51 protein-coding genes (1 of these 51 only partly in view) are annotated in these 57,243 nt (G+C 64.2%); 34 read left to right on the top strand and 17 right to left on the bottom strand.

The window, feature by feature from the left end; all coding sequences use genetic code 11:
* Both IVA91_RS05885 and IVA91_RS05880 read right to left on the bottom strand, forming a co-directional pair.
* On the bottom strand, positions 1–129 hold the start of the coding sequence (locus tag IVA91_RS05885; protein WP_247278684.1) for a universal stress protein. It extends 297 nt beyond the left edge of the window; only the first 129 of its 426 coding nucleotides appear in the window; it begins with the start codon at positions 127–129; its stop codon lies beyond the left edge, outside the window.
* A gap of 49 nt (positions 130–178) precedes the next feature.
* Entirely contained in the window at positions 179–715 is a 537-nt protein-coding gene (locus IVA91_RS05880; protein WP_247458427.1) for a histidine phosphatase family protein, read from the bottom strand.
* A 92-nt stretch (positions 716–807) separates the two neighbouring features.
* Between IVA91_RS05880 and IVA91_RS05875 the strand changes: the two genes are divergently transcribed.
* The 8 genes from IVA91_RS05875 to IVA91_RS05840 all read left to right on the top strand — a co-directional run bounded on the left by IVA91_RS05875 (position 808) and on the right by IVA91_RS05840 (position 12,715).
* A complete protein-coding gene (locus IVA91_RS05875) occupies positions 808–2,265 on the top strand; it encodes an FAD-binding oxidoreductase (RefSeq protein ID WP_247421893.1) in 1,458 nt (485 codons plus the stop codon).
* Positions 2,266–2,352: 87 nt separating this feature from the next.
* Positions 2,353–2,865 (top strand): peptide-methionine (R)-S-oxide reductase MsrB, encoded by a 513-nt coding sequence (gene msrB / locus IVA91_RS05870; RefSeq protein ID WP_247421890.1) that lies wholly within the window; start codon positions 2,353–2,355, stop codon positions 2,863–2,865.
* Between the two features lie 178 nt (positions 2,866–3,043).
* Entirely contained in the window at positions 3,044–5,305 is a 2,262-nt protein-coding gene (locus IVA91_RS05865) for a flagellar hook-basal body complex protein (protein ID WP_247278680.1), read from the top strand.
* A 34-nt stretch (positions 5,306–5,339) separates the two neighbouring features.
* Complete coding sequence (gene flgK, locus IVA91_RS05860; RefSeq protein WP_247458426.1) at positions 5,340–7,223, top strand: flagellar hook-associated protein FlgK; 1,884 nt, start codon at positions 5,340–5,342, stop codon at positions 7,221–7,223.
* Between the two features lie 21 nt (positions 7,224–7,244).
* Positions 7,245–9,128, top strand: a complete 1,884-nt coding sequence (locus IVA91_RS05855; RefSeq protein WP_247421884.1) for a flagellar protein — start codon at positions 7,245–7,247, stop codon at positions 9,126–9,128.
* A 71-nt stretch (positions 9,129–9,199) separates the two neighbouring features.
* Entirely contained in the window at positions 9,200–9,985 is a 786-nt protein-coding gene (locus IVA91_RS05850; protein ID WP_247421882.1) for a hypothetical protein, read from the top strand.
* Between the two features lie 10 nt (positions 9,986–9,995).
* On the top strand, positions 9,996–11,219 hold the full coding sequence (locus tag IVA91_RS05845) for a hypothetical protein (protein ID WP_247421879.1): 1,224 nt from the start codon (positions 9,996–9,998) through the stop codon (positions 11,217–11,219).
* Positions 11,216–12,715, top strand: coding sequence for an aspartate aminotransferase family protein (locus tag IVA91_RS05840; protein WP_247458425.1), 1,500 nt, complete (start codon positions 11,216–11,218; stop codon positions 12,713–12,715). The genes IVA91_RS05845 and IVA91_RS05840 overlap by 4 nt, the downstream gene beginning before the upstream one ends.
* Before the next feature lie 104 nt (positions 12,716–12,819).
* Here the strand turns inward: IVA91_RS05840 and flbT are convergent, their stop codons facing one another.
* The gene (gene flbT / locus IVA91_RS05835) at positions 12,820–13,260 is read right to left on the bottom strand and encodes a flagellar biosynthesis repressor FlbT (protein WP_247421873.1); all 441 of its coding nucleotides are present in this window, start codon (positions 13,258–13,260) and stop codon (positions 12,820–12,822) included.
* 321 nt (positions 13,261–13,581) lie between these two features.
* On the opposite strand from flbT, the gene IVA91_RS05830 reads away from it, so the two are divergent.
* The 3 genes from IVA91_RS05830 to flaF all read left to right on the top strand — a co-directional run bounded on the left by IVA91_RS05830 (position 13,582) and on the right by flaF (position 18,944).
* Complete coding sequence (locus IVA91_RS05830) at positions 13,582–15,828, top strand: DUF1522 domain-containing protein (RefSeq protein ID WP_247458424.1); 2,247 nt, start codon at positions 13,582–13,584, stop codon at positions 15,826–15,828.
* Positions 15,829–16,046: 218 nt separating this feature from the next.
* Positions 16,047–18,287: a DUF1522 domain-containing protein gene (locus IVA91_RS05825; RefSeq protein ID WP_247449110.1), complete on the top strand. Its 2,241-nt coding sequence runs from the start codon at positions 16,047–16,049 to the stop codon at positions 18,285–18,287.
* A 288-nt stretch (positions 18,288–18,575) separates the two neighbouring features.
* Entirely contained in the window at positions 18,576–18,944 is a 369-nt protein-coding gene (gene flaF / locus IVA91_RS05820) for a flagellar biosynthesis regulator FlaF (protein WP_008554779.1), read from the top strand.
* A 119-nt stretch (positions 18,945–19,063) separates the two neighbouring features.
* Here flaF and IVA91_RS05815 read toward each other — a convergent pair whose 3' ends face one another.
* From IVA91_RS05815 to IVA91_RS05800, 4 genes are all read right to left on the bottom strand, one after another.
* Complete coding sequence (locus tag IVA91_RS05815; RefSeq protein WP_247334423.1) at positions 19,064–19,423, bottom strand: hypothetical protein; 360 nt, start codon at positions 19,421–19,423, stop codon at positions 19,064–19,066.
* Between the two features lie 161 nt (positions 19,424–19,584).
* Complete coding sequence (locus tag IVA91_RS05810) at positions 19,585–20,082, bottom strand: hypothetical protein (RefSeq protein ID WP_247300105.1); 498 nt, start codon at positions 20,080–20,082, stop codon at positions 19,585–19,587.
* Positions 20,083–20,093: 11 nt separating this feature from the next.
* Entirely contained in the window at positions 20,094–20,462 is a 369-nt protein-coding gene (gene flgJ, locus IVA91_RS05805; RefSeq protein WP_247421864.1) for a flagellar assembly peptidoglycan hydrolase FlgJ, read from the bottom strand.
* On the bottom strand, positions 20,462–21,586 hold the full coding sequence (locus IVA91_RS05800) for a flagellar basal body P-ring protein FlgI (protein WP_247278668.1): 1,125 nt from the start codon (positions 21,584–21,586) through the stop codon (positions 20,462–20,464). The genes flgJ and IVA91_RS05800 overlap by 1 nt, the downstream gene beginning before the upstream one ends.
* 286 nt (positions 21,587–21,872) lie before the next feature.
* Here IVA91_RS05800 and IVA91_RS05795 point away from each other — a divergent pair, with 286 nt between their 5' ends.
* Positions 21,873–22,286, top strand: a complete 414-nt coding sequence (locus IVA91_RS05795; RefSeq protein ID WP_247421860.1) for a flagellar assembly protein FliX — start codon at positions 21,873–21,875, stop codon at positions 22,284–22,286.
* A 221-nt stretch (positions 22,287–22,507) separates the two neighbouring features.
* Here the strand turns inward: IVA91_RS05795 and IVA91_RS05790 are convergent, their stop codons facing one another.
* Entirely contained in the window at positions 22,508–22,879 is a 372-nt protein-coding gene (locus IVA91_RS05790) for a helix-turn-helix domain-containing protein (protein ID WP_247421857.1), read from the bottom strand.
* Between the two features lie 151 nt (positions 22,880–23,030).
* On the opposite strand from IVA91_RS05790, the gene IVA91_RS05785 reads away from it, so the two are divergent.
* The 4 genes from IVA91_RS05785 (at position 23,031) to IVA91_RS05770 (ending at position 26,497) form a co-directional block, all read left to right on the top strand.
* Complete coding sequence (locus IVA91_RS05785; RefSeq protein ID WP_247458423.1) at positions 23,031–23,642, top strand: NAD(P)-dependent oxidoreductase; 612 nt, start codon at positions 23,031–23,033, stop codon at positions 23,640–23,642.
* Between the two features lie 216 nt (positions 23,643–23,858).
* Positions 23,859–24,224, top strand: coding sequence for an RNA polymerase-binding protein DksA (gene dksA, locus IVA91_RS05780; protein ID WP_085966600.1), 366 nt, complete (start codon positions 23,859–23,861; stop codon positions 24,222–24,224).
* Between the two features lie 259 nt (positions 24,225–24,483).
* Positions 24,484–25,293 (top strand): phytanoyl-CoA dioxygenase, encoded by an 810-nt coding sequence (locus tag IVA91_RS05775; protein WP_247449109.1) that lies wholly within the window; start codon positions 24,484–24,486, stop codon positions 25,291–25,293.
* A gap of 424 nt (positions 25,294–25,717) precedes the next feature.
* Positions 25,718–26,497, top strand: a complete 780-nt coding sequence (locus tag IVA91_RS05770) for a fumarylacetoacetate hydrolase family protein (protein WP_247421849.1) — start codon at positions 25,718–25,720, stop codon at positions 26,495–26,497.
* Positions 26,498–26,836: 339 nt separating this feature from the next.
* Here the strand turns inward: IVA91_RS05770 and flgH are convergent, their stop codons facing one another.
* Genes flgH through flgF form a run of 4 tightly spaced genes read right to left on the bottom strand, consistent with a single transcriptional unit; the run spans position 26,837 to position 30,313 of the window.
* On the bottom strand, positions 26,837–27,601 hold the full coding sequence (flgH, locus tag IVA91_RS05765; protein ID WP_247300082.1) for a flagellar basal body L-ring protein FlgH: 765 nt from the start codon (positions 27,599–27,601) through the stop codon (positions 26,837–26,839).
* Between the two features lie 4 nt (positions 27,602–27,605).
* Positions 27,606–28,736: a flagellar basal body P-ring formation chaperone FlgA gene (flgA, locus tag IVA91_RS05760; RefSeq protein WP_247421847.1), complete on the bottom strand. Its 1,131-nt coding sequence runs from the start codon at positions 28,734–28,736 to the stop codon at positions 27,606–27,608.
* A 10-nt stretch (positions 28,737–28,746) separates the two neighbouring features.
* Positions 28,747–29,535 (bottom strand): flagellar basal-body rod protein FlgG, encoded by a 789-nt coding sequence (gene flgG, locus IVA91_RS05755; protein ID WP_247278072.1) that lies wholly within the window; start codon positions 29,533–29,535, stop codon positions 28,747–28,749.
* A gap of 16 nt (positions 29,536–29,551) precedes the next feature.
* The gene (gene flgF, locus IVA91_RS05750; protein ID WP_247458422.1) at positions 29,552–30,313 is read right to left on the bottom strand and encodes a flagellar basal-body rod protein FlgF; all 762 of its coding nucleotides are present in this window, start codon (positions 30,311–30,313) and stop codon (positions 29,552–29,554) included.
* Positions 30,314–30,690: 377 nt separating this feature from the next.
* Here flgF and fliL point away from each other — a divergent pair, with 377 nt between their 5' ends.
* The 5 genes from fliL (at position 30,691) to IVA91_RS05725 (ending at position 34,473) form a co-directional block, all read left to right on the top strand.
* Positions 30,691–31,191, top strand: a complete 501-nt coding sequence (gene fliL / locus IVA91_RS05745) for a flagellar basal body-associated protein FliL (protein ID WP_247278070.1) — start codon at positions 30,691–30,693, stop codon at positions 31,189–31,191.
* 18 nt (positions 31,192–31,209) lie between these two features.
* Positions 31,210–32,412, top strand: coding sequence for a flagellar motor switch protein FliM (fliM, locus tag IVA91_RS05740; protein WP_247278069.1), 1,203 nt, complete (start codon positions 31,210–31,212; stop codon positions 32,410–32,412).
* Positions 32,409–32,855, top strand: coding sequence for a DUF6468 domain-containing protein (locus tag IVA91_RS05735; RefSeq protein ID WP_247421842.1), 447 nt, complete (start codon positions 32,409–32,411; stop codon positions 32,853–32,855). Before fliM ends, IVA91_RS05735 begins: the two co-directional genes overlap by 4 nt.
* Positions 32,856–32,865: 10 nt before the next feature.
* On the top strand, positions 32,866–33,627 hold the full coding sequence (locus IVA91_RS05730) for a flagellar protein FlbB (protein WP_247421840.1): 762 nt from the start codon (positions 32,866–32,868) through the stop codon (positions 33,625–33,627).
* Between the two features lie 600 nt (positions 33,628–34,227).
* Positions 34,228–34,473 (top strand): hypothetical protein, encoded by a 246-nt coding sequence (locus IVA91_RS05725; RefSeq protein WP_247421838.1) that lies wholly within the window; start codon positions 34,228–34,230, stop codon positions 34,471–34,473.
* Here IVA91_RS05725 and IVA91_RS05720 read toward each other — a convergent pair.
* Positions 34,440–38,594 carry a VCBS domain-containing protein gene (locus IVA91_RS05720; RefSeq protein ID WP_247458421.1) on the bottom strand — a complete coding sequence of 1,385 codons (4,155 nt, stop codon included), beginning with the start codon at positions 38,592–38,594 and terminating at the stop codon, positions 34,440–34,442. The two genes, IVA91_RS05725 and IVA91_RS05720, sit on opposite strands and share 34 nt — an antisense overlap.
* A gap of 378 nt (positions 38,595–38,972) precedes the next feature.
* Between IVA91_RS05720 and IVA91_RS05715 the strand changes: the two genes are divergently transcribed.
* The 3 genes from IVA91_RS05715 to IVA91_RS05705 all read left to right on the top strand — a co-directional run bounded on the left by IVA91_RS05715 (position 38,973) and on the right by IVA91_RS05705 (position 44,533).
* On the top strand, positions 38,973–39,608 hold the full coding sequence (locus IVA91_RS05715) for a FecR family protein (RefSeq protein ID WP_247278064.1): 636 nt from the start codon (positions 38,973–38,975) through the stop codon (positions 39,606–39,608).
* 126 nt (positions 39,609–39,734) lie between these two features.
* Positions 39,735–40,580 (top strand): tetratricopeptide repeat protein, encoded by an 846-nt coding sequence (locus IVA91_RS05710; RefSeq protein ID WP_346015467.1) that lies wholly within the window; start codon positions 39,735–39,737, stop codon positions 40,578–40,580.
* 224 nt (positions 40,581–40,804) lie between these two features.
* Positions 40,805–44,533, top strand: coding sequence for a tetratricopeptide repeat protein (locus tag IVA91_RS05705; RefSeq protein ID WP_247421832.1), 3,729 nt, complete (start codon positions 40,805–40,807; stop codon positions 44,531–44,533).
* A 230-nt stretch (positions 44,534–44,763) separates the two neighbouring features.
* Here IVA91_RS05705 and fliP read toward each other — a convergent pair whose 3' ends face one another.
* Both fliP and IVA91_RS05695 read right to left on the bottom strand, forming a co-directional pair.
* The gene (fliP, locus tag IVA91_RS05700; protein WP_247278061.1) at positions 44,764–45,522 is read right to left on the bottom strand and encodes a flagellar type III secretion system pore protein FliP; all 759 of its coding nucleotides are present in this window, start codon (positions 45,520–45,522) and stop codon (positions 44,764–44,766) included.
* Positions 45,519–46,478 (bottom strand): flagellar biosynthetic protein FliO, encoded by a 960-nt coding sequence (locus tag IVA91_RS05695; RefSeq protein WP_247421831.1) that lies wholly within the window; start codon positions 46,476–46,478, stop codon positions 45,519–45,521. Before IVA91_RS05695 ends, fliP begins: the two co-directional genes overlap by 4 nt.
* A 352-nt stretch (positions 46,479–46,830) precedes the next feature.
* Between IVA91_RS05695 and flgB the strand changes: the two genes are divergently transcribed.
* The 10 genes from flgB (at position 46,831) to IVA91_RS05645 (ending at position 55,895) form a co-directional block, all read left to right on the top strand.
* Positions 46,831–47,235, top strand: coding sequence for a flagellar basal body rod protein FlgB (flgB, locus tag IVA91_RS05690; RefSeq protein WP_247278059.1), 405 nt, complete (start codon positions 46,831–46,833; stop codon positions 47,233–47,235).
* A gap of 36 nt (positions 47,236–47,271) precedes the next feature.
* The gene (gene flgC / locus IVA91_RS05685) at positions 47,272–47,697 is read left to right on the top strand and encodes a flagellar basal body rod protein FlgC (protein WP_247278058.1); all 426 of its coding nucleotides are present in this window, start codon (positions 47,272–47,274) and stop codon (positions 47,695–47,697) included.
* A 16-nt stretch (positions 47,698–47,713) separates the two neighbouring features.
* On the top strand, positions 47,714–48,022 hold the full coding sequence (fliE, locus tag IVA91_RS05680) for a flagellar hook-basal body complex protein FliE (protein ID WP_247278057.1): 309 nt from the start codon (positions 47,714–47,716) through the stop codon (positions 48,020–48,022).
* A 156-nt stretch (positions 48,023–48,178) separates the two neighbouring features.
* Positions 48,179–48,442: a flagellar biosynthesis protein FliQ gene (gene fliQ, locus IVA91_RS05675; RefSeq protein ID WP_011088555.1), complete on the top strand. Its 264-nt coding sequence runs from the start codon at positions 48,179–48,181 to the stop codon at positions 48,440–48,442.
* 17 nt (positions 48,443–48,459) lie between these two features.
* Positions 48,460–49,230, top strand: coding sequence for a flagellar biosynthetic protein FliR (fliR, locus tag IVA91_RS05670; RefSeq protein ID WP_247278056.1), 771 nt, complete (start codon positions 48,460–48,462; stop codon positions 49,228–49,230).
* A gap of 13 nt (positions 49,231–49,243) precedes the next feature.
* On the top strand, positions 49,244–50,323 hold the full coding sequence (flhB, locus tag IVA91_RS05665) for a flagellar biosynthesis protein FlhB (RefSeq protein ID WP_247421828.1): 1,080 nt from the start codon (positions 49,244–49,246) through the stop codon (positions 50,321–50,323).
* A 154-nt stretch (positions 50,324–50,477) separates the two neighbouring features.
* Positions 50,478–53,060: a PAS domain-containing protein gene (locus IVA91_RS05660; RefSeq protein WP_247449105.1), complete on the top strand. Its 2,583-nt coding sequence runs from the start codon at positions 50,478–50,480 to the stop codon at positions 53,058–53,060.
* 218 nt (positions 53,061–53,278) lie between these two features.
* Positions 53,279–54,268 (top strand): Tim44 domain-containing protein, encoded by a 990-nt coding sequence (locus IVA91_RS05655; RefSeq protein WP_247278053.1) that lies wholly within the window; start codon positions 53,279–53,281, stop codon positions 54,266–54,268.
* Between the two features lie 160 nt (positions 54,269–54,428).
* Positions 54,429–55,109, top strand: coding sequence for a lectin (locus IVA91_RS05650; RefSeq protein ID WP_247421825.1), 681 nt, complete (start codon positions 54,429–54,431; stop codon positions 55,107–55,109).
* A 78-nt stretch (positions 55,110–55,187) separates the two neighbouring features.
* Positions 55,188–55,895, top strand: coding sequence for a glutathione S-transferase (locus IVA91_RS05645; RefSeq protein WP_247278051.1), 708 nt, complete (start codon positions 55,188–55,190; stop codon positions 55,893–55,895).
* 25 nt (positions 55,896–55,920) lie between these two features.
* Here IVA91_RS05645 and IVA91_RS05640 read toward each other — a convergent pair whose 3' ends face one another.
* Positions 55,921–56,595, bottom strand: a complete 675-nt coding sequence (locus IVA91_RS05640) for an isoprenylcysteine carboxylmethyltransferase family protein (RefSeq protein ID WP_247449156.1) — start codon at positions 56,593–56,595, stop codon at positions 55,921–55,923.
* Positions 56,596–56,712: 117 nt separating this feature from the next.
* Positions 56,713–56,886 carry a hypothetical protein gene (locus IVA91_RS05635; RefSeq protein WP_247278050.1) on the bottom strand — a complete coding sequence of 58 codons (174 nt, stop codon included), beginning with the start codon at positions 56,884–56,886 and terminating at the stop codon, positions 56,713–56,715.
* Positions 56,887–57,243: the final 357 nt, after the last annotated feature.

Genomic DNA, 57,243 nt, shown 5'->3' with positions numbered 1-57,243 from the left:
CATCGGCAGCACGTTGAGCAGGCGTACAACGCCGCCCCAGGTTTGCGACAACGTCGCCGCGGTCGCGATCGCCGGCTTGGCAAGATCGGTGTCGGCGAGGTCGATGGGCACGAGGATGGACTTGAACATCTGCGCCTCCAATCTTTCGGTCAGCACGTCTTGGCGGTACGTCGCGCGATCATCCCGATCGAAGCAGCTTGGGGCTGACCAACAGCACCAGTTTGCCGCGGCGGTAGGCCACGTCACCCCAATCCTTGACGTCAAAGTCGAAGATCGCAAGCCCCGCGGTGGGCAGGTTGTCGCCGAGTGCCCTCGCGCCGGCCGGATCGCCGCCGCCCATCAGCATGAGCGCGACCTCGTGCATGCCGGGATTGTGGCCGACCAGCAGCAATTGCTTTGGGTCGGCCGGGGCGGTTGCGGTGCGAATGGCGTCCAGGATCTGCGCTGGATCGGCGGCATAGAGTTCCGGCAGGACCTCGACCTGCGGCGCAGCGACGCGGTCCTTCATTGCCTCCCAGGCGATGTCCCAGGTCTGCCGGGCCCGGACGGCATGCGACACCAGCACGGTCTCGGGGAAGGGCGGATGGGCGGCGATCCAGTCGCCCATCTGCGCAGCATCCTTGTGGCCGCGGTCGTCGAGCCGGCGATCCTGGTCACGGCCGCTCGGCGCGTCGGTCTCGGTCTTGGCGTGACGCAGCAGCATCAAACGGCGCATGGCATTCTCGAATCGTTACGCGTCCAGGATAATCAACAGGAGCGGGTTGAGGACAAGGTGACAAGCGCCCGATCGGTCCGTTAAGAAACGACATGAGCGAGACTTTCACAAGCGTGTCCCAGGAAGAAGCCGGCTTTCGCGAGCGGACGCGGCTGACGTTCGATCTCGATGCCGACATCTGCGTGATCGGGGCGGGGCTTGCCGGCCTCTCCATCGCGCTGGAGGCGGCCCGGCTCGGGGCCAGCGTCGCGGTGCTCGAGGGCCGCCATATCGGCTGGAACGCCTCCGGCAACCAGCTCGGCACCGTGATGCCGGGCTTTGCACTGTCGCTCGCGGATCTGATCGAGCGCGTCGGTCTCGAGGACGCGCGCGAATTGTGGACGCTGTCGAAGCAGGGCGCCGAGTTCGTCCGCGCCAACGCCACCGAAGAGAACATGCCGGGGATCGGCCTCCGCGAGGGCGCGCTGGAAGTGTCCAATGTCGATGACGGCGACCGGCTGATCAGCCGGCTGCAGATGCTGCACGAGGATTTCGACACCGAGGTCGAGGGCTGGCAGGTCGATCGCGTCCGCGCAGCGCTCAAGACCGATCGCTACTTCCACGGCATCCATTATCCCCGCGCGTTCCAGGTCGACGGCCGCGAATATGTGCACGGCCTTGCGGCATTGGCGCGGCGGGCAGGCGCCAGCATCTTCGAGGATACCCCGGTCGTCAGCATCGATCATTCCGGCATCCGCAAGCGCATCGTCACGCCCTCGGCGCGGCTGCGCGCGACTCATATCGTGCTCGCCGGCAACATCCATCTCGGCGCGCCCCTGCGGCGCCTGTCGGAGACGTTGCTTCCGGTCTGGCGCTATGCCGGCATCACCGCGCCGCTTGGCGAGCGCGTGCACGAGATCACCGCCTTCAAAGGATCGGTGATGGATGCTGGCGGCATCGACCATTTCCGTATCGTCGACGGCGACCGGCTGATGTGGGAGAGCCCGGTGACCACCTGGGCGGCGCGTCCGCAGCGTTTCGCCGGCGCGGTCAGGCGGCGGATCCGCACGATTTTTCCCCAGCTCGGCAATGTCGAGATCACCGATATGTTCGGCGGCGCCACCGGCCAGACGGTGCACGGCATGCCGCAGATCGGCCAACTGCGCAAAGGCCTGTGGGTGGCGAGCGGGTTCGGCCGCCAGGGCATGAACACCTCGGCCATGGCCGGACAGTTGATCGCGCGCAGCATCCTGCGGGGTGATGAACGCTGGCGCCTGTTTTCGCCCTTCGAGCTGGTCTGGGCGGGAGGGATGACCGGACGGGTCGCGGGCCAGTTGGTCGGGCTCTGGGGCAGGGCGAGTTCCGCGGCCGCCGGCTCGCTCGCCCGCTACCGCGAGCGGGCGCGGGTCAAGGACGGGAAACGCGAGGCGCGCCTCGCCGAAGCCAACCGGGCGGCTGGCACCGGTCCGCGCCGTCTGCCGCCCGGGGTCCGGCCACGGCCGGCACCGCCGCCACGAGCTGCGGCCCAGGCGTCGGAACCAGCCCCGCAGGAGGACAGCGTCTCGCAATAGACCCGAGAATAATTCTGCCCGGAAGTGTAACGTCGGCCGTCAGAAGCCCGTATCTCAGGGCGTGAACGCTCCCGCACGGAGAATGAGATGTTTGATCGCCGCATCCTGCTATCGACTGCCGCCGGGTTGTTCGGCCTTTCGGCCTTCCGCTGGCTGAGGGCATCGCCGGCCGAGGCTGGCGAGAAGGCCGCGGAAAAGTTCGAGATCGTGAAGACGGAGGCCGAATGGCGTGCCCAGCTCACGCCGCAGCAATATGAGATCCTGCGCAATCACGGCACCGAGCGGCCCGGCTCCAGCCCACTGCTCAAGGAGCATCGCAAGGGCATCTTCGCCTGCGCCGGCTGCGACCTGCCGTTGTTTAGCTCCGACACCAAGTTCGAGAGCGGCACCGGTTGGCCGAGCTTCTACCAGCCGATCGAGGGCAATGTCGGCAAGACCGAGGACCGTGCTTACGGCATGATCCGCACCGAAGTGCATTGCCGGCGCTGCGGCGGCCATCTCGGCCACGTCTTCGACGACGGTCCGAAGCCGACCGGACTGCGCTATTGCATCGATGGTTTCGGGCTGGTCTTCCATCCCGCGGCGGCGTCGGCGACGTGAAGTTTGATCCGGCAATTGTTGCCGGCCCGGCAATTGTGCCCCGGTCGTCCGACCGGGGCATGTTGATTTAAGTCGTTGATTTCCTGAAGATACCCGCATTGGCATAGCCTTTGCGACTGTCTCCTCCGACTGCGGCCAGGCTCGACCGGCCGCCGGGATCGGATTTGGAGACAAAGTTATGGGTATCTTCGATGCAATGAACACCTCGGTGGGTGGCCTGCAGGCGCAGTCGTTCGCGCTTCAGAACATTTCCGGCAACATCGCGAACTCATCGACCACCGGTTACAAGGGCATCGGCACCAGCTTCGTCGATCTCATTCCCGACTCGTCCGTGCCGAGCAAGCAGGTCGCAGGCGGCGTGACGGCCAACGCCAAGGCCACCATCACGACGCAGGGAACGATCTCGTCGTCCACCGTCGCCACCAACATGGCGATCACCGGCGACGGTTTCTTCTCGATCCAGAAGGCGACCGGCGTCGTCGACAACGTACCGGTGTTCAGCGGCGTCACCTACTACACCAGGCGTGGCGACTTCCAGCTCAATGCCAACGGCAATCTGGTCAATGGCGCCGGTTATTACCTGATGGGCGTCACGGTCGACCCGAAGACGGGCAATCCGCAGGGCAACGTGGCGACCGTCCTGCAATTCCAGAACAATTTCATTCCGGCGCAGGCGACCACCTCGATCCAGTACGCCGCGAACCTGCCGACGCAGCCGAACACGGTGGCGAGCACGACGGCGGCGACGGGCACGCTGCTGGCGGCTGGTGGACTGAACCCATCCGACTTCGCCGCCAACCCGTTGCCCGTCGGCACACCGCCGGCACCCTATGCCAACGCAAAAGTTTCCGGCGCGGCGGCGACCGGCAACGTCCGCTCGCCCTACTCGTCGACCACGGGCACGGGCACGGTTGCGCTTCAGAACAATTCGTCCGCCGTGGCTTCGACCACCACCTCCCTCGACAACACGGTAGGTACGCATCTCGCCTCTAGCATTCTCACCGCGCTGAGCGGCCAGACGCTGACCATTAACGGCAACACGGTCACCTTCAACGCCGGCACGACGGTCTCGACGGTCGGCAGCAACACCACGATCGGTCTCGGTGCGGGCACGACGGCTACGGTGGCGGACATCCTGAACGCGATCCAGACCGCCGGCGGCGCCGGTGTCACGGCGTCGCTCTCCGCCAGCGGCAACATCGTGATCTCCAGCGGTACCGGTACCGACGTGGCGGTGGGCAGCGGTACGGCAGCCACCGCGCTCGGCATCAGCAGCGTGACGCGCGGCGGAAACGTGCTGTCCTCGCCCGCGATCTCGGGCTCAACGGTGCTGAGCGGCACGGCGACCGCCGGCGGCGCGCAAGTGCTCTCGTCGGGTTTTTCCGCAGGCCCGCCCGCCGACACGATCACCGTCAACGGTCAGACGCTGACGTTCGTCGCCTCGGGTGCCTCGGGTCCGAACCAGATCAACATCACCGACAACATCACGACCCTGCTCGGCAAGATCGACGCACTCTCCGGCGGGTCGGGGTCGTCGGTGAGCAGCGGTGGCGTGATCACGCTGAATACCGGCACCGTCTCTAATCTCACAGTGTCGAGCTCGAACAGCGCGGCCTTTGCCGCGCTCGGCTTCACCTCGACCATCACCAAGAATCGCGACGGCGGCGGCACCGCCGGCACCGGCGGTGTGATCGGCAACGACATCGCCACCTTCACCAAGGAATCGATCAGCGGCGGTGCCGTGACCGCCTACAACGCCGCCGGCACGCCGGTGAATCTGCAATTGCGCTGGGCCAAGACGGACAGCGCTTCGCTGGGCGCGGGCCATTCCGATACCTGGAACCTGTTCTACCAGACCGACCCGAATGCGACCGGCACGACGGTCGGCTGGGTCAATACCGGCCAGGCCTTCACTTTTGCCTCGGACGGCTCGCTGACCTCGCCGAGCGGCTCGGGCATCACCATCAACAATGTCAGCGTGAGCGGCCAGTCGCTCGGCTCCGTCGCCTTCAACATCTCCTCGGGCGGGCTAACGCAATATGCCAGCACGAGCGGCGCGGTGACCATCAACACCATCACCCAGAACGGCTATTCCGCCGGTCAGCTCCGCTCGGTTGCCGTCAACAACAATGGCATCGTGGTCGGAACCTTCTCGAATGGCCAGAACCTCAACCTCGCTCAGGTCCAGCTGTCGCATTTCAACGGCACAAACTATCTGAAGGCGCTCGACGGCGGCGCTTATGCCGCGACTGAACAGTCGGGAGACGCCATCGATGGCGCTTCGGGCACCATCAGCGGCTCGTCGCTGGAGGGATCCAACACCGACATCGCCGACGAATTCACCAAGCTGATCGTGACCCAGCAGGCCTATTCGGCCAACACCAAGGTGATCACGACCGCGAATTCGATGGTGCAGGACCTCTTGAACGTGTTGCGCTGATCGGCGCGTAACGTAACCAAAGGCGGCTAGTAACATGGGTTTGAGTTCGGCCCTCGCCAGTGCGATGAGCGGTCTGCGTGCCAACCAGGCCGCGCTCTCGATCGTCTCCTCGAACGTCGCAAATTCGCAGACGCCGGGTTACGTCGTCCAGACGCCGAACCAGATCGAGGTAACCACTGGCGACTTCGGCTCGACGGCGATGACCACCGGTGTCAGCCGCGAGCTCGACAGCTACGTGCTGAACCAGCTACGGACCGAGACCGGTGGCAGCGGCTACGCCGACCAGATGGCCAACATCCTGAAGCAGCTTCAGAATGTCTATGGCACGCCCGGCAATTCCGGCACGCTCGAAACTGCGCTGAACAATTTCACCACGGCGCTGCAGGCGCTGTCGACAAGCTCGGGCGCGTCGTCGGCGCAGACCGTGGCCCTCGGCGCGGCCCAGGCGCTGGCACAGCAGCTCAATGTCACGACCAAAGGCATCCAGTCGCTGCGCTCCAACGTCGAGCAGGATCTCGGCACTTCGGCGCAAGCCGCCAACGCGGCAATGCAGCAGATCGCCGAGATCAACACCAGGCTCCAGGGCCTGTCGGCCAACGATCCCTCCGCCGCGACGCTGATGGATCAGCGCGACCAGGCCATCAACACGCTGTCGAAATATGTCGACGTCCGCGTCACGACGGACGGCTCGAACCAGGCCAACATCTACACCACGACCGGGATTCAGCTCGTCGGCGCCGGGCTCGCCTCGGAATTCTCCTTTGCGTCCGCGGGCGCGCTGTCGGCGACCTCGCTCTACAACATCGATCCGGCCAAGTCCGGCGTCGGCGCGTTCAACATCAAGCTGCCGAACGGCTCGCAGGTCGACGTCGTCGCCAACAACGTGGTGTCTTCCGGCCAGATCGCGGCTGACCTGAAGCTGCGCGACCAGACGTTGGTGCAGGCGCAGAACCAGATCGACCAGCTCGCCGCCACGATGTCGAGCGCGCTGTCCGACAAGACCACGGCCGGCAGCACGGTCTCCGGTCCGCCGGCCGGATTCGATCTCGACCTCGCCGGTGCGGCGCCGGGCAACACCGTCAACATCACCTACACGGACACGACCACCAACACGCAGCGCCAGATCACGCTGGTCAACGTGACCGATCCGGCCGCGTTGCCGTTGCAGAACGCGACGAATGCCAACCCGATGCGGATCGGCATCAACTTCGCCGGCGGCATGGGCGCGATCGCCTCTGCGCTCAACACCGCGCTATCAGGCACGCATCTGTCGTTCGCCGCCGCCCCGTCGCCGGCGACGGCCACGACGCTGCGGGTAGCCGACGACAACACCGGCCTTGCCAAGGTCAATTCGGCCTCGACCACCAAGACGATCTCGTCGCTGACCTCGGGCAACCCGCAACTGCCGCTGTTCACCGACGGCGGCCAGGCGCTCTACACCGGCGCGATCACCGCGTCGGGTTCGCAGATGACCGGCCTTGCCGGACGCATCGCCGTGAACACGCAGCTGGTTTCCGATCCGACCCGGCTGTCGGTCTACAACACCTCGCCGGTGACGCCCGCGGGCGACACCACGCGTTCGGACTATCTCTATTCCCAGCTCACCAATGCCGTGTTCTCCTATTCGCCGCAGAGCGGGCTCGGCTCGGCGAGCCAGCCCTTCACCGGCAGCGTTTCGAACTACCTCCAGCAGTTCCTGAGCGTGCAGGCCAATGCCGCGACCCAGGCGACCCAGCTCCAGCAGGGCCAGAGCGTCGTGGTCTCGACGCTCCAGGCCAAGTTCAACTCGACCTCCAGCGTCAACCTGGACTCGGAGATGTCGAACCTGATCCAGCTTCAGAATGCCTATGCCGCCAACGCCCACGTCATGTCGGTGGTGCAGAGCATGATGAACACGTTGCTCCAGGCTCAAGGGTAACAAGTAACAGGGCTCTGAAACATGTCGATCAGCAGCATCAACTACTCGTCGTCGGTTCTGGGCTCGCAGATCCGCAACATCAATCAGCAGCTCACCGATCTGTCGACGCAGCTTTCGACCGGCAAGCTGTCGCAGAACTATTCCGGCATGGGCACCAACGAGGGTTTTGCGATCGCCGGGCGCGCGCAGCTCTCCAACATCGCCGCCTATACCGACACGATCACCAACGTCAATGTCAGCATCAACCTCGCCAATACCGCCCTGCAGTCGCTGACGAAGATCCGCAGCACGGTGCAGACGGGCTCGGCCTCTACCGCGCAGGATCTCAACGTCAACGGCCAGACGGTCGCGCAGAACACCGCGGCCGCCCAGTTCGGCTCGATGGTCGGCGTTCTCAACACGCAGACCGGCAGCCGCTATCTGTTCTCCGGAACGGCCGTCAACACCCAATCGGTCGCCGATGCCGGCGACATCATCAACGGCACCACGACGCAGGCGGGGTTCAAGACCGTCATGGCGGAGCGCCAAGCCGCCGACCTCGGCGCCAACGGCATGGGCCGTCTGGTGCAGACGCAGCCGACGCTGAGCTCGGTGCAAGTCGCGGAAGACGCCGCCGGGTCACCGTTCGGGCTCAAGATCAAGTCGGTCTCCTCGACGTTGACCGGTGCGACCGTCACCGGCCCGAGCGGCTCGCCGGTGTCGTTCTCGGTCGATCTCAACGGCGTCAACCCGAACAACGGCGACAAGCTGAGCGTCCAGTTCACGCTGCCGGACGGCACGATCGAGCAGATCGACCTGACCGCCTCGACGGCGACGCCGACCCCGCTCGGCAGCTTCGCGATCGATGCGAGCGTCCCCGTCAACCCGAACAACACGGCCGCGAACCTCAACACGGCGCTGAACACCGCGATCACCAAGCTCGCCAACACCTCGCTGGTGGCGGCATCCGCGGTCGTCGCCGGCGACAACTTCTTCAACAGCGCGAGCTCTGCAATCGGCGCGCCCGTCAACAACCAGGCGACGCCGCCGGCCCCTGTCTCCGGCGCGACGGCACTGTCCGGCGCGAGCCCCTCGGACTCGATCTCGCCGGGCTTCGTCGCCGGCGACACCATCACCATCAACGGCACCACGCTGACCTTCGTCGCTTCCGGCGCGTCCGGCAACCAGCTCAACGTCACCGATAGCATCCAGACCCTCTTGAGCAGGATTGACCAGATCACGGGGACATCGAAGCCCTCGACCGTCCATGGCGGCTCGATCACGATCAACACGGACGATGCGGCGAGCCTCAGCATCACGAGCTCGAATACGGGCGCGCTGAGTTCGCTCGGTTTCAGTTCGACGCCCGTGACCGCCACGCAACCGCCACTGCGCGTCGGCTCGTCGCCGGCGAGTTCGGCAACCACGCTGGTGAACGGCTCGGCCAATACAGTGAAATGGTACTTGGGCAATGACGGGCCGGGTTCGCCGCGCTCGACCGCGATGGCGCGGGTCGACGATGCCGTGACGGTGCAATATGGCGCCCAGGCGAATGAGGATGCGATCCGCCGGCAATTGCAGGCGATCGCGGTGTTCGGGACCTTCTCGACCTCGCCGACCGGCCAATATTCGGGCGGGCAGGTTTCCGCGCTGAGCCTGCGGGTGACGCAGGCGCTGACCCAGCAGCCCGGGCAGCAGCGCATCGAGGACATCCAGACCGACATCGCGATGGCCCAGAACACGATGAAGGATGCGTCCACGCGCCAGACCCAGGCCAAGGCGCAGCTCCAGACCATCATCGACCAAGCGGAATCGGCCTCGCCGGACCAGGTCGCGAGCGAGATCCTGGCGCTGCAGAATGCGCTCCAGGCGTCCTACCAGGTGACCTCGAGCCTGGCGCAGCTCTCGCTCGTCAAGTTCCTGTAAGGACGCGTTAAGGCGCCGTTAACCATGCCTCTTTACCTCTTGGTGAGGACTGGAGCGGGGCGGAGCTGGGGATGCCGGACAAGATACAACTGGTGGTGGCGACACCATGCTTCGGCGGGCAGGTGTCGAGCATCTATGCGAGCTCGATCTTCGCGCTCCAGCGCGCCGTGCACGGCATGTCCAATCTCGAGCTCAAGGTGCACTTGCGCGACGGCGACGCGCTGATCACGCGCGCGCGGGCCAATCTGGTCGCACTGTTCCTGGACGATCCCAAGGTGACGCATTTCCTGTTCATCGATGCCGACATCGGCTTCAAGCCGGAGCAGGTGTTCCGGCTGATCGAATGCGGCGCCGACGTCGTCGCCGGCTGCTATCCGATCAAGCGGGTCAACTGGGACAAGGCGAAGCGTGCGATTGAGGCCGGCCGCGCTGACGTGCCGGCGGCCGCGCTCGATTACGTGCTGGAGATCGAGGATCCCGAGCGCATCGTGGTCGTCAACGGCTTCACCCGCGTGCGCTATGCCGGCACCGGCTTCCTGATGATCCGGCGCCACGTGCTGGAAGCGATGTGCCGCCACCCCGACTACGCCAACTTGCAATTCTTCCGCGAGCATTCGCAGGATACGCTGGCGGCGAGCCGCAACCGGTTCGCGCTGTTCGAATGCATGATCGATCCAGCGACCGGAACGTATCTTTCCGAGGACTTCGCCTTCTGCAAGCGCTGGACCGACATCGGCGGCGAGATCTGGGCCGACATCCAGAGTTCGCTCGATCACGTCGGACCGTCGGTGTTCCACGGCGATATCGCCTCGCAATTCGCGCCGGCGCCCGCAGCGGCGGCGGCCGATGCGGCGTGAGCCTTTCGGGATGAGCGCCGGCGCGTACGCCGACCGCATCGGCTTTGCGCAGCTGACGCGCCAGGCTTTCGAAGGCGTCGATTTGCAGCCGTTGCGCGACCAGCTCGTGGCCCGGATCAGAGAGGGGACGGCACAGGCGGGCGAAGGCCTGGATCTGTCGCTGATCGTCCAGCTCCTTGGCGACAAGGAGGCGGGGCTTGCGATCCAGTCGGAGGTGCTGACCTTCCATCAGTTATTTCGTACGCCCAGCGCTGCCCCGAAGCCGGGCTTGCGCGTACTCGCGCTTGCAGCCGACATCGACATGGGCGGCAACACGCCGATCGACTTCCTACTCGAAGGGTCCGACATCGAGCTGTTGACCCTCTACGTGGTCAAGGGCGTCGGTCTGCCGGAGAACTTGCCCGAGCACGACGTCTCCATCGTGGTTGCGTCCGACTCCGAGGAATGCCGGGACGCGCTCGCGCTGATCGAGAAGGCCGCGCCACACTGGCCGCGGCCGCTGCTCAATCGCCCCGATCTCATCGGCAACCTCGATCGCGACAAGCTGTACCGGCTGCTGACGGGTGTGCCCGGCCTTGACATTCCGGCGACCGTCCACGCCACGCGCGCGCAATTGTCGGAGCTCGCGCTGGGGCGGATCGCCTGCGATTCCATCGCGGAAGAATTGCACTTTCCGATGATCGCGCGACCGCGCGGCTCGCATGCCGGCGTCGGGCTCGCGAAGGTCGCTGATGCGGCAGCGCTCTCGGCCTATCTTGCCGAACGGAAGGATGAGGACTTCTTCGTCGCACGCTTCGTCGACTATGTCAGTCCCGACGGGCTCTATCGCAAATATCGCCTCGCCATGGTCGACGGCAAGCCTTACGCTTGCCACATGGCGATCGCCGATCGCTGGGACATCTGGTATCTCAACGCCTACATGGCATTCAGCGAGGAGAAGCGGGCCGAGGAGGCCGTCTTCATGCTCGGCTTCGACCACACCTTCGCGGTGCGCCACAGGAGCGCGCTCGAGGAGATGAGCAGACGCGTCGGGCTCGACTATTTCATCGTCGATTGCGCCGAGAACCAGGACCGTGAGCTCCTGGTCTTCGAAGCCGACAACACCGCTGTCGTGCACAACATGGATTCCCCGGTCGTGTTTCCGTACAAGCCGCCGCAGATGCGCAAGATATTTGCGGCGTTCACGGCGATGCTGTCGCGGCATGCGCGCGCGGGCAAGGAGAGCGCAGCATGAATGAGATCATCCGCAACACGCCCGGCTCGGTCACCCACACCTCGCTCGATCCGCAGGACTGGAGCGAGTTTCGCGCGCTGGCCCATCGCATGCTGGACGAGGCGATCGACGGCATCGCCAACATCCGGGCGCGTCCAGTCTGGCAGCCGATCCCCGACGAGGTCCGCGCGGCGTTCAAGGCCGACGTGCCGCGCCAGGCGAGCCGCCTCGCCGATGTCTATCGCGAGTTTGTCGAGCATGTCGAGCCCTATGCGACCGGCAACGTCCATCCGGGCTTCATGGGCTGGGTCCATGGCGGCGGCACAGCGGTCGGCATGCTCGCGGAGATGCTCGCAGCCGGCCTCAATGCCAATCTTGGCGGACGCGACCACATGCCGATCGAGGTCGAGCGCCAGATCATTGCGTGGATGCGCCGCCTGTTCGCGTTTCCGGACGAGGCGAGCGGCATCTTCGTCACGGGCACGTCGATGGCCAATCTGATGGCCGTGCTAGTGGCACGTACGAACGCGCTCGGCGCGCTGGCACGCCAGCACGGTATCGGCAATGATGGCGCGCTGCTCACGGCCTATACGTCGCACGCCGCACATGGCTGCATCTCGCGGGCGATGGATATTGCCGGGCTCGGCACGGACGCGCTACGCAAGATCGGTGTCGATGCCGATCATCGCATCGATGTTGCCGCGCTGCGCGCGCAGATCGCTGTTGATCGCGAGGTGGGATTCAAGCCGTTCCTGGTGGTCGCATCGGCCGGCACGGTCGACGTCGGCGCGATCGACGATCTCAAGGCCGTCGCGGAGCTGTGCCGCGAGGAAGGGATCTGGTTTCACGTCGACGGCGCTTTCGGAGCGCTCGCGATCATGTCGCCCGAGCTCGCACCGCTGCTTGGCGGCATCGAGCTCGCGGATTCCATTGCGCTCGACTTCCACAAATGGGGACAAGTGCCTTATGACGCCGGCTTCCTGCTGGTGCGCGACGGCGAGCAGCATCGGCAGGCGTTTGCGCAGCCCGCGGCCTATCTGCGCCGGGAGGCGAGGGGACTTGCGGCGGGTGCGGTCTGGCCTTGCGATCTCGGACCTGATCTGTCGCGCGGCTTCCGTGCGCTGAAGACCTGGTTCACTCTGAAGACGTTCGGCACCGATCGGCTCGGTGCGGCGATCGCGCGAAGCTGCGCGCTTGCAAAATATCTGGAGGCGCGCATTCTGGCCGAGCCGCGGCTGGAATTGCTGGCGCCGGTCAATCTCAACATCGTCTGCTTCCGCTATCGCGCCGATGATGCGGTCAATCGCGAGATCGTCGCCGACATCCAGGAGTCGGGCGTCGCGGCACCGTCGAGCACCACGCTGGACGGCAGGTTTGCGATCCGTGCCGCGATCGTCAATCACCGCACCGACGAGAGGGACATCGACGCGCTGGTCGCGGCCGTGCTGGAGTTCGGTGGACGCCGGAGCGGCGACGGAGTGGTTGAGGTCGAGGCGCCGCCGCTCGCGGCGCTCTAGCAGCGATGCATGCCTGAGACGACAACGGCCCCGGAGGTGATCCGGGGCCGTTGTCGTTCGCGCGGCTTGATCGTTCGCGCGGCGTGCAGCGCGAACGCGTGTGGTCACGCGGCGGTGCTGACGTTGTCCTTGTCCGCTTCGGCCTTCGGATGCGTGGCTTCGAACTGATCCCGCAGCTTCTCCTCATAAGCGATCAGCTTGCGAGCGTCTTTCAGCGCCCGGTAGAGGTCGCCGTTGAGGATGTTGTTGTTGATGCCTTCGATGATCGGCCAGGCGCTCGGCACCGCGGTGACGATGTCGCGCACCAGATTGAAATAGGTGCCGTGCTGGGTCTGCGGATCCGGCGAGATGTACATGAGCTGGACCGCCAGATAGACCAGCTTGGCGGGCGTGTTTGCCGTCTCCGGCGTGAGGATGTCGCGCTCGCGCAGGATCGGCACGTTGTCGCCGTCGATCAGGAGGCGGGCGCGCTGGTCGGTGTTGGTAATCACGCAGTTACCGACGATGATGCGTTCGTGCGGTCTGAGCTCGACCTTGAGGGCCATGCCTGTTCTCCATCAACGCTTTTGTAACCGAGCGTTCGTTGCGGCTCATCAGGGCGTGATTCTCGCCCGGAATTAGTTAACGAGCTGTAAATCGCCGGCGTATGCGCGGGAAAGTGCAACATTATCAATGTTGTATCTGTTGTGGCGGTGCGGCGATGTGCGCAACTTCCACGCCCGAATCACGCACGGCCCGGCAAAAGCACGGATTTCATTTCATGTTTCGTTAGAGGTCTCGGCGCCACGGTCCGCCGGTCGCTGGGTCGATCTCGATCCAAGCTGACGCGTAACAGTAGCGTCGTTTACCAGAAAGGTAACAGTGTCATGTCCGGTATCGTCCTCTCCGCATCGGTTCGTCAGAACCTGCTCTCTCTCCAGTCCACCGCCGATCTTCTCGCCACCACCCAGAACCGTCTGTCGACCGGCAAGAGCGTCAACTCGGCTCTGGACAATCCCACCAACTTCTTCACGGCACAGTCGCTCGACAACCGCGCCAGCGACATCAACAATCTGCTCGACGGCATCGCCAACGGCGTGCAGGTGCTGCAGGCTGCCAACACCGGCATCACCTCGCTGCAGAAGCTGATCGACAGCGCCAAGTCGATCGCCAACCAGGCGCTTCAGACCACCGTCGGCTATTCCACCAAGTCCAACGTCTCCACCACGATCGCCGGTGCGACAGCTTCGGATCTGCGTGGCACGACCAGCTACACCAGCGCGGATGCGCTGAGCAACGTGCTCTACAGCGGTGCGGCCGGCGGTGTAACCGCTGCTGCGTCCGGTACCAAGCTCGGTGGCGTTCAGGGCACGAATACGGGAACCGTCATCAACGCTGCGACCACTGGTGCGAGCCTGCTGAACGGCACAGCGACCGCTGGCGACGCCAACGCCGGCGTTGCCGCGGGCGACACGTTCACCGTCAACGGCAAGACCATCACCTTTGCCGCCGGCGACGTGCCCACGACCGCCCCGACCGGTCAGACCCGGGTCGCTGCCACCGGTATCACGACCGGTAACGTCTACACGGACAACACCAGCGGTAACGTGACGATCTATCTCGGTTCGGGCACGAAGGCTGCGGTAGGCGACGTCCTGACTGCCATCGACCTCGCCAGCGGGGTGCAGAGCAACGTTGCCGGGACCCTGACGGTCAACAGCGGCCAGACGATCTCGTCCGTCAGCGGCGGCGGTGCGCTCGTCCTGAAGAGCACGATCGGTTCTGACCTCAGCGTAACGGGCAAGGCCGACATCCTCAACAAGCTCGGCCTGACCAGCGCGACCGGCGCCGGCAGCGTCACTGCGACGGCGGCCCGTACCACGAGCTCGGCGACCCTGTCGTCGTTCATCTCGTCGGGTTCGACCCTGAACGTCGATGGCCATGTCATCACCTTCAAGGACGGTCCGACGCCGACGGCGGCTTCGCTGGCCTCCACCCAGGGCGTGTCGGGTAACGTCGTCACCGATGGCAACGGCAACTCGACGGTCTACCTGCAGAGCTCGACGATCGCCGACGTGCTGAAGGCGATCGACTTCGCCACGGGCGTGCAGACCTTCACGCTCAACGGCAGCGGCGGCGGTACGCTTGCGACCGCCTCGGGTCAGACGGCTTCGTCGATCAACGCCTCCGGCCAGCTCAAGCTGTCCACCGGCGTCAATGCCGACCTGTCGATCACCGGCACCGGCAACGCGCTGTCCGCGCTCGGTCTTGCCGGCAACACCGGTACGTCCTCGGCGTTCACCGCGGCCCGCACCTCCGGCACCGGCGGCATCAACGGCAAGACCTTGACCTTCAGCTCCTTCAACGGCGGTACGGCGGTCAACGTCACCTTCGGCGACGGCACCAACGGAACGGTCAAGACCCTCGATCAACTCAACACCGCGCTTCAGGCCAACAACCTGGCCGCGACGATCGATGCCAACGGTCAACTCACTATCACGGCATCCAACGACTACGCGTCGTCGACGATTGGTTCAGCGACGGCTGGCGGCGCGATCGGCGGTACGATCACCGGCACGCTGACGTTCACGACCGCCTCCCCACCGGTCCAGGACGTGGTGGCTCAGTCGGCTCGCGCAAATCTGGTGTCGCAGTACAACAACATCCTGAACCAGATCGACACCACCTCCGTCGACTCCTCTTTCAACGGCGTCAACCTCTTGAATGGCGACCAGCTCAAGCTGGTGTTCGACGAAACCGGCAAGTCGAGCCTGAACATCACCGGCGTGACCTACAACTCGAAGGGTTTGGGTCTCGCCGCGCTGACAGTCGGTGTCGACTTCATCGACAACGCTGCCACCAACCGGGTGCTGACCAATCTGAATGCCGCGTCCAGCACGCTGCGCTCGGAGGCCTCGGCGCTCGGCTCAAACCTGTCGGTGGTGCAGATCCGTCAGGACTTCAACAAGAACCTGATCAACGTGCTGCAGACCGGCTCGTCCAACCTGACGCTGGCCGACACTAACGTCGAGGCAGCGAACAGCCAGGCACTGTCGACCCGGCAGTCGATCGCGGTCTCCGCGCTGTCGCTGGCCAACACCTCGCAGCAGAGCGTGCTCCAGCTGCTCCGCTAATAAGCGACTGAACTAACTGGATAAAATCGAGCGGCGGGGCTATTTTCCCGCCGCTCTTTTTTGCGTCCGGAGGCGGGCAGGGGCGTTCACCCGCTATTAACCCTATCGCTTAAACCGGCGTTAACCATACTTTAAAGGACACCTCCTAAAACTGGACAGAAGCCCGCTTTCGAGACCGCGCGGCCGATTCGTACCCGGTTCAAGAGGAAGACTCGCCAATGTCCAACATCGTTCTCTCGGCGTCAGTTCGCCAGAACCTGTTGTCGCTGCAGTCGACGGCCGACCTGCTGTCCACGACGCAGCAGCGCCTTTCGACCGGGAAAAAGGTCAACACCGCGCTCGACAACCCGACCAACTTCTTCACGGCACAGGGGTTGGACAATAGGGCGAGCGATATCAGCAATCTCCTCGACGGCATCAACAACGGTGTGCAGGTGTTGCAGGCCGCCAACACCGGCATCACCTCGCTGCAGAAGCTGATCGACAGCGCCAAGTCGATCGCCAACCAGGCGCTCCAGACCACGGTCGGCTACTCGACCAAGTCGAACATCTCGACCACGATCCCTGGCGCGACGCCGGCTGATCTGCGCGGCACCACGAGCTATACATACGCAACGGCAACCGGCAATGTGGTCACCAACGGTACCGCTGGCGGTACGACACCGGCGACCACCACGACCACGCTCGGCGGCATCTCGCAGTCGCTGGTCGGCTCGGCTGCTCCTGATGGTGCCGGCACCGCGGCCAGCCTGGCTGCGGGTCTGACGCTGCTCGGCACGCCCAGCGCGAGCACTATCGCGACGAACGGTGCTCCGTCGGATGGTGATGTGCTCGTCGTGGACGGCAAGACCATCACATTCAGGGCCGGCGCTGCGCCCGCGGTGGCCAACGTTCCTGCCGGCTCCGGCAAGAACAACAACGTCGTCACGGACGGCAATGGCAACTCGACTGTCTATCTCGGAACAAACGCCGCTCCGGCCGCAACCGTCCAGGACGTGATGGATGCGATCGACCTTGCAAGTGGCGTGCAAAAGGCTGCCATCACGGGCGGCACCGCGACGCTGTCGAGCTCGTCCGGCGCCAACGCCTCCATCACCTCTGGTGTTCTCACCCTCACCACTGGTACCGGCGCCGACCTCAGCATCACCGGCAAGGCCGACTTCCTCAAGGCGCTCGGTCTGACAACCGCGACCGGGTCCGGCAATGTCAATGTGACCAAGGCGCGCCTGACGACTTCGGCGACGCTCGGCACTCTCGTTCAGGACGGCTCCACGCTCAATGTGGATGGCAAGACGGTCACGTTCAAGAATGCGGCCGCTCCTGCTGCCGCGCCGACAGGCTCCACCAAGATCGGCAACATCGTGACGGACAACAACGGCAACTCCGTCGTGTATCTCCAGGGCGGAAACGTTCAGGATTCGTTGAACGCGATCGATCTGGCTTCGGGGGCCGGCATCGTCAGCAGCGGCGCCGTGGTTGCGGCGAGCGGTTCGTCGCTGTCCTCGGTCGTGAATGGCGCTCTCAAGCTCAGCACCGGCACCACGGCGGATCTGTCGATCACTGGAACCGGCAACGCGCTGTCCTCGTTCGGTCTGACCGGTCCCACCGGCACCGGCACGGCCTTCACCGCGGGACGCGCGCCGGGAGTAGGCAGCATCTCGGGCAAGACCCTGACATTTACCTCCTTCAACGGCGGCACGGCGGTCAACGTCACCTTCGGCGACGGCACCAACGGCACCGTCAAGACACTCGATCAGCTGAACTCGCAGCTTCAGGCGAATCACCTCACGGCGACAATCGACGCCAACGGCGTGCTCACGATCACCACCGTGAACGAATACGCGTCTTCGACGCTCGGCTCGGTGGCGGCCGGCGGCGTCGTCGGTGGTACGATCACCGGTACGGTTGCCTTTACGACGGCCCAGCCGCCGATCCAGGATCCGGTCGCGCAGACGGCGCGCTCGAACCTGGTCAACCAGTTCAACAACATCCTGGCCCAGATCGACACGACGTCGCAGGACGCCTCCTTCAACGGCGTCAACCTGCTCAACGGCGACACGCTGAAGCTGATCTTCAATGAGACCGGCAGCTCGACGCTCGGCATCAATGGCGTGGTGTTCAACGCGGCGGGCCTCGGCCTGTCCAATCTCGTCAACGGCGTCGATTTCATCGACAACGGCGCCACCAACAGGGTGCTCGCGAGCCTCAATGCGGCCTCGAGCACGTTACGCTCGGAAGGCTCTGCTCTCGGCTCCAACCTCTCGATCGTGCAGGTGCGTCAGGACTTCTCCAAGAACCTGATCAACGTGCTCCAGACCGGCTCGTCGAACCTGACGCTCGCCGATACCAACGAGGAAGCGGCCAACAGCCAGGCGCTGTCGACCCGGCAGTCGATCGCAGTCTCCGCGCTATCGCTGGCCAACCAGTCCCAGCAGAGCGTGCTCCAGCTGCTCCGCTAATTTCACGATGCAAGATACTGAATTGAACATCACGGCGGGGCTCACGCTCCGCCGTTTTTATGGAGATCGCTAAGGCAGGATTAGCCGAGATTGATGCGCGTCGTGCGAGGCGTGTTTACAGCATGCGTGCGCGCATCTAGCCTTGCGGTGACGAAGGACTCCGCGACCGTAATAATCCGGAGTCCTTCCACTCGTCACGTAAGCAAAATCTTAAGCGGTGCTGCCTAGGGTCGGGAAAGAAATCCTTAAGCGCGTTCAACGCGCTAGGTAACCTCCAGGGTGTGATTGATGTCGAATTCCGCTGCCTCGGCCTACGCGCGTGTTGCAACGACCACTGCATCTCCTCGCGACATCGAGGCTCAAACCCTGCTCAAGGCCGCGAACAAGCTTCAGGATGCGGTGAACAACGCCGATCCGCTCAGCGAGCAGACCATGCAGGCCCTGATGTTCAACCGCAAGCTCTGGACCATCTTCTTGAGCGAGGCGATGCGCGACAACAATCCGCAACCGATCGACGTCCGGCAGAAGATCGCCAACATCAGCGTCTTCGTGCTGAGCCAGACCGCCGCGCTGCAGATGAGCCCGCAGTTCGATCACTTCCGTCCGCTGATCGAGATCAACCGCAATATCGCAGCTGGTCTGTCCGGAAGGCCGTGACAGCAAGCCGTCTGCGTCATGGTCGAGCATTCTGTCGAGTGCGGGCCAAGGTCACGCCGACAGATGCGGCAAGCCAGACCTATTTCGATATTGCCGTTACGCCGCTCGACGCTTGATCGTCAGGCGCTGCGGTCGGTGCTGAGCGGGCGCGAGGGTTCGGACTTCAGATCCAGCGCATGGAAATAGGCCCGCCGGCGCAGCATCGCTTCGTCGGGGAACTGGTTGACCACCGCATCGGTCTTGTCGTTGACGACCTGGAAGACGAAGGATGCGGCCGCCTGGTCGAACACGACCTGGCGCGAGACGTTCTCGTGGTTTGGCGGATCATTGCGCACGGGCGCGCCCGTATCGCTGGCGGCGACCGTCTGCCGCACCGGAAGATCAGTTTGCACAGCCTCGTTCGCCGCCGCGTTGGACGTCGGTACGATCTGCACGGGGGCCGGGATCCCCACCGGCCGGATGCTGAAATCTGTACTCATTGGCAGCCTCCTGGTTGCCTAGTATTGAGTCAAATCCCAACCCCTCTCATTGCGCAAGCATGGAACACCAGGACTGAAGACCGGGTAAGCAAACGTGCCTAACCGCGCGACGACATCGCCGCGCGGTTTTTCGTAAAATTGTCTCTTGTTCTTGCGGGCGCTCAGAGCGAGCGGCTGACCGCGAGCGGCGTGATGTGGCGCGGGCCAGGGGCCGCGCGACGACCCGCAGCCGTATAGGTGTTCGGCACGTTGCGCTTCTGGATCTCGGCATTGACGCCGCGCACAACGCTCTCGGACACCGCGTGTGCGGTGGCGAGCACGGTGAGGTTGACCTGAAGCATGGCGCGGAACGCATCGTGGTGGCGATGCAACGTCGAGAGCAACTCGGGCGCGGATTTGGCGAGCTGGGCCTGGTTCGCTTTCAGCTGGCTGACGGCGCCAACATAGTTGCGCGACAACTCTTGCTTCTTGCCCTCGAGCGTCATCGCCTCGCGGACGTTGCCGGCGCGGACGAGCTCGGTCTCGCGCTCGATCAGTCCGAGCAGGGCGCTCATAGCATCCATCAGGTTCTCGCCGATCTTACGTGCCTCGGCGCTGCCATGCACAGGGTTTGGGCGCTGCGCTTGCATCGGCTGACGTGAGGCGTGGGAATGGTTCATCTCGGTTGACCTTATGCCGTGCGGATCGTTTTCGCCTGCTGCATGATCAGGGTGCGGTAGACTTCGGTGGCAACACCGACGCCGCCGGCACTGGCGAAGTTCTTCGAATATTGCTCCGTCAGCATCGAGCGCCACACCCCGGTTCCAGGCGTGTCGCCGAATGGGCCTTCGCCCTTCAGGCCGGAGGTCATTTGCGAGAACATGCTGTTGAGGAACATCGCCTCGAAATCGGTGGCGGTCTTCTGCGCCTTGGCCTGCTGTTGCGGCGAGACCTTTTGCAAGGCACTCGCGAGCTCGAAATCCGGCCGGCCGTTGCGGCTCTCGACCGAGAAGGCCGAAGCGTTGGCGACGCGCGGGGTGTTGATTGCGCCGGTCTGCATCACATCACCTCGATGTCGGCTTCGATCGCGCCGGCGGCCTTGATCGCCTGGAGGATGCTGATCATGTCGCGGGGACCGATGCCGAGGCCATTGAGGCCGTCGACGAGTTGCTGGAGCGATACGCCGTCCTTGACGACGGCCAGTTTCTTCCCGTCCTCGGTGACGGTGACGCTGCTGCGCGGCGCAACCACGGTCCGCCCGCGCGACAACGGGTTGGGTTGGCTCACCTGGGGACTCTCGGAGATCGTCACGGTGAGGTTGCCCTGCGCCACCGCAACCGTGGCGACGCGGACGTCGCGGCCCATCACGATGATCCCGCTGCGCTCGTCGATGACGATCTTGGCGGCGAGATCGGGATCGACCTGGAGCTGCTCGATCTCGGTGAGAAAGGCGACGACGTTGCCCTTGAACTCCGGTGGTATCGACAGCTGCACCGTCGAGGGGTCGATCGGCTCGGCGGTCTTGACGCCGAGATAGTCGTTGACGGCGGCCGCGATGCGTTTGGCGGTGGTGAAGTCGGCGTTGCGCAGCGCCAAGCGGACGTTCGGCAGGCGATTGAGCGCGAACTCGATCTCGCGCTCGATGATGGCGCCGTTGGCAATGCGCCCGACGGTCGGCACGCCGCGCACGATTTTCGCCGCTTCGCCCTCGGCCTGGAAGCCGGAGATCGCGAGCGAGCCCTGCGCGACCGCATAGACGTTGCCGTCGGCGCCGAGCAGGGGGGTGACGAGCAGGGTGCCGCCCTGGAGGTTCTTGGCGTCGCCGAGCGCGGAGACAGTGACGTCCATGCGCGTGCCCTGGGTGGCGAACGCCGGCAAATTGCCCGTCACCATCACAGCGGCGACGTTGCCGGTGCGGATGGTGGCGCCGCGGATGTTGACGCCCATGCGCTCGAGCATCGCCTGCAGCGATTGCTTGGTGAAGGGGATGTTATTGAGCGTGTCGCCGGTGCCGTTGAGGCCGACGACGAGGCCGTAGCCGATGAGCTGGTTCTGCCGCACGCCCTCGATATTGGCGAGGTCCTTGATGCGCGATGTCGCGCTTGCAGGCGTGACCGAGAGCGCCAGCGCCGACAGCGCGGCACAGGCCACCCCAACAATCCTCACCCAACGAACGCCTGGCATCCTCTGCTCCCCAAAGGTCCCCCCCAAAAAGGGCTCCTCAAATCAAAGGACCGTCTGCGACACTCCCATGACGAGCTGGTCCGGCGCTTTCCTTGCGAGCGCCGTGCCAAGCGAGGGCAGCAGGGTAGATGGCTGAATAGGTTGAGTAAATCTGTTCCGACCGGTGTCAGCCGGCGTTCGCCCTGAGGAGCGAAACTGCCGCCTGTCGGCAGATTTTGCCGAGCCGTTTACGCGCCGTTAACCATAAAACGGCGAAGGTGAGGCATCGACCACCCGGATTGCTGCGATGCGCATCTACGGACCGAACGGCACCACGCTTGGAACGACGGCCAGCCAGGCCCGGCGGACGGGTTCCGGCACCTTTGTCCTGCCCGACACCTCGTCGGCGCAGGAGACGCGGAGCGCTGCCGCGCCGAAAGCCGCCGGGAACATCGATGCGTTGCTCGCACTGCAAGGCGTCGAAGAAGATCCGGTCGCGCGCCGCAAGCGCTCGGTCGCCCGCGGCAAGACTGCGCTCGACGTGCTTGACGATCTCAAGATGGGGCTCCTCTCCGGCAATCTCGACGCCTCGACCGTGATGCGGCTGCGCGACGCGGCGGCGAACCTGAAGTCGTCGTCGGGCGATCCCGGACTTGATTCCGTGCTCTCGGAGATCGAGCTGCGCGTGGAGGTCGAACTGGCGAAGGCCGGCCGGGCGTAAGACAGGCAGGCTGTCATCGCCCGCGTAGGCGGGCGATCCAGTATTCCAGAGACAGACGTTGTTGATTCAAGAAGCCGCGGCGGACTGGATGGCCCGGTCCCGTCTCCGCCAACGCTACGCCGGGGCCACAAGAGTACTCGGCCCGCCGGAGCTTAGCGAAGGCGGCAAGCCGGGGCATGACAGCGGAGGTTGGGGTGCAGAGCGCGCTCCTGCGAGAGCGCCTACGCCGCTTCCTCCTTCTGTTGTGCGTCGTAGCGGCGCTGGGCAGCGAGCACGTCCTTCAAATTCTGCTCGGCCCAATCGCGCAGGGGATCGACCGCCGCCGCCAGCGTCAGCCCGAGCTGCGTGATCGAATATTCCACCGTGACAGGCACCGTCGCGATGGCGCGGCGCCTGATCAGGCCGTCGCGTTCGAGCGATTTGAGAACCTGACTCAGCATCTTCTGTGAAATGCCTTCGATCGTGCGGCGCAACTGATTGAAACGCATCGGCTGCTCGCGCAGCAGCAAGAGGATCAGCACCGCCCATTTGTCGCCGACGCGATCGAGGATCTGGCGCGTCGGACAGTTCGCTGCATAGACGTCTGGCTTCATCGTCGAGTCCTCGGATTCCATCCTAGTGCTTTGCGAATATGCTCGCCGGTTACTCCAGCGTTATCAGGTAAGCACGAAGTGCTCTCTTAACACCAGCATTCTTTGCGATATCAAGTTACTACTAGGTACTAAAGAAGCAAAGGAGCCTTCCATGAAAATCGCAGTTGCCGGCGCCTCGGGCCGGGCCGGGTCGGAAATCACCAGAGAATTGTCTCGTCGCGGCCATAGCGTCACCGCCATTGCTCGCAACCCCGAAAAGATCGCCGACCTGCCGAACGTCACGCCCACCAGGGGCGACGTGCGCGATCAGGCCGGCCTTGCCAAGCTGTGGGATGGGCACGACGTCGCCGTGAGTTCCGTGCACTTCCTGGCCAGCGACCCGCTCCGGCTGATCGGCGCTGCGAAGGACTCCAAGGTTGGCCGCTACCTCGTTGTCGGTGGCGCCGGCAGCCTGGAAGTGGCGCCGGGCGTGAAACTGGTGACGACTCCCAACTTTCCCGCCCAGTACAAGGCGGAGGCGGAAAAGGGCGGGGCCTTCCTGGACCTGTTGCGGCAGGAAAAGGACCTGAACTGGACCTTCATCTCGCCGTCGGCGCTGTTCGTCGAGGGCGAGCGGACGGGCAAGTTCCGGCTCGGGAGCGACCAGCTTCTCGCAGATGCGAACGGAAAGAGCTGGATCACCTTCGCCGACTACGCCATTGCGCTCGCCGACGAGATCGAGCGGCCGGCCCATCCGAGGCAGCGTTTCACGGTCGGCTACTGAGCTGTCAGCCGCCCCCGGGCCTTTGCGGATAAACCTTCCTGTGCAAGGGCTTGGGGGCGGCGACCGAGGCGGCAGGGAAATATTGTCTGTCACAGGAGGCCGCTATATAACGCCCCGCTCGACGGACCCCGTTCCGTTTGCGAGTCGTTGCTTAGACAGATAGGCCGCCCTTTGGAAAAGTTGAAAAACTACCGTCCGACCGACAAAGAGCCTTTCATGAACGACCGGCAGAAGGAGTACTTTCGTCTGAAGCTCCTCGCCTGGAAGGATGAGATCCTCAAAGAGTCCAAGCTCACCCTGCAAGCCCTGCAGGAGGAGAACGTGAACCACCCCGATCTCGCCGATCGGGCTTCGTCTGAAACCGACCGTGCCATCGAACTTCGCGCCCGCGACCGCCAGCGCAAGTTGATCGCGAAGATCGACGCCGCGCTTCAGCGCATCGAGGACAACACCTACGGCTATTGCGAGGAAACCGGCGAGCCGATCTCGTTGAAGCGGCTCGAGGCCCGGCCCATCGCGACGCTCTCGGTGGAGGCGCAGGAGCGCCACGAGAAGCGCGAGAAGGTCTATCGCGACGAATAGAGCCCGAGCCGCAGAGTTGCGGCTCTTTGTTTTTGGAGGCAGGGCGTCGCTTGAACGCCGCTGGTTTGGCGCGTAGATCGCGCCGCTATGATGATTCGCACTCTCAATATCGCTTGGGCTGATCCCGCTTCCAGCCGGAAGCGCTGATCGACCGCGCAGGCTGCCGCCTGGCCTGACTCCAGTGAACCGAAATGAGCCGGCCAGGCTCCGCATGACGCGGGCCCAAGGATGGCTGGCGATAGCTTGAGAGACAATAATCATGAGCGATCGAGATGACGCGCTTGCCCTTGAGCCTGCGCAAATCCAGGAATTCATTGAACAGGGCTTTGTCCGGATCGACAACGCCTTTCCCCGCGCACTCGCCGAGCAAGCACGAGCCATCCTGTGGCGCGATCTACCGTGCAGCGAACACGATCCGTCGACCTGGACGCGCCCTGTGATCCGGCTGTCCGGCTATGGCGGTCCGCCATTTCGAGAGATCGCCAACATGCCGGTGCTGCATCGCGCGTTCGACCAGCTGGTCGGCGCCGGCCGTTGGCGGGCGCGCAAGGATATCGGCGGCACCTTTGCGGTGCGCTTCCCACATCCGGACGATCCCGGCGATGCTGGCTGGCACATCGACCTCAGCTTTCCCGGCGAGGACTGCGACCCCAACGAGCGGCACGACTATTCGGCGTGGCGAGCCAATATTGTCTCGCGCGGCCGCGCGCTGCTGATGTTGTTCCTGTTCTCCGATGTTGGCGAGCACGACGCGCCGACGCGGATCAGGAGCGGCTCGCACATGCCGATGGCGCGCTATCTCGCGCCGGCGGGAGAGGCGGGTCGTGCGCGGATGGTGCTGGATGACATGGGGGCCGATTGCGAGATCGCCCTTGCGACGGGCGAGGCGGGCACGGTCTATCTGTGCCATCCTTTCCTGGTGCACGCTGCGCAAAAGCACCGCGGACGGACACCACGCTTCATGGCACAGCCCGACCTTCCTCCGGCCGAGCCCTATCGGCTGGACCGTGTAGACCATGACTACTCGCCGGTCGAAATTGCGATCCGGATCGCGCTCGGCTACGCCTGAGGCGAGCAGCTTCGCTTGGCCTGTCGTGGTGCTGGTTCAGGCACCACGACAAGGCGCCCGTCTCATGATCGCGAAATATGAATCGATGAGGTAGCGTCGATTCCTGCAAGCTCACATGAGTTCACATGAGAAACAACATTCACTTCAGCTGCGGGGAGGGTTTTGCGAGTCGCATCAACGAGATCGACCAGCAACTTGATGCGCCGCCGCAGCGGCTTCACGCATCGCTGCAATCCGAGCCTCGGTGCTGCGTGGGGCGAGTGGGCCTGGCGCGCGGCTCCATAAGGCCCGAACCAACTCAATATTTTCTTAAGCGGCGGGAGCCCCCGTAATCGGCTCGGCCCAGCGCCGAGCAGCGCTTGTCAGGCGCGGACGGGAATGCTGAACTGAGCCGCAATGTTGCGTAGCGTGGGAGGCGGCGCCGATGGACAGGATTCTCGAAGCCGCAAAGGCGATCGCGCAGGCGCGCCGCAACCATGCGCCGCTCGCGGCGCTGAAGCGCCCCCCCACGGACGAAGCCGAGGGTTATCAGGTCCAGCGCGCGCTGCACGATCTCCTGCTGCCTCATGTCGGGCCGCTCGTCGGCTACAAAATCGGTTGCACCAGCCAGGTGATGCAGGATTACATCGGTATCCCGCACCCTTGCGGCGGCGGCGTGTTCCAGAACGGCGTCCATGACAGCGGCGCCAAGCTCGCCGCGTCCAACTATGTCCGCGTCGGCGTCGAATGCGAGATCGCGGTGCGGCTGAAGCGCGACCTTGCCGCCGGCGAGGCGCCGTTCACGGCCGAATGGGTCGGCGAGGCCGTCGACGCCTACCATCCCGCGATCGAGATCGTCGACGATCGCTACGTGAAGTGGGAGACGATGGGGGCGCCGACGCTGATCGCCGACGATTTCTTCGCCGCGGGCTGCGTGCTGGGGCCCCTGGTTCCGCGCTCGTCGGTGCCGGATCTGAACGCGGTGAAGGGGGGGGCCATCGTCAACGGCGAGGAGGTGAGCCAAGGCACCGGCGCCGACGTGCTCGGTCATCCCCACAACGCACTCGCCTGGCTCGCCAACCATCTCGCCGCCGAAGGCAAGAGCCTGCATGCGGGACAGCTCGTGCTCACCGGCAGCCTGGTGAAGACGCTCTGGCTGAAGGCCGGCGACAAGGTGCGCATGGAGCTGGACGGATTGGGGACGGTGGAGGCGGAGTTTACGTGAGGGGGCTACGGCATTCTATGCTGTCATTCCGCGCGAAGGCGGCGAATCCAGTAAGCCGCTCCGCATCGATTTAGCAACGGGCGCCTTGGAGTACTGGATCGTTCGTCCGCCTTCGCGGACGATGACAGGGGGGGAGAGTAGATAGCGCCCGGCAAGCTCGTCATTGCGACGGTGTTTGAGGCAGCGACGTCGTTTCTATGGCGCGACCTGACTCACAGCCCGCTAGCATCCACCTCCAAAATACATGCGGCCTCCGGCAGGGGAGCTACCGGAGGCCGCGTCGTACATCGTCGTTCGCGCCTAGGTTCGCGAACACGATGTGGGAGCTCTTAAAGAAGCTTAGAAGGGCAGCAGCACGTCCATGACCTGCTGGCCATAGCGCGGCTGTTGCACGTCCATGATCTGGCCGCGGCCGCCATAGGCGATGCGGGCCTGTGCGATCTTGCTGGAATCGATGGTGTTGTCGCTCTGGATGTCTTCGGGGCGAACGATGCCGGCGACCACGAGCTCGCGGATCTCGTAGTTGACGCGGATTTCCTGCTTGCCCTCGACCACGAGGTTGCCGTTCGGCAGCACTTGCGTGACCACCGCGGCGACGTTGGTCTGCAACGCTTCCTGGCGGTTGACCGAGCCCTTGCCGTCGGCCGAGGATGTCGAGTCAGTGGTGAGAAGACGTCCGGGGAGAACCTTGAGCGGCTGCGTGACTGTCTGGCTGCCGATGAAGTCCGTAATTCCAGAGTCTTCTTTGCTGGTGCGGCTGCGCTGGGTCTCGTTGGAGAGGTTGGCCTTGTCGGTGATGTTCACGGTCACCGTCAGGAGGTCGCCGACCTGGCGGGCGCGCTGGTCCTTGAAGAAAGCGCGGCTGCCGTTGCGCCACAGCGAGTTTGGATTGTAGGAGGCGACTTCCGGCTTCGGCATCGGCATCTGCACCGGCTTGTAGCCGGGCTGCGTCGTCGGATTGTCGATCGCCGACAATTTCGGTTGCTCGCCGATCTGCGACAGGCGGTCGATCGAGGAGCAGCCGGTTGCGAGGGCGCAAGTCGCCAGCAGCAGGGCAGAGATCGCGATGCGACGAAGGTGGAAAGCCGAACTGAACGGAGACATGAACTTACTCTGACTTGGCTGGAGCTTGCGAGACGCGAACTTGCGCGATCTGGGCTTGTGCGATCTGGGCCGGAGACACAGGGGCTTGGACCAGACTTTGGGCGAGGGCTGCGGCCGCCGGCACGTCGTCACGCTTGATCGACGAGGTCTGCTCGATCGCGGGCGTCATCGGTGCGGACTGGCTGGCGCCCTGGACGGTGACCTGGCCGCGGCCGGTGACGGTTCCGGTCAGCGTACGCTTGGATTGCAAATTGAGCACGCTGACGGTGTCCCCCTCGGCGCCGCTCTCGATCGCCTTGCCGCGCGTGGTGAGGTGGAGGCCGGGCACCTGGTAGATGATGGTCACGGTCTGATCGCGCACCACGAAGTCGGGCTTGACGATGTCGGCGACGCGGATCGGCATGCCGGCGCGCATCGGCCGGCGCAGCTGCATCCCGACGGTGCGATCGCGCGAGGCGGGCTCGCCGGTGACCTCGGCCTTCGGCCGGCGCTCCAGCGCGACGTCCGAAGATTTCAGGAGCTCGGTGCGGTCGATGTCGCGCGTCAGCACGGCCACTTCCACCGTCTCGATCGCGGTGCCGGTGAAGCGCAGCTTGGTCGGCGTCGGATTGTTGTCGTTGTTGATCTCGAAGGCGACGTCGAAACGGCCGCTGCGGGCGTCATAGCGGGTTGCAACCGGCTGGAGCGCGCCGGTGTTGGAGGCATCCAACCGCATGTCGGAGATGCCGCGGTCGAACGTGACGGTGATGTTGGCGGCTTCCCCGAGGCCGAAGCGGCGCTCGAGCGCGGAGGCGACTGCGGTTTCGAGGTCCTTGCTGGCGAGCGTGCGGGCGAGCCGGGTGACCTGGACCTCTTTGATGTCGCCGGTCATGATGCCGATCACCTGTTTTGCGCGGAGCACCGACAACACCTGCGCGACCGGCAGTGCGCCGGTGGTGCCGAGATCGGGCGAGCGGTAGACGGGGATCAGCGCGGCAGATCCTGCGTTGTCGATGAGATCGCCGACCCGCACCACGTCCGAGGTCACGGTGACGCTCGCGCGCAGCGTCGGCGCTGCGATGAAATCGTCGGCCGCCGCTGCCGGCAGTGCCAGCGCGAGCAGAGCGAAGATCGTGGCGAGGGTGGTCCGGATCATGGTCATCACCTCAGCGGAACAGCGCCGTCGTCGATTGCATCATCTGGTCGGCGGCGCTGATCACCTTGGCGTTCATTTCGTAGGCGCGCTGGGCCGCGATCAGGTCGCTCATTTCCGAGACGACGTCGACATTGGCCTGCTCGAGGCTGCCTTGCGTGATATTGCCGTAACCTTCGGCCGTCGCGGTGCCGTCCTGCGGCGGGCCGGAGGAGGGTGTCTCGGTGAACTGATTGCTGCCGACGGGCTGGAGGCCGGCCTTATTGATAAAGCGAGTTAGGCCGATCTGGCCGAGGATGGTCGAGGTCGACGAGCCCGGCAGGGTCACCGAGACCTGGCCCTGGACGTTGACGGTCAGGCCCGAGGCGTTGTTCGGGATCGTGATCGTCGGCTGCACCGGGTTGCCCTGTGCGGTGACAATGCGGCCCTGATTGTCCATCTGGAAGGTGCCGTCGCGGGTGTACTGGTAGGTGCCGTCGGGCATCAGGATCTTGAAGAAGCCGTCGCCCGAGACCGCGAGGTCGAGATCGTTACCGGTCTGCGACAGCGTGCCTTGCGTCATGCTGCGCGGCGTGCCGACGGTCTTGACGCCGCCGCCGATGTCGACGCCCACCGGCAGGATGGTGCCCTGGTCGGATGACTGCGCGCCGACGCGGCGGACGTGCTCGTAGATCAGGTCCTGAAACGCCGCGGTCTGCTTCTTGAAGCCGGTGGTGCGGAGGTTCGCGATGTTGTTGGAGATCACCTGAACGTTGAGTTCCTGTGCCGCCATTCCGGTCGCTGCGGTGTGAAGCGCCTGCATGTCAGTTCTCCTTCAATCAGGCCGGAACGTCGGCGAGCTTTTCGATCGCCGATTTGTGGAGGTCGCTCTGCTGCTGGAGCAGGCTGGCGATGGCGGTGTAGCTGCGCATGACTTCGACCATGCGGCTCATCTCGCCGACCGCATTGACGTTCGACTTCTCGACGTAGCCCTGGCGCACGCTGGATTTGGTGTCGGCCTGCTGGACGGCGGAGCCGATGTCATAGAGGTTGGCGCCGAGCTTGGTCAGCTTGGCCGGATCGTCGAACGAGGCCATGCGGATCTTGCCGCGGATGGAGTCGGTCTTCGCCGTGCCCTCGAGCACGGTGACGGTGCCGTCGGGTGCAACGTTGATGTCGTGGTCGGTCGGCTGGAAGGTGATCGGGCCGGCGGTGCTCAGCACGAGGTTGCCGTCGGAGGTGACGAGCTGGCCGGTGCTGTTGAGCGAGAACTTGCCGTCGCGGGTGTAACGCTCGCCGCCATTGGCCTGCACCGCGAAATAGGCGTTGCCGTCGATCGCAATGTCGAGCGGGTTGTTGGTCGGCTCCATCGGCCCCTGGCCGACGTCGCGAAAGGTGCCGCGGTCCTGCACATAGGAGACCCGGCGGTCGGAGCCGAGGAAATTGTCCTCACGCGCGTTCGAGTTGAGGTACTCCTCGAACAGCGAATGGTCGGCCTTGAAGCCGTTGGTATTGGCATTGGCGACATTGTTGGCGATGACATCCATCTGCCGTTCCAACGTCATCTGCCGTGACAAGCCGATCAGAAGCGCGTTCTGCATCGGAATTCTCCCCTGAGTGAGATCTGCCACCTCGCTCTCCCAAGCGCCTTGGCGGACCCCGTGAACGAGACCGTCTGGTTCTCCCAAACCGTCGGGTCTCGGCCCTTTCTCAGCGAAAGCCGTGCCAACTCTAAAAGTCGTGTAATTTAAAGCACTTGATGAAATTTGAGGGGTGCGGGAGGGCGGCAGAAAGGTTCTGTTAGCCATGTTTGCCCGGCAGATTTTTCCTAGCGGAGGCCCAATCGAAAGGTTCCGTTAACCATTATTACCGTAGCGTTTGCCATGAAGAGGAGCGCATCGCGCTGGGGCATTTGTATCGCGTCACTGTCTGAGGCTTCGCTCTTTCGACCCCTTTGAGAGATCCGGGCGCGGCGATCATGGCAGAGAATGAAGCGGAAGGCGGCGCAGCCGCTGACGGCGCGGAAGCCGCTCCGCCGAAGAACAAGCTCAAGCTTATCATCATGGCCGTCGGCCTGCTCGCCGTCCTCGGCGGCGGTGCTGCGACGTGGTTCTTCTTCTTCCGTCATGGCGACGACGAGCACCATGCCGAGGCGGCGCCGCCGCCGAAGCCGCCGGCTTTCGTCGACGTTCCCGACATGATGGTCAACCTCGCCGGCGCGCCCGGCGAGCGCGTGCAATATCTGCGGTTGAAGATCGTGCTGGAGCTGAAGGAAGAAAAGCAGATCGAGGCGATCAAGCCGACGATGCCGCGCGTCACCGACATCTTCCAGACCTATGTGCGCGAACTTCGCCCCTCCGACCTCAACGGCTCCGCCGGCATCTTCCGCCTCAAGGAGGAACTGACCAAGCGCGTCAACGCGGCGGTCGCCCCGATCCAGGTCAGCGCGGTGCTGTTCAAGGAAGTCGTGGTGCAGTGAGGGGAATGAGCTAGCGCCATGGCCGGCACCGAGCAGATGGACCAGGATGCGATTGCCGCCCAATGGGAGGCCTCGCTCGATTCGGAGGATCCGGCGGAGGCCGCCAAGGCTGCCGCCGAGAACGAACTTTCCGAGACCATGGCCCTGCAATGGGCGGCGATGGTCGAGGACGGCAGCCGCGATCTCGGCAGCGGCAAGAATTCCGGCGAGCGGGTGCTGTCGCAGGAGGAGATCGACAATCTCCTCGGCTTCACCGTCGGCGATGTCACGCTCGACGACCACTCCGGCATTCGTGCGATCATCGATTCGGCGATGGTCTCCTACGAGCGTCTGCCGATGCTCGAAATCGTCTTCGACCGTTTGGTGCGGCTGTTGACGACGAGCTTGCGCAATTTCACCTCCGACAACGTCGAAGTCTCGCTCGATCGCATCACCTCGGTGCGCTTCGGCGACTACATGAACTCGATCCCGCTGCCGGCCGTGCTCTCGGTGTTCAAGGCCGAGGAGTGGGAAAACTTCGGCATGGCGACGGTCGATTCCAACCTGATCTACTCGATGATCGACGTGCTGCTCGGCGGCCGCCGCGGCACCAGCCAGCTCCGCATCGAGGGGCGGCCCTATACCACGATCGAGACCGAGCTGGTCAAGCGGCTGGTCGAGGTGGTGCTGGCCGATGCCGAGCAGGCGTTCCGGCCGCTCTCCCCAGTGACCTTCACGATCGACCGGCTCGAGACCAATCCGCGATTCGCCGCGATCAGCCGTCCCGCCAACGCCGCGATCCTGGTGCGCCTGCGCATCGACATGGAAGACCGCGGCGGCAACATCGAGCTGTTGCTGCCTTACGCGACCATTGAACCGATCCGGGGCGTCCTGCTCCAGATGTTCATGGGCGAAAAGTTCGGCCGCGACCCGGTCTGGGAGGGGCATTTCGCAACCGAGATCGTGCAGGCCGAGATCGCCGTCGACGCCGTGCTCTACGAGGCCGACATTCCGCTCAAGCAGCTGATGCGGCTCAAGGTCGGCGACACGCTGCCGCTCGAGATGCGCGCGGATGCCAACGTGTCGGTGCGCTGCGGCAGCGTCACCCTGACCGAAGGACGGATGGGCCGGGTCGGCGACCGGGTCGCGATCCGGGTGACGAAACCCCTGCGCAAGCCAAGTACGACACTTGCGATGTTCGAGAAGGTTGACGAGCAGAACAAGATGATAGAGGCCCCATGAACCACTCCCTGGGAATGGCGATCGAGTCGCTGGTGGCTATCCTGCTGATGCTGACGATCGTCTATTGTGTCATGCTCAACAAGCGGCTGACGCGGCTGAAGGCGGACGAGCATTCGCTGAAGGCGGTAATCGGCGAGCTGATCACCGCGACTGAAATCGCCGAGCGCGCGATCGGCGGACTGAAGCTCGCCGTGCGCGACGTTAACGAGAACCTCGGCAGCCAGCTCGCGGCAGCGACGCAAATGTCTGACCAGCTCCACAAGCAGCTCGGCGAGGCCGACAACGTGGTGCGGCGCCTGTCCAAGATCGCGACCGCCGCGCGTCCCGTCACCAATCCGGAAACGGTTGCCGTCCCCGCGGCCAAGCCTACGACGGCGAAGGCGGTCGCGGCGGCGGCTGAAGCTTTCTCCGAGCGCCGGCGATCCAACGGCCTTGCCGCATGAAGTCAGGGGTATGAAGTCCTTTCGTAACATCCGCGTCATCCCCGTCGTTCTGGTGGCCGTCGCAGGTCTCGCCACGCTGAAGGTCGCGGGCCTCGCGATCAATGGCGGCTATGTGTTCGACTACAATCCGAACCAAGCCAAGAAATCCTGGGCGCAGGAGAATCTGAACTTCCCAACCGGTCGCGAGGATCCTGACATCACCGGATCGACTCATGGCGCGCCCAAGGAGGCGCCGAAGCCGGCTGCTCCCGAAAGCAAGCCCGAAGGCACCGTGATCAAGATGGACGAGGCCCAGCCGCAGGTCTCGGCCGCCGAGCGCGCGATCCTCGAGCGATTGCAGGCGCGCCGCCAGGAGATCGAGGCCCGCCAGCGCGAGATCGACATTCGCGAGAGCCTGCTGAAGTCGGCCGAGAAGCGCATCGAGAACAAGGTCGAGGAGATGAAGGCGGTGGAGACCCGCATCTCCGCAACCCAGGCCGAGCAGAAGGCGGCCGAAGCCCAGCGCATGAAGGGCCTCGTCACCATGTATGAGGGCATGAAGCCGAAGGATGCCGCGCGGGTGTTCGACCGGCTCGAGATGGGCGTGCTGATCGAGATCGCCTCGGCCATCGCGCCGCGCAAGATGTCGGACATCCTCGGACTGATGTCGCCCGAGGCGGCCGAGCGGCTCACCGTCGAGATGGCCCGGCGGGCCAATGGCGGCGGAGATCAGTCCGCCTCGGCCGGCGATCTGCCCAAGATCGACGGCAAGCCGACGCAAAAGCCGAATTGAGGGCGCGAGGCGAAGCGTGCTTTGGCAACCTGCGTTCGCGCGGTTGTCCGACTGCAGCCCAGCGAGACGCCCTTGCTTGGTTAGTTTGCAAGCGCCTGTTGCACCCTGCGAACAGGCGGGCGCAACTGCTTCTCAACGCGAGGAAGAGTATTGAGCTGCTGCTTGATCAGCGCGGCCTTCGTGACGCGAGTCACGAGCTGCAGCGTGCTATGACAACAGGAGCATTCATATACTTTCAGGGCATATCCTCTGGCAATCGGAACGATCGCTACGACCGCTCTTGCCCTGCTACACACAATGCAACCGGCTTCTCCGCTCATTGATTACCCCCAAAGCTAACCAATCGATTCGCATCGCCGAGATCACATCTGATTCAGAGTCGCGTGCGAAGCGCAACGCCTCCAAGGTTGTGAGTGCGCGCGCTCAGCAACTCATCAATGCAGCACATCAACCTCCCGTCGCGGGTGCAGCTGCCGCACGCGGCATCTTCTGAGACTGCGGTGAGTTGACGCGCGCGGGTGTGAAGCAGCGGACAGTGGCACTCGAGGGATCGTCGTAGGCTTGGGCCATTCGCAATCAGCAGCGCGGGAGGAGGAGGCCATGAACTACTCGTCCGCAGCAGAACGCGTAATTGAGGCCGTCAACCGGGTCCTCATAGCGGCGATGACGTCCGCCTGGATATCGGCGCTAAGCCATCAGCATGCAGCGCCGCCCGAAGGAGTCGACGGCAACGATGATGAATCTTCTCTCGATCAACAGAACTCCTCCGCGCCGGATGGCACCGGAAACAGCACTGAAGACGCAGTTGGGCGTCACACGATCAGATCGTGCAGCACGTGGCCGTGAGCTGTACCTGCCCGGTCAGTTGGATCAATATTTGGCGGGGACAGTTCAGGCATAGCCACCAGCTCGGATCCGTGGGCCCCTCCAGCGTGGTCGTGATGATCGGCCGGGTTAGAAAGATCATCGAGCTCTGCGTTGGGCAGTGACCGCCGGCCGTGTGAAGTGTCATCCTTGAATTCGAATGATTCGCCGAGCTGCTGGGGATCGGCAGGCGCTGACCCAGACGGTGCATGGTGCGGATCATGCTCCTCGTCGGCCGCTTTACTTGAGGGCGAATGATTGACGCCGCCAGCCGATTTCAGCAGGCTCGGGTTGGGCGTCGTGTCTGCGCCGTCATGGCCGGTGTGGCCGTGAGCAAGAGCGGCATTGTCAGCGTTTTCCGACCTCGCGGCGCCATGATTCCCGGCAACGCTCCCCAGCGCAAGCCCGGCGTGCTGTTCAGCGGGGTTGTGGGCCATGTCCAGTGCTGCAAGAGCAACATCAGGCATGTGGGCACTTCCGGCGAGCTCGCCATTCTTGCCAATGATAGTCTCCGTGTCGGCCACATCGATCTGATCGAAGATAAAAGTGACCTCCGTCGGTGCGGCCATGTGGTGCAAGATCGTAGACAGTCCGCTGGCTGAGGGAGCTAATGCGTCATTGCGGGGCGGTTCGGTCAGGTGCGTTTGCACGTCGTCTGAACTGGAGAGGCTGGAATATTCGGTCGGTCCGATCTGGTCCCAGCTCCAATTCAGGCTGTAGGTCGCCTCACTTGAGGGGATCGTGGAACTCCCATTGGCGGATAGCGTGCCGTCGCCGCTCCCGGAATCGGACGAGACCTCGGAAGTGGCTATCATCGTCGCGTCACTCTGCGCGGTTGCGCTGAGGTCGAGCGGTTCGCTGGCAGCCGCCATCACAGGTGCCGCAGCTGGCGCCAAGAGGAAGTCCGACGCGTCGATGGTTGCAATCCCCTGCAAATGGATTTCGAGCAGACCGGAATCGCCGATGTGCAGGGTCTGGTCCGTTGGATTGACGTACACGATGGTTTCATTCGCCGCGCTGTCATAGAGCCAGGCGATCGTATGTGCCGGCACGGCCGTGCTGGTTGAGCTCAAGGCCAAGATGACGAACCCAAGCGCGCCAAGAGCGGTCAAGTCGATCTTGTCGGACCCCGATGCGAAATCGGTGATGGTGTCGAACTGGCTTGCGTTGGAATCGGCTACGAACAAATAAGCGAAACGGTCGTTCCCATTGCTGCCGGTGAGTTGGTCCGCACCAAATCCACCAGTTATGGTGTCGCCGCCGTTGTTGCCGTTGATTGTATCGTTGCCCGAGCCCCCGTAGATGGCGTCATCCCCGTCGTTACCTTTGATCGTGTCATTGCCGGAGCCGCTATAGAGAACGTCCGCTTTGCCGGTGCCATTGACGGTATCATTGCCGGCCCCCGCGTAGATGATCTGACCTGTGTCGCCGCCGCCCGCGATGGTTTCGGGCCCCGGCGTCCCATACACGTTGGGTGGATCGGAGATCACGACAGATCCGGTGGCCAGATAATCAAAGTCATTCGGGTCTGCGTCACTGGCGCCATGGATGGCGACGGTCACCGCCTGCCTGGTACCGTCGATGGCAGTTACGGTGAAAGTGTCGGTCAACGGGTCGCCGACCTCGAGCGCCTGAACCACGCTGTTGTTGTTGTCGAGGGTGTAAGTCCATACGCCGGCCGCCGTCATGGTGAACGTGCCATATCCATCGTCGCTCGCAGCAGGCGAGGAGACTGCGGTGAACGTGTTCGGCGCGTTGTCGACGTCTGTATCGGTGAGCGTGCCGGTCGCGATCGGAATGCCGGGTGAGAAAGTTCCTGCCTCGGTCACTGAGCCGGTCGTGGTGCCGGAAATGATAGCCGCGTCGTTGCTGCCCTGAATAGTGATCGTCACCACCTGCGGCGTGCCGTCGAGGGTTGTGACAGAGAAACTGTCGGTGAGCGCGCCGCCGACATTGAGCGCCTGCACCGCGCCGTTGGCGTTGTCGAGCGTATAGGTCCACACGCCGGCGGCGGTTATCGTAAAGGTGCCATACCCATTCGTGCTTGCCTTGGGCGAACTCACAGCTGTGAAGGTATTGGACGTATTGTCGACGTCGATCGCAACGAGCGTGCCTGTTGCGCTCGGCGTGCCGGGTGTCGCGTTGGAAGCGCCTCCGGCCTCGGTCACCGAGCCGGCGGTGTTGCCGGAAATGACGGCAGCATCGTTGCTGCCGTGAATGGTGATCGTCACTACTTGGGCGGATCCGTCCAGCGTGGTCACGGTGAACGTGTCGGTCAGTGTCTGGCCGGCATTGAGCGCCTGCACCGCGCCGTTAGTGTTGTCGAGCGTGTAGGTCCACACGCCCGCTGCCGTCATGGTGAAGTTGCCGTAGCCGGCTGCGCTCGCTGTTGGCGAGCCGATTGCCGTGAAAGCATTTGCGGTCGTGTCGACATCGGTGTCGATGAGCGTGCCGGTCGCGGTGGGCGTGCCGGGATTTGCATTGGCGATGCCGCCAGCCTCGATCACTGCGCCGGTCGTCGTGCCGGAAATGACCGCCGCGTCACTGGCTCCGTGGATCGTGATCGTCACTACCTGGGCGGTGCCTCCGATCGTGGTCACCGTAAAGCTGTCGGTCAGCGTCTCGCCGGCATTGAGCGCTTGCACAGCGACGTTGGCGTTGTCCAAGGTGTAGACCCACACGCCGGCCGCCGTCATCGTGAAAGTGCCATAGCCGCCGGCGCTCGTCGTTGGCGAGCTCACGGCCGTGAACGTATTGGGCGGATCGTCGACGTCGGTATCGGAAAGGGTGCCGGTCGCAATCGGCGTGCCGGGCGTTCCATTCGCGATACCGCCAGCCTCGATGATCGAACCGGTCGTGGTGCCGGAGATCACTGCAGCGTCGTTGACACCGTTAATGGTGACCGTGAACGTCTGATTGACCGAGGTGAATCCATCAGAGACCGTGATAACGAAACCGTCAGTCGTGGGCGCCTTCAGCGCGTTGATCGCAGCGTCGTTAGGCACGAACGTATAGGCGCCGCTTGTGCTGTTGACGTAGAGTATCCCGTAGGGGCTTGTCTTCGACAGATCGTACGTCACCCCATCCAGGACCGTATGAGCGGCGTTCGCCCCGATGACACCGAAAGTCAGCTGGCCGCCGCCGTTGGTGCTACTGGCACTGAAAGTTCCTGTTGTCGCAGTGAATGTGTCAAACACCACCGTGTCGCGTTCAGCTGGCCCAGCCCCGGTGCTGAGCGTCGGCGGTAGACGTCCCACAGGCTCCAGAATGGCGAAGGGCAACACAATCGGCAAAGTCTGCAGCTCCGGCGTATCAGGCGGAACGAAGTTGATCGGCTGCAGCGGCTGGGATTTGACGAACGGAGGGGTGCTCGAGCCATGCGGCCCTTGCCCTTGTGTGAGATTGGCGAGCACATCCTGTTGCGCGGCGCGCAACTCGTCCATGCGAGCGGCGGTGTTCGCGACTTGATTGACGCTGATGGTGGATCCCACCTTCTTGAGGACGATCGTCTCGCCCGGATCCTCGACGATGATGTGGCGCGGGATCGGTTCCTTGGTCACGAGCTCAAATGCACCGTGCGCGAGGTCCTTGTAAGTGATGGAATCGTCATCCAAGAATGTGACATCTGGATCCGCGGCCTCGGCATTTTGCGCGGTCGAGAAAGTCAATGCCGCAAGCGTCAGCATCCCGAAGCCGCCCGCGTGGCTCCGGGCGCGAATGGCTGCGATGGGGGTATTCAGCTGGAATGACCCGGTTTCTACTAGCCGGCCTGGTACGAAACTGAAGCTCCCTCGGGTCACGTCGAACAAGGCTGCAGGTGACATGCCTTCGACGTCGAAGGCGAACTCGCTCAGCACTACGCGAGTGCCGCAGGCGATGTTGAAGAAAGTACCGTCGAGGAAGCCAATTGTGATCTGTCCGTCGGCATCGGTCTCCAGCACGTCGCCCCGGTAGACAAGCGCACCAGCTACCGCCTGTGTGGCGATGCCGGTCGCTCGCGTAAGCGTACCGCAACCGATCACTTTATGAATATGGCCGATGATTTCGACGGGCAGGGCCACGGCGGCCCCGTTACCAACCTCGATGCCGGATGCAACTAACATCGTTCGACCTCGCCTGGGTGATCGATTCAGGCTCGGCGTGCTGCCATGGTCTTCTCAGGGCGACCCTCGCCAAGGGACAGATATCCCAGGCGCTGGCAGCCGAGGCTCGCCCGCCGAAATAATCAAATCCGCTCTAGAGAGAGACGCATTCTCGGGGACGGCGATGCCGTACTGTCATTCCCGACATGCCCCTCCCGCCAAAGTGATTGCATTGACAAACGATTTAAATAGGTGGCGCTTTCGCAATATTGGATATAAATTAAGTCAATTAAACTAATTAAACAACAATTATATTTGTTGTGCTGCGTTCGCGGCTTCAATGCGCCGCCGATGCCGACAAGATCTTCTCAGAAAGGGGGGATCATGTGCAAACCTACGATGGTCGCTTTGGCAACCGGCCTTGTTTTGGCGCTTGCCAATTTCTTGCCGAGTGCGGCTCGAGGGCAAATCGATTCCGCCAAGCCCGCCCTTGCTACCTCGTCATCGAAACCGATTGGGAAGGTGGTGGTGGCCACAGGCTGGGTCACCATCGAGCATGCGAGCGCAGTGGTCGTTCAGGCGAATGTCTCGAGTGAGCCCGGCCGGGCCAACACCGGTGATCCTGTATATCTCGGTGATGTGGTGCTGACCGGGGCCGATGGCCGAGTGGGAATCAACTTCACCGACGGCAGCTCGTTCAATCTATCGAGCAACGCCCGTATGGTGTTGGATCATTATGTGTATGAGCCGGCCGGCAATTCCAATGCAACCCTGTTCAATCTCGCCAGGGGCACGTTCACGTTCGTTGCTGGCAGTGTCGCAAAGACCGGCGACATGAAGGTCGAGACTCCCGTCGCCACGCTGGGAATCCGAGGCACGACGCCGCATATCGAGATTTCGGATGATGGGTCGGTCAAGTTTTCGACCCTGATCGAAGAGGGCAAAAGTAAGCTCCTGAAGAAGCCGGCGACATCCGCGGCGCCGGAGCCTGATCGAAGCAGCAATCGCAGGCTCAACATCTGTCGGGGATGCTGAGAACTTTGCTTGGCCCGAAGCCGCGGTAATGCGCGCGCAGCGCCGGCCGGGCAGAGAGATCAGGATTAGCGCTTCGCTCGCTGTCGGAGTCGGACGCCTGGTGTGGAAATGACCGCAAGAGCCAGTTTGATCAAGGCCGTGATGCTCATTGTTATCCTTGTGCTGTCCGGTTCGTCGGGCTGGGCGCAGAAGCCGAAGAAGGGCAGCTCCCTGAAGAATGTTGAACTGTGTAACGGCTCAGACCGCGTGTCGCCCGAAGCTCGGATCGATGGTTGCACGGCCTTTATCGATGCCGGCGATGGGACGGCGAACGGCTTCGCTGTCGCCCACAACAACAGGGGCAATGCCTACAGCGCCAAAAACAACTATGAACGCGCGATCAAGGATTTCGTTGAAGCGACCAGGCTTAACCCGAATTATCCGAAAGCCTTCAACAACCTCGGCGTGGCCTATCTAAGAACGGGCGCGTACGACCTGGCCCTTGGCGCTTTTGAGGAGGCGCTCAAGCTCAACCCGAACTATGCCGCTGCTTTTGCCAACCGTGCGGCGGCCTACCTGAAGAGGAATGCGTACGACCGTGCAGCGCAGGACTATGACGAGGCAATTCGCCTCGATCCGAATCTCGAGGCGATGTGGAGCGGACGCTGTTGGGCCCGGGCCGTCCTCGGGGCTTTGCAGGCTGCGCTGGAAGACTGCAACAGAGCGCTTCTATTCGAAGCAAACAACGCCGCAACATACGATTCGCGAGCTCTGATAAACCTGAAAATGGGGCAACTCTCCGCGGCTATCGATGATTACAACTCGGCGCTGCGGTTCATGCCCAAGCTTGCGAGCGCGCTCTACGGCCGCGGGGTTGCCAGACTCAAGCTCGGCGACAGAGCTGGCGGCGATAGCGATATTTCGGCGGCAAGAAGAATCGACGCTGGAATCCGCGAGGACTTTGCCCGCTATGGAGTGCCCTCGAACGATTGACTGGTGGCGGCAGCGCAGTTGGGCAGGTGTGAACAATTCCTTAACCGCCTGCGTCTCAAATCCAAAGCTGGCGGACCGCCCACGCTCGATTTGACGAGGCGTGCTCTCTCCACAGCAAATCAAGATATAGCATTAACAAGTCCTTAATTGGCGAGACCTACAGTCGACGGCACCGGCCGGCGCGATTGCCGGCATGGATTGTCAGACCGGAAGAAATGCCGCTAATGGCGCGAAAGGCTGCCGCTGGATTTGTATCGCGAGCCCGCGCCCTGGCGCTGGGGCTGTCGCGTCATATCCGCAACGCGGTGCTCGCGGCCTGCCTGCTGATCGGTTTCGCTGCGCCTGCCCGGGCGGCCGATCCTGTCAGGGGCGAAGCGAGCTTTTCCGCCGGTGGCGGTTTTGCCCGTCTCGTGATCAAGCTCGGCGAGGACGTTCCCTCCGAGGTGACGACGGCCGGCTCCATTCTCGTGATCCGTTTCGACCGGTCCGTCGACGTTCCCGTCGACCGCGTTCCGGAAGGCGCGCCCGACTACGTCAACTCCGCCCGGCGCGATCCCGATGGCGGCGCCATCCGCCTGTCGCTGGCGCGCCGGGTCACCGTCAACACCATGAATGCCGGCGAGCGCACCTTCATCGACCTGTTGCCGGAGGGTTGGAAGGGGCCGCCGCCGAGCCTGCCGATGGAGGTGGTCAAGGAGCTGGCCGAGCGCGCGCGCGTCGCCGAACGTGCGCTGCGCGCCCAGCGCGCCGCGGCCGAGGCCAAGAAGCGTCCGCAGATCCGCGTCCGCGCCTCGGTGCAGCCGACCTTCGTCCGCTTCGTGTTCGAGATGCCCGACGGCGTCGGCGTGTCCTCCGTGCTCAACGAGCAGAAGCTCACGCTCGCGTTCAACGCCAACCTCAATTTCGATCTGGCGGATGCGGTCGTTGCTGCGCCGCCGAACGTCGCCTCGATCAAGCAGAAGGCCGACATCGACCAGACCAGTGTCGAGATCGCTCTGATCGGCGATTCCGACGTGCACTCGTTCCGCGACGAGAAGAACTATATTGTCGACATCGCCTTCCAGCCGGACAGGGGCAGAGCGGCGGCGACCCCCGAGGCGGCGATCGCGCAGGTCAAGCCCGCATCTCACGGACCTGCGCCTGCGCCTGAAAAGCCGGCGGCCGAGAAGCCGAAGGACGCTCATCGCGACATCGTGCCGCCGACGTCCGAGACGATCGCGCGTGAAGCCAGAATAGAGGCAAAGCCCGACGTCAAGCCCGAGGTGAAGCCGGAAGGGCTCGCCGCGATGCCGACGGTCGAAGCGCCGAAACCGGTGCCCGCGACTGAGGCTGCGCACGCTCCGGCAGCGCCCATGGAAGCCTCGAAGCCGGCGCCGCACGTTGCCGAAGCCGCCCCTGCCGAAGCACCGAAAGAGGTTGTAAAGGAAGCTGCGAAAGAGCCGGCCAAGGAATCCGTCAAGGAAGCTCCGAAAGCTGCTCCTGCGCAGGGGCCGGCGGCTGTGCAGCCCGGTATTGCCGGCGTCGATGTGCGCCGTGACAGCGACGGCCTGCGCGTCACGTTCCCGCTTCAGGTCGCAACGCCTGCGGCGGCGTTCCGCCGCGGCGATACGGTCTGGCTGGTGTTCGATACACTGAGGCCGATCGATGTCGAGGCGATCCGCAGCAAGGGCGGGGCGATGATTGGCGAGGTCGGTTGCGTGCCGCTCGACAAGGGGCAGGCGGTTCACATCCGCCTCACCCGTCCGCTGGTCTACTCGCTGACGAGCGAGGAGGTCGGCAAGGAGACCAACTGGCTATTGACGCTCGCCGACAAGATCCAGGCGACGCCGCTGCCGCTGATGATGTCGCGCAACATCACCGATCCTGCGCTCGCCAACATCGCGATCCCCTTCGCCAATCCAGGCCTGCTGCACAAGCTCACCGACCCTGATGCCGGCGATACGCTCTATGTCGTCACGGCGCAGCGGCCGGTGCGTGGTTTCATCAAGCGGCAGGACCTGGTCGATCTCTCGCTGCTGGAATCGGCGCACGGCATCGCGATCCGGCCGAACTCCGACGAGGTCGGGGTCGAGGTCGGCGCCGACAAGGTCATTCTCGGCAAGAAGGGCGGGCTGACGCTGTCGCCGGTGGACATCTCGGCCGAGCGCGCCCCGACCGCGGTGCGCCCGATCTTCAGTCCTGAAGGCTGGCGCAAGGGGCAGTCGGAGAATTTCTGGACGCGCCAGAGCGAGCTGACGACGGCGATCTCGGCCGTCGAGCCCGCGCTGCGGTCGCTGCCGCGGCTCGACCTCGCGCAGTTCTACATGTCGCGGGCCATGTATCACGAGGCCAAGGCCGTGACGGACCTGATGCTGAGCGATCCCCTCAACAAGGAGGAGAGCGGCGCGCTGATCATGCATGCGATCGCGAACATCCTGATCGGCCGGCCGGCGCAGGGCCTGAAGGACCTCGCCAGTCCCGTGATCGGCAACAGCCATGATTCCCAGCTCTGGAAGGCGCTCGCCTATGCGCGCCAGGGCAAATGGGCGGACGCGCGCGAGAAATTCAAGAACGTCGAGTTCGCCATCGCCTCGCTGCCGCTCGACATCCAGCGCATCGTGACGATGGACGCGATGCGCGCCGCGCTCGAGGTGAAGGACTATGCCGGCGCCTCCAAGCGCCGCAGCGAGCTCGAGGTGGTCGGCGTCTCGCCCGAAGCTGCGCCCGGCTTCGCCGTGCTGCGGGGCCGGCTCGCCGAGGCACTCGGCCACGACAAGGATGCGCTCGACGACTACAAATACGCGGTCGCCTCGAGCGACCGACCGGCAGCGGCCGAGGCCAAGCAGCTCGAGGTCGCGCTGCGCCAGAAGCGTGACGAGATCGGCAAGGAAGAAGCGCTGCGCGAGCTCGAGACGCTATCGATGACCTGGCGCGGCGATGCGATCGAGGTCAAGACGCTGCAGATGCTGTCGCAGCTCTATGCCGAGAACGGGCGCTACCGGGACGCGCTCACGGCGGCGCGCACCGCGACGAAGCTCCAGCCGAACGCGGAAGCCTCGCGCCAGGCGCAGGATCTCGCCTCCGACCTGTTCACGCAGATCTTCTTAGGACCAAAGGGCGACGATCTGCCGCCGGTCGAGGCGCTCGGGATGTTCTACGAGTTCCGCGAGCTCACACCGATCGGCCGCCGCGGCGACGAGCTGATCCGCCGTCTCGCCGATCGTCTCGCCTCAGTCGATCTGCTCGACCAGGCCGCCGAGCTTCTGCAATACCAGGTCGATCACCGCCTCGAAGGCGCCGCCCGCGCCCAGGTCGCCGCGCGCCTTGCCATGATCTATCTCGCCAACCGCAAGCCCGACATGGCGATCACCGCGCTGCGCGCGAGCCGCATCAGCGATCTCGCCGGCGAGCTCAGGCAGCAGCGCCTCCTCCTGGAGGGGCGGGCGCAGAGCGACGTCGGCCGTCACGATCTGGCGCTCGATATCGTCTCCAACGTCTCCGGGCGCGAAGTGCTGCGCCTGCGCTCCGATATCTTCTGGGCCGCGCGGCGCTGGCGCGAATCCGCCGAGCAGATCGAGCTCTATTACGGCGAGCGCTTCCGTGACTTCAAGCCGCTCAATGCGGTCGAGAAGAGCGACATCATCCGTGCCGCAGTCGGCTACGCGCTCGCCGACGATTCGATCGGCCTGTCGCGCTTCCGCGAGAAATACGCCCCGCTGATGAGCGAGAGCGCCGACCGTCTCGCCTTCGACATCGCCAGCAAGCCCGCCGCGGCCTCGAGCGCCGAATTCGCCGAGATCGCCAAGCTTGCCGCCAGCGTCGATACGCTCGACGGCTTCCTACGGGAGATGAAGCAGCGCTTCCCTGACGCCACCGCCCGCGCACCTAGCGCGCCGCAGGCCAAGGACGAGACGGACCACACCGGCTCGCTGCCCACGATCCCGGTCGTGCGGCAGATCAAGATGACGCGGTAGGGGACTGATGCCGCGCGAAGCGCGGCCTGTGAGAGCGCCGCATTCTCCGTCATTGCGAGCCACGGGCCCGCGCGAAGCGCGGTCCGATGACAGGCTCAGCGAAGCAATCCAGAGTCTTTTCGCAGCGGCAGTCTGGATTGCTTCGTCGCAAGGGCTCCTCGCAATGACGGGGAGAGGCCAGCGCTGGAGTGGAGAGGATCCGTCGCGCGAAGCTGCCGCCGAACGCCCCATCACCCGCCGTAGCTCTGCACCAGGCTTCCCGCCACCAGCGACCAGCCGTCGACCAGCACGAAGAAGATCAGCTTGAACGGCAGCGAGATCGTTGCTGGTGGCAGCATCATCATGCCCATCGACATCAGCACTGAGGCAACGACGAGGTCGATGATCAGGAAGGGTAGAAACAACAGGAAGCCGATCTCGAAGGCGCGCTTCAGCTCGGAGATCATGAAGGCGGGGACCAGGATGCGCAGTGCGAGATCGTCAGGCGTGGCCGGCAGTGCCTCGCCGGAGAGATCCAGGAATAGCTTGAGGTCCTTCTCGCGCACGTTCTTCTGCATGAAGCCGCGCAAGGGCACCGAGGCGCGCTGGAGTGCGTCCTCGACGCCGATCTGGTTGGCGACGAGCGGGCGGATGCCCTCGTCGTAGGATTTCTGCAGGACCGGTCCCATCACGAAGAAGGTGAGGAACATCGCCAGCGCAATGATCACCGAGTTCGGCGGGGCGGTCGCCGTGCCCATAGCCGTGCGCAGCAGCGACAGCACGACCACGATGCGCGTGAACGACGTCATCATGATCAGGATCGACGGCGCGATCGACAGCACCGTGAGCAGGGCGATGAGCTGGATCGCCCGCTCGGTGACGCCGCCGCCACCCGGACCTCCGCCGAGATTGATGCTGATGTCCTGCGCATGCGAAAGGCTCGCGAGCGAGGCCGCGCCGATTAGGACAGAAAGAAAAAGAACTCTACGCGGGAGGGCCGGCAACCTCACGAAGACGGCTTCGGACGGCCGAGCAGGGACGCCATCTCGTCTTCCAGATTTTCAAAGCTGGTCTTTTCCGTGGCCGGCTTTGCGGGCGGGGCCGGTGGCGCCGGCGGATCGCTCCGTGCCGCGCGTGGGGGAGCGGCCGGCGGTTCCGGCGCAACCGGAGGCGCGACCGTCTCGCCGGCCGGGCGCCGCAGCGCAGCTTCGAGCCGCTGGGCCATTTCGGCGAGATTCTGCTCGGCGCTCGTGGCGGCCGGGGCAGGGGCCGGCGGAGCCGCCTGTGGAATCGGTGGAGGCGGCGGCGGCGCCGCACGCTCGGCGCGCACCGGCGGCACCTTCCCCGGGTCGTTGTGGCGCGGCGGACGCGGCATCAACGGCGGCTCGCTGCGGGCGATGCGCGGCGGCAGCGGCTCGGGCCGTGGTTCGCGCTCGGGCCGTGGCGCGATCGGCTCGGGCGGGAAGCCGGCCAGGGGATCGCCGCGGCGCTCGGCCGGCGCGGGAGCGGGCCGGCGCACCTCGTCGGCGAAGGACGGGCGCGCGGGCCGTGGCGGCGGCTCGGGCATTTGCGGCTCGGGGTGATCGAGCAGTTCGGGTCGCGGCGCTTCGTCGGCCCAGGCGCCGGAATCGGGCATGGGGGCGAGGCGCGGCGGTTCGGCAGCGCTGGAGCGCTGCGGAAACTGGTCGCGGCCGGACCCGGCGCGAACGATATTGGGCTCGACAACGATGTCCGTCGGGCCGCCGATCATCAGGAGATGCTCGACATTGTCGCGCCGGACCAGCACCAGGCGCCGCCGGCCGTCGACGGCGGCGGCATCGATCACGGCGAGTCGGGGCATCCTGCCGCGCTGGGTGTTGGCGCCCAGCCGGCTGCTGGCGAATCGGCGAACCAGCCATGCAGCGACGCCGATCAACGCCAGAACGACGATGAACGCGACGATGAAGGTGATAGGGCTGCCTTGCATACTTGTCCCCGACAAATGGCGCTTTTCTCGTGCCCGTGGTCAGACGCGCCAACCACCGGCATACGATGCCCCAAACTGCGATCTCTTAACGTTCCACGGCAAGTTTTGCCGTCCCCAACTCTTAATAACCCATGAATCGCTCGATCCAAAACGACTTCTTGGCCCGTGTACGCGCCGCCAAATGGTTGGGTTAATGCCACTTTTGGAAAGGTCGAATCGGAACTGCCCGCCTGTCGTGTCCATCGGGGAACCGGTGCCTGTGATGTCTTTAACCAGCTGTTAACCATACAGGCGGCAAATTCTGCCTAGCTTCGGATCTCAAGGTCCGCAAGGGGTGGAAGGAGCCGCAACGATGTCCATTAACGACCTCCCGGTGCTGTCGGCGCTTCGGACCAAGATGCAGTGGCACCAGGAGCGCCAGCGCGTCCTGTCCGAGAACGTCTCCAACTCCGATACCCCCAAATTCCGGCCCCGCGACTTGGTCGAGCCTAAGCTCGACAGGACCGGCGCCGTCACAGGCTCGATGGGGCCGCTGGCCCTTGCCCGCACCAGCGCCTCTCACATGACGCCGCTAGGGGCGGCCTCCGCATTCGACCAGAACAAGAATGCGGGTTTTGAGACCCGCCCTGCCGGCAACGCCGTCAATCTCGAAGAGGAGATGATGAAGGCCGCCAGCAACCAGATGGACTACGCGGCGGCGACCTCGCTCTATTCCAAGAGCCTGCGTCTGCTCAAGACCGCGATCGGCAAGGGCTAGAGCATGATCCCGGAACGGAAGAGCTAGAGACGCATCATGGCCAATGACAGCAGCGACTTTGCCCGCTCGATGGCGATCGCGACCTCCGGCCTCCGGGCGCAGGCCGGCCGCATGCGGGTGATCTCGGAGAACATCGCGAACGCGGATTCGACCTCGCAGACCGCTGGCGGCGAGCCCTACCGGCGCAAGGTGCCGACCTTTTCGTCCGCGCTCGACCGCACGCTCGACGCGCAGGTTGTCACGCTCGGCAGGATCAAGCCGGACCAGTCCAACTTCCGCGTCAAATACGAGCCGAATAATCCGGCCGCCGATGCGAGCGGTAATGTCAAATATCCCAACGTGAACTCGGTGGTCGAGATGACGGACATGCGTGACGCGCAGCGGTCCTACGAGGCCAATCTCAATATCATCAGTGCGACGCGCCGGATGATCCAGCGCACGCTCGACATCCTCAAGAGCTGAACAGGACATCTGAGCCATGGCATCACCGACAATCGCCGCCAATGCTTACGCCAATCTCGCCCGCGTGCTGGAAAACAGCGGTGCCGGCAAGGGCAGCGAGCCCACCGGACAATCCTTCGCTTCACTGCTGAAAGACGCGGTCGGCAGCGTCATGGAGTCCGGCCGCAAGTCCGACGCGCAGACGGTGGCGATGGCCGCCGGCAAAGCCAACGTGATGGACGTGGTGACGGCGGTTGCCGACACCGACGTCGCGGTGTCCACGCTGGTTTCAGTCCGCGATCGCGTGATCGCGGCCTATGAGGACATCATGAAGATGCCGATCTGATTTCGGCCTCCGTCGTCATTGCGAGCGCAGCGAAGCAATCCAGAATCTTTCCGCAGACGGCAGTCTGGATTGCTTCGCTACGCTCGCAATGACGGGGAGAGAACATTCCCTCCCGTCAGAATGATGAGGATGAGACTTGAACAAAGGAACTGTGTCATGACCGGACCCGAAACCCTCGACGTCGCGCGCGATGCGATCTGGACCATCGTGATCGTGTCGTCGCCGCTGATGGTGGTCGGCCTCGTGGTCGGCGTCATCGTGTCGCTGTTCCAGGCGCTGACGCAGATCCAGGAGCAGACGCTGATCTACGTGCCGAAGATCCTGGCCATCTTCGCCACGATGCTATTGGCGCTACCGTTCATGGCCGACTCGCTCCATGCCCACATGCTGCGGATCTCGTCGCGAATCATCGGCGGCTGAGGCACAATGCGTCGGTCATGCGCATCGACATCTCGCTGCTGCCGGCGCTTGCCGCTTCCTTCATGCTCGCCTTCGCCCGGGTCGGTGCGATGGTGATGCTGCTGCCCGGCCTGGGCGAGACCAACATTCCGACGCGGATCAAGCTGTCGATCGCGCTGCTGCTCACGCTGATCATCCTGCCGCTGCATCGCAATGCCTATCAAGTCGACATGGGCTCGCTCGCGCCGCTCCTGGTCCTCATGCTGCATGAGATCGCGATCGGCATCGTGCTGGGTGCGACCGCCCGTGTGACGCTCTCGGCCCTGCAAGTCGCCGGCTCCGTGATCGCGCAGCAGATGGGACTCGGCTTCGTCACCTCGGTCGATCCGACGCAGGGACAGCAGGGCGTGCTGGTCGGCAATTTCCTGACCATGCTGGGCGTGACATTGTTGTTTGCCACCGATAGCCATCATCTGGTGATCGCGGCGCTGAACGACAGCTACACGATCTTCGCACCGGGCGAGACCGTCTCGAGCGGCGATGTCGCCTCGCTGGCAACGCGGGCCTTCGCCGCCGCCTTTCGCCTCGGCTTGCAGCTCTCCGGACCGTTTCTGGTGTTCGGCCTCGTCTTCAACATCGGGCTCGGGGTGCTGGCGCGGCTGATGCCGCAGATGCAGGTCTATTTCGTCGGCGTGCCACTGTCGATCTTCGCGGGCTTTCTGGTGCTCGCCGTGGTGCTCACGGCGATGATGGGTACGTATCTGGATTACTTCATCGGTGTCATGCACCAGATGATGCCGCTCAAATGATAGGGATCGATCGATGGCGGAGGACAACGATCCGGAGAGTCAAACAGAAGACCCGACGCAAAAGCGCCTCGACGATGCACTCGAACGTGGCGACGTCGCCAAGAGCCAGGAGATCAACACCTGGTTCATGATGGCGGGCGGCACGCTCGTGGTCTCGACCTTCTCGGCCTCGGTCGGCAGCGGGCTATTGACGCCGATGCGCAACCTGCTCGCCAATTCCTGGATGATCAAGACCGACGGCAGGGCTCTGCTCGCGCTGATGCAGCAGATCGAGTTCGCCGTGCTCGCCGCGATCGGCGTGCCCCTCTTGATGCTGGTGCTGGCGGCGATTGCCGGCAACATGCTCCAGCATCGCCTGGTGTGGTCCGCCGAATCGCTGAAACCCAAATTCAGCAAAATCTCGCCCGGTGCCGGCTTCAAGCGCATCTTCGGCAAGCAGGCGGCGGCGAACTTCCTGAAAGGTCTCGGCAAGCTGATCGGGCTCGGCGTCGTCATGGCCATGATCCTGTGGCCGGAGCGGCACCGCATGGAAGCGATGGTCAAGCTCGATCCGGCTGCCATGCTCGGAGCCACCATCAGCATGACCATCCATCTGCTCGGGGCAGTGGTGGCGGCGCTCGCGATCGTCGCCATCGCCGACTATTTCTTCCAGTACCGAAGCTGGTTCCAGCGGCAGAAGATGTCGCTCCAGGAGATCAAAGAAGAGTACAAGCAGTCCGAAGGCGACCCGCACATCAAGGGCAAGATCCGGCAACTGCGGCAGCAGCGCGCCAAGAAGCGCATGATGGCGGCGGTTCCCAAGGCCTCCGTGATCATCACCAACCCGACCCACTATTCGGTGGCGCTGTCCTACGAGCGCGGCATGTCGGCGCCGGTCTGCGTCGCCAAGGGCGTCGACAACCTCGCCTTCAAGATCCGGGAAATCGCGCGCGAGCACGACATTCCGATTGTCGAGAACGTGCCGCTCGCCCGCGCGCTCTACGCCACCGTCGACATCGATGAGGAAATCCCGACCGAGCACTACCATGCGGTCGCCGAAGTCATCGGCTACGTCATGCGGCTGAAGCGCGGATTCAGCGCCGGGCGGGGATAAAATGCCCGGAAAGTACCGGAAATGGCCGTAATCTGGGAATCAGCGTACCTTTCGCCCCTGCTGCCCTTGCGCCTTCGGGTCCGATTCAGGCAGGGAGGACCCTGCGCGCCCCGTAGCGCGTTGATTCTCTGCCGACAGGCTACGCCAGCGTGAAATGACTGCTGAGACCGACCACGACCTGTCACGCGAGCCCGTTGCGGCGCATGAGCCGTCGCCGCGCTCGGGCAGCATCGCGCTCGTGCTGCTGGTGGCCGCCGGGCTCGTCGCGGTCGCCGTCGGGCTGATGACGCTTGGGCGCGCGCAGGCGCAGCCATATATTCTCGGCATCCTCGCCGTGCTGGCGATGGTCGGCCTGTTCAACCTGTTCGCTTTCGCCGCCGGCATCATCCGCTTCGCCGACCGCAATCTCTACGATCCCATCATCGGCCGCATCTCCGATCACGCGTTCGACGGGCTCGCGGTCACCGATGCGCGCGGCCATGTGGTCTATTCCAACGCGGCCTATCTGACGTTGACCGGCGCCACCGGTCCACAGGACGTGCGTCCGGTCGAGCGCGTCTTTATCGGCAACCCCGACGTCTCCGAAGCCGTGTTCCGCCTGCTCAAAGCCGCCCGCGAAGGCAAACGGCAGCAGGAGGAGGTGCGCATCTCCGGTCATGACGGCAACCAGGGCCGCTGGCTGCGCATGCGGGTGCGCCCGCTCGGCACCGGCAAGCGCGAGGCGAAATATGCGGTGTGGTCGATCGCCGACATCACCCGCGATCGGGAGCGCCAGGAGGACGTGTTCCAGGAGCTCCAGCACGCGATCGAATATCTCGATCACGCGCCGTGCGGCTTCTTCTCGGTCAATCCGGCCGGCGAGCTCGCTTATGTCAACGCGACGCTGGCGAACTGGCTCGACTACGACCTCGCCGAGATCGGCTCGGGCGGATTGAAGCTTACCGACATCGTCTCCGGCGACGGCGCCTCGCTGCTGACCTCGATCGTGGCGGTACCTGGCGAGGTGAAGACCGAGGTCTTCGATATCGACCTGCGCATGCGCACGGGCAAGACCATGCCGGTGCGGCTCTATCACAAGCTTGCCTTCGGCGCCGACGGCGCGCCGGGGCCGTCGCGCACGCTCGTGATCAGCCGTGCCCGCGACGAGCGCAGCGATCCCGACCGCGCCGCCGAAGTGCGCTTCATGCGCTTCTTCGACCACACGCCGATGGCAATCGCGACCGTCGACCGCGCCGGCAACGTCGTGCGCTCCAACGCCCGCTACGCCAAGCTTGGGCAAGCCTTGGGGCTCGACAGCGCCTCTAAGTCGATCTTCCGCGCGGTCAGTTCGCGCGACCGGCACCTTTTGATCGCGGCCATCAACCAGGCCGCCGAAGGCCAGGCCGACGTCGCGCCGGTCGAAGTGGCGCTGGAAGGGACCAAGGAGCGCTGGGGCCAGTTCTTCGTCACGCCGGTCGATTCGGCCGAGAATGACGCGGAAGCCGCGATCGTGCACATGCTCGAGACCACCGAGCGGCGCGCGCTGGAGAACCAGATCAACCAGTCGCAGAAGATGGAGACCGTCGGCCAGCTCGCCGGCGGCATCGCCCACGACTTCAACAACGTGCTCTCCGCCATCATGATGGCGAACGATTTCCTGCTGAACGCGCACAAACCGACCGACCCGTCGTTCCAGGACATCATGCAGATCAAGCAGAACGCGACGCGCGCCGCCACCCTGGTGCGGCAGCTGCTGGCGTTCTCGCGTCGGCAGACTTTGCGGCCGCAGGTGCTCGATCTCGGCGATGCTTTGAGCGATCTTACCATGCTGCTGCGCCGGCTGATCGGCGAGAAGGTCAAGCTCGATCTCGTCCACGGCCGCGACCTCTGGCCGGTCAAGGTCGACGTCTCTCAGTTCGAGCAGGTGATCGTCAACCTCGCGGTGAACGCGCGCGATGCCATGCCTGATGGTGGCAAGCTGATCATCCGCACCGCCAACGTCACCAGCGACGATGCCGGCAAGCTCGCCTACAAGGGCATGCCGGCCGCGGACTATGTCCGGATCGAGGTCGCCGACACCGGCACCGGCATCCCCGCCGACATCCGCGACAAGATTTTCGAGCCGTTCTTCTCCACGAAAGAGGTGGGCAAGGGCACCGGCCTCGGGCTTTCCACCGTTTACGGCATCGTCAAGCAGACCGGCGGTTTTATCTACGTCGATTCCGAACCGGGGCAGGGCACCTCGTTCCATATCTTCCTGCCGCGCCATCATGCGGAGCCGGAGCTACAGGTCGAGCAGCCCGCTGCCGTGGTCAGCGCGAGCCATGGCGCCGCGAAGGACGCCGCACCGGCGGCGGAGGCCAAGCCGCGCACCGATCTCACTGGCCAGGGCACCATCCTTCTCGTCGAAGACGAAGAGGGCCTGCGCGCCCTCAATGCACGCGGCCTGCGCTCGCGCGGCTACACGGTGGTCGAGGCCGAGAACGGCGTCGAGGCCATGGAGGTGCTGGAGGAGCAGAGCGGCGCGATCGATCTCGTCGTCTCCGACGTGGTGATGCCGGAGATGGACGGCCCGACGCTGCTGACGGCGATGCGGCAGAAGAACCCGGATATCAAGTTCATCTTCGTCTCCGGCTACGCCGAGGATGCGTTCGAGAAGAGCCTCCCCGAAGGCCAGCAGTTCGACTTCCTGCCAAAACCGTTCACGCTCAGCCAGCTCGTGGCGGCGGTGAAGGAGACGATGACGAAGGCGGGATGAGGCGCGTCCTCTCCAGTTATTCCGCAATGACGAGGGGAGAAAGCGGAAATCGCATTGCAAACCCGCCGGTATCCAGCGACCCCCGTTCCCCCGTTTACTCGGCCAAACCTCGCCAAATATGGGCTTTTGCCACATCCCCGCGACTGAGGGCCGCAGCCACAGGTTCCGAAACCCGCTTCACTTTTCGGGAAGTCTGCCCATCTTAAGCGCACGTCCCCATGCCGGGGATTTGGGAAACGCACATGACTTTCTCGCAACGCTCCCGCAGTGTCTTCAAGGCGATTGCCGTCGTGCTGGCGCTTGCGCTGCCGACCGCGCTGGCGATCTCGTCTGCCGACGCCCGCGCTGGCGGCGGCTTCTCCTCGGGTTCGCGCGGCTCGCGGACCTATTCGGCGCCGCCATCGACCACGACCGCGCCGGGCTCGACCTCGCAGTTCAACCGCACCTACACCCAGCCGGGCGCAGGCATGAATTCGGCCGCGACCTCGCCGGCGCGCGGCGGCCTGTTCGGTCGCGGCGGCGGCTTCCTGGGCGGCCTTGCGGCCGGCTTCCTCGGCGCAGGCCTGCTCGGCATGCTGTTCGGCGGCGGTCTGTTCGGCGGCCTCGGCGGCCTGTCCTCGATCCTCGGCCTGATCATCCAGATCGCGCTGGTGGTACTCGTGGTACGGCTGGCGATGTCCTGGTGGCAGCGCCGTCACTCGCCGCAGGCGGCCTATGCCAATGCTGATGCGGGCGCAGGTCCCGGACCGCAGCCGAACTATCGCAGCGGTCTCGGTGGCTTGGGCTTCGGCGCCAACAACGCGCCGCTCGAGATCAAGCCGGACGACTATGAAGCGTTCGAGCGCCTGCTCGGCGAGGTCCAGGCCGCCTGGTCGAACGAGGACGTCGCCAAGCTGCACACGCTCGCGACGCCGGAGATGGTCTCGTACTTCGAGCAGGACCTCGCCCAGAACCGCGCGCGCAACGTCGTCAACAAGGTGACCAACGTCAAGCTGTTGCAGGGCGACCTCGCGGAAGCCTGGCGCGAAGGCGAGACGGACTACGCCACGGTGGCGCTGCGCTTCGCGCTCACCGACAAGACGGTCGACCGCAACACCGGCGCAGTCGTTGCCGGCAGCGAGCAGCCGGGCGAGGCGACCGAGATCTGGACGTTCGCCCGCCGGCCGGGCACCGGCTGGGAATTGTCGGCGATCCAGCAGACCAACTGATCGCTCGTGACATGAGAAACCAAGGCGTCGTGCTCCGGCACGGCGCCTTTTCTTATGCGCGTCTCTTCTTTGGGGCGCCTCGCATCGCCGCATCGGAATAAGCACGCGTGCGTCGGGTTGAAATCAGGCGGCCAAACGACAACCACAACAGGAGGACACCATGATCCGCACCGCGAAATCCTCGACGATTTCAGGCCTCGCACTCGTATTGGCCTTGCTTGCGGCCCCATCGGCGCTGGCGCAATCGGCCGACATGACGTTTTTCGTGACCTCAAGCGGCCTCGGCAAGGGCGCCGATCTCGGCGGCCTCGAGGGAGCCGACGCGCACTGCCAGAAGCTCGCTCAGGCCGCCGGCGCAGGCAACAAAACCTGGCGCGCCTATCTCTCGACCCAGGCCGCCGACGGCAAGCCGGCAATCAACGCCCGAGACCGCATCGGCAAGGGACCGTGGCAGAACGCCAAGGGCGCGGTGATTGCCAAGGACGTTGCCGATCTGCACAGCCCGGCCAACAACCTCACCAAGCAGACCGCGCTCAGCGAGAAGGGCGAGGGGATCAATGGTGTTGGCGACCAGCCAAACCGGCATGACGTCCTCACGGGATCGCAACCAGACGGCACCGCGTTTGGCGGTCCGGACGATCGCACCTGCAAGAACTGGACATCGAGCACACAAGGCGCCGCGATGGTTGGCCATCTCGATCGACGGGGCTTGCGCGACGATGAGCCCTCGAAATCGTGGAACAGCTCTCACCCGTCCCGCGGCCCCGACGGCGGCTGCTCGCAGGCCGATCTGAAGAGCACCGGCGGCGACGGCCTGTTCTATTGTTTTGCGGCGAATTGAGGCGCGGAACTCCTTCTCACGTCATGGCGTTCGTGGTTGCGTACTGCACTTGCCGCAACGCAATCACGGACGGTCTCCATGAAATACGAGCTCTATTACTGGCCCGAGATCCAGGGCCGCGGTGAATATGTGCGGCTGGCGCTGGAGGAGGCGGGCGCCGCTTATATCGACGTCGCACGCGGGCCGGGCGGAACGGCTGCGATGATGAAGATAATGAATGCGCGTGAAGGCACGCCGCCCTTTGCCCCGCCGTTCCTGAAAGCGGGCAAGCTCGTCATCGGCCAGACCGCCAACATCCTGCTCTATCTCGGTGCCCGCCATGGCCTTGCGCCGAAGACCGAAGGCGGCAGGCTCTGGGTGCACCAGCTCCAGCTCACCGTCACCGACCTCGTCGTCGAGATCCACGACACCCATCATCCGCTCGGACCCTCGCTCTATTACGAGGACCAGAAGCCAGCGGCGAAGAAGCGCACCGCCGATTTCTGGAGCGAGCGCGTGCCGAAATATCTCGGCTATTTCGAGCAGCTTCTCACCGAGAGTGGCGGCACCTATGTCACCGGCCGCCGACTGACCTATGTCGATCTCTCGCTGTTCCAGATCGTCGCGGGGCTCCGCTATGCCTTCCCCAGGCGCATGAAGGCGTTCGAGACGGATATTCCGACCCTGGTCGGCCTGCACGACCGCATCGCTGCGCGGCCGAACATCAAGGCCTATCTCGAAAGCGACCGCCGCATTCCCTTCAACGAGCAGGGCATCTTCCGCCGCTATCGCGAGCTGGATAATTAGCCGGTCGGACGGCAGTGGATTGCCCTCACCAGAGGCCCGGCACGAGGCGATAGCGCACCCGCGCCGCATAGTCCGCATAGCCCGGCAGGCCCTCGCGCAAGGTGCGCTCCTCGATCCCGATGCGGACCGCAAACAGAGCGGCGAAAAGCGGCAGCATCGCAAGTCCCCACCACGACCCCAGCAGCAGCGGCACGCCGGTGAAGAACAGGATCATGCCGCTGTACATGGGATGGCGGACATGGGCGTAGGGGCCGGTCGAGATCACCCGCTGGGCGCGCTCGGCCTGGAGCTTCACCACGGGGGCGGCAAACGAGTTCTCGCGGAAGACCCACATTGTGAACAGCGTCGAAGCCAGGAACAACACGAGGCCGAGGATCTGGAACGCAACCGGCATCTCGGAGGATTGAATGCGTCGGTCGAAACCTATCAGCGCCAGCCAGGCGAACATCGTGATGACGAAGACAGTCACGAAGATCTTGTCGGCGGCGGGCTGATCCCGTTGTAGAACCGGCCGCAGACGTTCGGCGAGCAGCGCCGGATCGATCCGGTAGAGCCACCAGCCGCAGAGCGGACCGAGCAGGGCAGAGGTGGCGAGGAGCACCCAGGCCGAAGGCCAGTGCCACGTTCCGGCGGAGGCGAACAACAGCGCGCCCATGCCGACGACGAAGATCGTGTTCTGCAACAGGAAGCGTGCGATCATGCGCAGGATCCCGGGATGACCGCGCCCGATCATGGTCCCGCTATCCGGCAAAGATGCGGCCGGATGCACCAAAGGCTCGATCGACCGGATCGGGCGCTTCTGCCTTGGCAAGCCTGATCAGGCGAGCTGATCGATCCGCGTGCCCTGACCGGGCGGCAACGGCGCGGGCGGCTGCGGCTTATAGGTCGGATCCTCGTCCTTGACCTTGGCCTGATCGTCCTGCTGCTTGGTCGTGTCGTAGTTCGGAACCACGATCGCGATCGGCGGCGGCGCAACGGTAGAAACCTTCATCCGCAATCCTCACACATGGAAGCAATCGAGCCTGCCCTGTGAGGAGCGAAATTTCCTTCAAGGCAATTGCTAAAATGCGAGGGAATTGGCGCGGTGGGATGCGCTCTCTTTGCTTCCGCGAGTGCAAGATTTGAAAGGGGCGCGGCTCTCTCCACCGTCATTGCGAGCGTAGCGAAGCAATCCAGTCTATCACCGCGGAGGGACTCTGGATTGCTTGGCTGAGCCTGCCATCGGGCCGCGCTTGGCGCGGGCTCGTTGGCTCGCAATTGTCGATGTTCAATAATTCGCTGATTGGATCGCGGTGGTCTTGGTAGCGGCGAAGGCCTTGGGAGTTTGTCCTGCCAAGGCCTGATGGGG

Source organism: Bradyrhizobium sp. 153, from assembly GCF_023073835.1.
In the GTDB taxonomy this organism is placed as follows: domain Bacteria; phylum Pseudomonadota; class Alphaproteobacteria; order Rhizobiales; family Xanthobacteraceae; genus Bradyrhizobium.
The sequence above is the reverse complement of the archived record's forward strand: the minus strand, read 5'-3'. Positions and strand labels throughout refer to the sequence as shown.

Bases quoted from the DNA above. Each gene is read 5' to 3' on its own strand.
- IVA91_RS05880 (WP_247458427.1), bottom strand. From the start codon at position 715: ATGCGCCGTTTGATGCTGCTGCGTCACGCCAAGACCGAGACCGACGCG.
- IVA91_RS05875 (WP_247421893.1), top strand. From the start codon at position 808: ATGAGCGAGACTTTCACAAGCGTGTCCCAGGAAGAAGCCGGCTTTCGC.
- msrB (WP_247421890.1), top strand. From the start codon at position 2,353: ATGTTTGATCGCCGCATCCTGCTATCGACTGCCGCCGGGTTGTTCGGC.
- IVA91_RS05865 (WP_247278680.1), top strand. From the start codon at position 3,044: ATGGGTATCTTCGATGCAATGAACACCTCGGTGGGTGGCCTGCAGGCG.
- flgK (WP_247458426.1), top strand. From the start codon at position 5,340: ATGGGTTTGAGTTCGGCCCTCGCCAGTGCGATGAGCGGTCTGCGTGCC.
- IVA91_RS05855 (WP_247421884.1), top strand. From the start codon at position 7,245: ATGTCGATCAGCAGCATCAACTACTCGTCGTCGGTTCTGGGCTCGCAG.
- IVA91_RS05850 (WP_247421882.1), top strand. From the start codon at position 9,200: ATGCCGGACAAGATACAACTGGTGGTGGCGACACCATGCTTCGGCGGG.
- IVA91_RS05845 (WP_247421879.1), top strand. From the start codon at position 9,996: ATGAGCGCCGGCGCGTACGCCGACCGCATCGGCTTTGCGCAGCTGACG.
- IVA91_RS05840 (WP_247458425.1), top strand. From the start codon at position 11,216: ATGAATGAGATCATCCGCAACACGCCCGGCTCGGTCACCCACACCTCG.
- flbT (WP_247421873.1), bottom strand. From the start codon at position 13,260: ATGGCCCTCAAGGTCGAGCTCAGACCGCACGAACGCATCATCGTCGGT.
- IVA91_RS05830 (WP_247458424.1), top strand. From the start codon at position 13,582: ATGTCCGGTATCGTCCTCTCCGCATCGGTTCGTCAGAACCTGCTCTCT.
- IVA91_RS05825 (WP_247449110.1), top strand. From the start codon at position 16,047: ATGTCCAACATCGTTCTCTCGGCGTCAGTTCGCCAGAACCTGTTGTCG.
- flaF (WP_008554779.1), top strand. From the start codon at position 18,576: ATGTCGAATTCCGCTGCCTCGGCCTACGCGCGTGTTGCAACGACCACT.
- IVA91_RS05815 (WP_247334423.1), bottom strand. From the start codon at position 19,423: ATGAGTACAGATTTCAGCATCCGGCCGGTGGGGATCCCGGCCCCCGTG.
- IVA91_RS05810 (WP_247300105.1), bottom strand. From the start codon at position 20,082: ATGAACCATTCCCACGCCTCACGTCAGCCGATGCAAGCGCAGCGCCCA.
- flgJ (WP_247421864.1), bottom strand. From the start codon at position 20,462: ATGCAGACCGGCGCAATCAACACCCCGCGCGTCGCCAACGCTTCGGCC.
- IVA91_RS05800 (WP_247278668.1), bottom strand. From the start codon at position 21,586: ATGCCAGGCGTTCGTTGGGTGAGGATTGTTGGGGTGGCCTGTGCCGCG.
- IVA91_RS05795 (WP_247421860.1), top strand. From the start codon at position 21,873: ATGCGCATCTACGGACCGAACGGCACCACGCTTGGAACGACGGCCAGC.
- IVA91_RS05790 (WP_247421857.1), bottom strand. From the start codon at position 22,879: ATGAAGCCAGACGTCTATGCAGCGAACTGTCCGACGCGCCAGATCCTC.
- IVA91_RS05785 (WP_247458423.1), top strand. From the start codon at position 23,031: ATGAAAATCGCAGTTGCCGGCGCCTCGGGCCGGGCCGGGTCGGAAATC.
- dksA (WP_085966600.1), top strand. From the start codon at position 23,859: ATGAACGACCGGCAGAAGGAGTACTTTCGTCTGAAGCTCCTCGCCTGG.
- IVA91_RS05775 (WP_247449109.1), top strand. From the start codon at position 24,484: ATGAGCGATCGAGATGACGCGCTTGCCCTTGAGCCTGCGCAAATCCAG.
- IVA91_RS05770 (WP_247421849.1), top strand. From the start codon at position 25,718: ATGGACAGGATTCTCGAAGCCGCAAAGGCGATCGCGCAGGCGCGCCGC.
- flgH (WP_247300082.1), bottom strand. From the start codon at position 27,601: ATGTCTCCGTTCAGTTCGGCTTTCCACCTTCGTCGCATCGCGATCTCT.
- flgA (WP_247421847.1), bottom strand. From the start codon at position 28,736: ATGATCCGGACCACCCTCGCCACGATCTTCGCTCTGCTCGCGCTGGCA.
- flgG (WP_247278072.1), bottom strand. From the start codon at position 29,535: ATGCAGGCGCTTCACACCGCAGCGACCGGAATGGCGGCACAGGAACTC.
- flgF (WP_247458422.1), bottom strand. From the start codon at position 30,313: ATGCAGAACGCGCTTCTGATCGGCTTGTCACGGCAGATGACGTTGGAA.
- fliL (WP_247278070.1), top strand. From the start codon at position 30,691: ATGGCAGAGAATGAAGCGGAAGGCGGCGCAGCCGCTGACGGCGCGGAA.
- fliM (WP_247278069.1), top strand. From the start codon at position 31,210: ATGGCCGGCACCGAGCAGATGGACCAGGATGCGATTGCCGCCCAATGG.
- IVA91_RS05735 (WP_247421842.1), top strand. From the start codon at position 32,409: ATGAACCACTCCCTGGGAATGGCGATCGAGTCGCTGGTGGCTATCCTG.
- IVA91_RS05730 (WP_247421840.1), top strand. From the start codon at position 32,866: ATGAAGTCCTTTCGTAACATCCGCGTCATCCCCGTCGTTCTGGTGGCC.
- IVA91_RS05725 (WP_247421838.1), top strand. From the start codon at position 34,228: ATGAACTACTCGTCCGCAGCAGAACGCGTAATTGAGGCCGTCAACCGG.
- IVA91_RS05720 (WP_247458421.1), bottom strand. From the start codon at position 38,594: ATGTTAGTTGCATCCGGCATCGAGGTTGGTAACGGGGCCGCCGTGGCC.
- IVA91_RS05715 (WP_247278064.1), top strand. From the start codon at position 38,973: ATGGTCGCTTTGGCAACCGGCCTTGTTTTGGCGCTTGCCAATTTCTTG.
- IVA91_RS05705 (WP_247421832.1), top strand. From the start codon at position 40,805: ATGGCGCGAAAGGCTGCCGCTGGATTTGTATCGCGAGCCCGCGCCCTG.
- IVA91_RS05695 (WP_247421831.1), bottom strand. From the start codon at position 46,478: ATGCAAGGCAGCCCTATCACCTTCATCGTCGCGTTCATCGTCGTTCTG.
- flgB (WP_247278059.1), top strand. From the start codon at position 46,831: ATGTCCATTAACGACCTCCCGGTGCTGTCGGCGCTTCGGACCAAGATG.
- flgC (WP_247278058.1), top strand. From the start codon at position 47,272: ATGGCCAATGACAGCAGCGACTTTGCCCGCTCGATGGCGATCGCGACC.
- fliE (WP_247278057.1), top strand. From the start codon at position 47,714: ATGGCATCACCGACAATCGCCGCCAATGCTTACGCCAATCTCGCCCGC.
- fliQ (WP_011088555.1), top strand. From the start codon at position 48,179: ATGACCGGACCCGAAACCCTCGACGTCGCGCGCGATGCGATCTGGACC.
- fliR (WP_247278056.1), top strand. From the start codon at position 48,460: ATGCGCATCGACATCTCGCTGCTGCCGGCGCTTGCCGCTTCCTTCATG.
- flhB (WP_247421828.1), top strand. From the start codon at position 49,244: ATGGCGGAGGACAACGATCCGGAGAGTCAAACAGAAGACCCGACGCAA.
- IVA91_RS05660 (WP_247449105.1), top strand. From the start codon at position 50,478: ATGACTGCTGAGACCGACCACGACCTGTCACGCGAGCCCGTTGCGGCG.
- IVA91_RS05655 (WP_247278053.1), top strand. From the start codon at position 53,279: ATGCCGGGGATTTGGGAAACGCACATGACTTTCTCGCAACGCTCCCGC.
- IVA91_RS05650 (WP_247421825.1), top strand. From the start codon at position 54,429: ATGATCCGCACCGCGAAATCCTCGACGATTTCAGGCCTCGCACTCGTA.
- IVA91_RS05645 (WP_247278051.1), top strand. From the start codon at position 55,188: ATGAAATACGAGCTCTATTACTGGCCCGAGATCCAGGGCCGCGGTGAA.
- IVA91_RS05640 (WP_247449156.1), bottom strand. From the start codon at position 56,595: ATGATCGCACGCTTCCTGTTGCAGAACACGATCTTCGTCGTCGGCATG.
- IVA91_RS05635 (WP_247278050.1), bottom strand. From the start codon at position 56,886: ATGAAGGTTTCTACCGTTGCGCCGCCGCCGATCGCGATCGTGGTTCCG.